At 55.9% G+C, this 53,905-nt stretch carries 65 protein-coding genes and 2 pseudogenes; 20 read left to right on the top strand and 47 right to left on the bottom strand.

What is annotated here, in order from left to right; genetic code table 11:
• From WMO44_RS09615 to WMO44_RS09600, 4 genes are all read left to right on the top strand, one after another.
• Positions 1-876 (top strand): recombinase family protein (locus WMO44_RS09615; RefSeq protein WP_349152451.1); only part of this gene is annotated, 876 nt, incomplete at its 5' end.
• Between the two features lie 86 nt (positions 877-962).
• Entirely contained in the window at positions 963-1,274 is a 312-nt protein-coding gene (locus WMO44_RS09610; protein WP_349152450.1) for a hypothetical protein, read from the top strand.
• 20 nt (positions 1,275-1,294) lie between these two features.
• On the top strand, positions 1,295-1,687 hold the full coding sequence (gloA2, locus tag WMO44_RS09605; RefSeq protein WP_349152449.1) for an SMU1112c/YaeR family gloxylase I-like metalloprotein: 393 nt from the start codon (positions 1,295-1,297) through the stop codon (positions 1,685-1,687).
• A gap of 48 nt (positions 1,688-1,735) precedes the next feature.
• Entirely contained in the window at positions 1,736-2,512 is a 777-nt protein-coding gene (locus tag WMO44_RS09600; RefSeq protein WP_349152448.1) for a hypothetical protein, read from the top strand.
• Between the two features lie 81 nt (positions 2,513-2,593).
• Here WMO44_RS09600 and WMO44_RS09595 read toward each other — a convergent pair whose 3' ends face one another.
• Positions 2,594-3,073: a flavodoxin gene (locus WMO44_RS09595; RefSeq protein WP_349152447.1), complete on the bottom strand. Its 480-nt coding sequence runs from the start codon at positions 3,071-3,073 to the stop codon at positions 2,594-2,596.
• Positions 3,074-3,316: 243 nt separating this feature from the next.
• Between WMO44_RS09595 and WMO44_RS09590 the strand changes: the two genes are divergently transcribed.
• The 3 genes from WMO44_RS09590 to WMO44_RS09580 all read left to right on the top strand — a co-directional run bounded on the left by WMO44_RS09590 (position 3,317) and on the right by WMO44_RS09580 (position 5,640).
• A complete protein-coding gene (locus WMO44_RS09590; protein ID WP_349152446.1) occupies positions 3,317-4,324 on the top strand; it encodes a hypothetical protein in 1,008 nt (335 codons plus the stop codon).
• Positions 4,325-4,447: 123 nt separating this feature from the next.
• On the top strand, positions 4,448-5,398 hold the full coding sequence (locus WMO44_RS09585) for a hypothetical protein (RefSeq protein WP_349152445.1): 951 nt from the start codon (positions 4,448-4,450) through the stop codon (positions 5,396-5,398).
• 26 nt (positions 5,399-5,424) lie between these two features.
• Positions 5,425-5,640, top strand: a complete 216-nt coding sequence (locus tag WMO44_RS09580) for a hypothetical protein (RefSeq protein WP_349152444.1) — start codon at positions 5,425-5,427, stop codon at positions 5,638-5,640.
• A 698-nt stretch (positions 5,641-6,338) separates the two neighbouring features.
• Here WMO44_RS09580 and WMO44_RS09575 read toward each other — a convergent pair.
• A complete protein-coding gene (locus tag WMO44_RS09575) occupies positions 6,339-6,560 on the bottom strand; it encodes a hypothetical protein (protein ID WP_117504327.1) in 222 nt (73 codons plus the stop codon).
• Between the two features lie 196 nt (positions 6,561-6,756).
• On the opposite strand from WMO44_RS09575, the gene WMO44_RS09570 reads away from it, so the two are divergent.
• The 11 genes from WMO44_RS09570 (at position 6,757) to WMO44_RS09520 (ending at position 13,769) form a co-directional block, all read left to right on the top strand.
• Entirely contained in the window at positions 6,757-6,966 is a 210-nt protein-coding gene (locus WMO44_RS09570) for a hypothetical protein (protein WP_349152443.1), read from the top strand.
• Between the two features lie 371 nt (positions 6,967-7,337).
• A complete protein-coding gene (locus tag WMO44_RS09565; protein WP_349152442.1) occupies positions 7,338-7,691 on the top strand; it encodes a hypothetical protein in 354 nt (117 codons plus the stop codon).
• A 19-nt stretch (positions 7,692-7,710) separates the two neighbouring features.
• Positions 7,711-7,863: a hypothetical protein gene (locus tag WMO44_RS09560; protein ID WP_349152441.1), complete on the top strand. Its 153-nt coding sequence runs from the start codon at positions 7,711-7,713 to the stop codon at positions 7,861-7,863.
• Positions 7,864-7,877: 14 nt separating this feature from the next.
• Positions 7,878-8,087 carry a hypothetical protein gene (locus WMO44_RS09555; RefSeq protein WP_349152440.1) on the top strand — a complete coding sequence of 70 codons (210 nt, stop codon included), beginning with the start codon at positions 7,878-7,880 and terminating at the stop codon, positions 8,085-8,087.
• Between the two features lie 113 nt (positions 8,088-8,200).
• Positions 8,201-9,121, top strand: a complete 921-nt coding sequence (locus WMO44_RS09550) for a hypothetical protein (RefSeq protein ID WP_349152439.1) — start codon at positions 8,201-8,203, stop codon at positions 9,119-9,121.
• A 124-nt stretch (positions 9,122-9,245) separates the two neighbouring features.
• Complete coding sequence (locus WMO44_RS09545) at positions 9,246-9,425, top strand: hypothetical protein (RefSeq protein WP_349152438.1); 180 nt, start codon at positions 9,246-9,248, stop codon at positions 9,423-9,425.
• A gap of 116 nt (positions 9,426-9,541) precedes the next feature.
• On the top strand, positions 9,542-10,132 hold the full coding sequence (locus WMO44_RS09540; protein ID WP_349152437.1) for a hypothetical protein: 591 nt from the start codon (positions 9,542-9,544) through the stop codon (positions 10,130-10,132).
• Positions 10,133-10,237: 105 nt separating this feature from the next.
• The gene (locus tag WMO44_RS09535; protein WP_349152436.1) at positions 10,238-11,863 is read left to right on the top strand and encodes a DUF4942 domain-containing protein; all 1,626 of its coding nucleotides are present in this window, start codon (positions 10,238-10,240) and stop codon (positions 11,861-11,863) included.
• 105 nt (positions 11,864-11,968) lie between these two features.
• A complete protein-coding gene (locus tag WMO44_RS09530; protein ID WP_349152435.1) occupies positions 11,969-12,187 on the top strand; it encodes a hypothetical protein in 219 nt (72 codons plus the stop codon).
• A 130-nt stretch (positions 12,188-12,317) separates the two neighbouring features.
• Positions 12,318-13,196, top strand: a complete 879-nt coding sequence (locus WMO44_RS09525) for an SWIM zinc finger family protein (protein WP_349152434.1) — start codon at positions 12,318-12,320, stop codon at positions 13,194-13,196.
• Positions 13,197-13,382: 186 nt separating this feature from the next.
• Positions 13,383-13,769: a hypothetical protein gene (locus tag WMO44_RS09520; RefSeq protein WP_349152433.1), complete on the top strand. Its 387-nt coding sequence runs from the start codon at positions 13,383-13,385 to the stop codon at positions 13,767-13,769.
• Positions 13,770-14,050: 281 nt separating this feature from the next.
• Here WMO44_RS09520 and WMO44_RS09515 read toward each other — a convergent pair whose 3' ends face one another.
• From WMO44_RS09515 to WMO44_RS09320, 40 genes and pseudogenes are all read right to left on the bottom strand, one after another.
• A complete protein-coding gene (locus WMO44_RS09515; RefSeq protein WP_349152432.1) occupies positions 14,051-14,365 on the bottom strand; it encodes a hypothetical protein in 315 nt (104 codons plus the stop codon).
• A gap of 158 nt (positions 14,366-14,523) precedes the next feature.
• Positions 14,524-15,024 carry a hypothetical protein gene (locus WMO44_RS09510; protein WP_147322197.1) on the bottom strand — a complete coding sequence of 167 codons (501 nt, stop codon included), beginning with the start codon at positions 15,022-15,024 and terminating at the stop codon, positions 14,524-14,526.
• Positions 15,025-15,070: 46 nt separating this feature from the next.
• Positions 15,071-15,688, bottom strand: coding sequence for a hypothetical protein (locus tag WMO44_RS09505; protein ID WP_349152431.1), 618 nt, complete (start codon positions 15,686-15,688; stop codon positions 15,071-15,073).
• A complete protein-coding gene (locus WMO44_RS09500; RefSeq protein WP_349152430.1) occupies positions 15,649-16,233 on the bottom strand; it encodes a DUF1064 domain-containing protein in 585 nt (194 codons plus the stop codon). Before WMO44_RS09500 ends, WMO44_RS09505 begins: the two co-directional genes overlap by 40 nt.
• The gene (locus tag WMO44_RS09495) at positions 16,230-17,057 is read right to left on the bottom strand and encodes a rolling circle replication-associated protein (protein WP_349152429.1); all 828 of its coding nucleotides are present in this window, start codon (positions 17,055-17,057) and stop codon (positions 16,230-16,232) included. Before WMO44_RS09495 ends, WMO44_RS09500 begins: the two co-directional genes overlap by 4 nt.
• Positions 17,058-17,472: 415 nt before the next feature.
• Positions 17,473-17,688, bottom strand: coding sequence for a hypothetical protein (locus WMO44_RS09490; protein WP_349152428.1), 216 nt, complete (start codon positions 17,686-17,688; stop codon positions 17,473-17,475).
• Positions 17,685-17,861 (bottom strand): hypothetical protein, encoded by a 177-nt coding sequence (locus WMO44_RS09485; protein ID WP_349152427.1) that lies wholly within the window; start codon positions 17,859-17,861, stop codon positions 17,685-17,687. Before WMO44_RS09485 ends, WMO44_RS09490 begins: the two co-directional genes overlap by 4 nt.
• Positions 17,858-18,277 carry a DUF551 domain-containing protein gene (locus WMO44_RS09480; protein WP_349152426.1) on the bottom strand — a complete coding sequence of 140 codons (420 nt, stop codon included), beginning with the start codon at positions 18,275-18,277 and terminating at the stop codon, positions 17,858-17,860. Before WMO44_RS09480 ends, WMO44_RS09485 begins: the two co-directional genes overlap by 4 nt.
• On the bottom strand, positions 18,274-19,113 hold the full coding sequence (locus tag WMO44_RS09475; RefSeq protein ID WP_349152425.1) for a hypothetical protein: 840 nt from the start codon (positions 19,111-19,113) through the stop codon (positions 18,274-18,276). Before WMO44_RS09475 ends, WMO44_RS09480 begins: the two co-directional genes overlap by 4 nt.
• The gene (locus WMO44_RS09470) at positions 19,101-19,664 is read right to left on the bottom strand and encodes a hypothetical protein (RefSeq protein ID WP_349152424.1); all 564 of its coding nucleotides are present in this window, start codon (positions 19,662-19,664) and stop codon (positions 19,101-19,103) included. Before WMO44_RS09470 ends, WMO44_RS09475 begins: the two co-directional genes overlap by 13 nt.
• A gap of 2 nt (positions 19,665-19,666) precedes the next feature.
• A complete protein-coding gene (locus WMO44_RS09465) occupies positions 19,667-20,326 on the bottom strand; it encodes a hypothetical protein (protein WP_349152423.1) in 660 nt (219 codons plus the stop codon).
• Positions 20,307-20,582 (bottom strand): hypothetical protein, encoded by a 276-nt coding sequence (locus WMO44_RS09460; RefSeq protein ID WP_349152422.1) that lies wholly within the window; start codon positions 20,580-20,582, stop codon positions 20,307-20,309. The genes WMO44_RS09465 and WMO44_RS09460 overlap by 20 nt, the downstream gene beginning before the upstream one ends.
• 73 nt (positions 20,583-20,655) lie before the next feature.
• Entirely contained in the window at positions 20,656-20,922 is a 267-nt protein-coding gene (locus WMO44_RS09455) for a hypothetical protein (RefSeq protein WP_349152421.1), read from the bottom strand.
• Positions 20,915-21,544 carry a hypothetical protein gene (locus WMO44_RS09450; protein ID WP_349152420.1) on the bottom strand — a complete coding sequence of 210 codons (630 nt, stop codon included), beginning with the start codon at positions 21,542-21,544 and terminating at the stop codon, positions 20,915-20,917. The genes WMO44_RS09455 and WMO44_RS09450 overlap by 8 nt, the downstream gene beginning before the upstream one ends.
• Positions 21,541-21,729 (bottom strand): hypothetical protein, encoded by a 189-nt coding sequence (locus tag WMO44_RS09445; protein WP_349152419.1) that lies wholly within the window; start codon positions 21,727-21,729, stop codon positions 21,541-21,543. The genes WMO44_RS09450 and WMO44_RS09445 overlap by 4 nt, the downstream gene beginning before the upstream one ends.
• Positions 21,730-22,011: 282 nt before the next feature.
• Entirely contained in the window at positions 22,012-22,137 is a 126-nt protein-coding gene (locus tag WMO44_RS09440) for a hypothetical protein (protein WP_349152418.1), read from the bottom strand.
• Positions 22,138-22,150: 13 nt separating this feature from the next.
• Positions 22,151-22,709, bottom strand: a pseudogene (locus WMO44_RS09435) (MT-A70 family methyltransferase).
• Positions 22,710-22,924: 215 nt separating this feature from the next.
• Positions 22,925-23,689, bottom strand: a complete 765-nt coding sequence (locus WMO44_RS09430) for a phosphoadenosine phosphosulfate reductase family protein (RefSeq protein ID WP_349152417.1) — start codon at positions 23,687-23,689, stop codon at positions 22,925-22,927.
• Positions 23,689-24,222, bottom strand: a complete 534-nt coding sequence (locus WMO44_RS09425; protein WP_349152416.1) for a 3D domain-containing protein — start codon at positions 24,220-24,222, stop codon at positions 23,689-23,691. Before WMO44_RS09425 ends, WMO44_RS09430 begins: the two co-directional genes overlap by 1 nt.
• The gene (locus WMO44_RS09420) at positions 24,212-25,858 is read right to left on the bottom strand and encodes a hypothetical protein (protein ID WP_349152415.1); all 1,647 of its coding nucleotides are present in this window, start codon (positions 25,856-25,858) and stop codon (positions 24,212-24,214) included. Before WMO44_RS09420 ends, WMO44_RS09425 begins: the two co-directional genes overlap by 11 nt.
• Positions 25,818-26,042: pseudogene (locus WMO44_RS09415) on the bottom strand (DNA cytosine methyltransferase); the annotation flags it as partial. The pseudogene WMO44_RS09415 and the gene WMO44_RS09420, both read right to left, overlap by 41 nt.
• 472 nt (positions 26,043-26,514) lie before the next feature.
• Complete coding sequence (locus WMO44_RS09410; protein WP_349152414.1) at positions 26,515-27,000, bottom strand: hypothetical protein; 486 nt, start codon at positions 26,998-27,000, stop codon at positions 26,515-26,517.
• Positions 26,997-27,542, bottom strand: a complete 546-nt coding sequence (locus tag WMO44_RS09405; RefSeq protein WP_349152413.1) for an HD domain-containing protein — start codon at positions 27,540-27,542, stop codon at positions 26,997-26,999. Before WMO44_RS09405 ends, WMO44_RS09410 begins: the two co-directional genes overlap by 4 nt.
• A 12-nt stretch (positions 27,543-27,554) precedes the next feature.
• Positions 27,555-27,851, bottom strand: coding sequence for a hypothetical protein (locus WMO44_RS09400; protein ID WP_349152412.1), 297 nt, complete (start codon positions 27,849-27,851; stop codon positions 27,555-27,557).
• A 283-nt stretch (positions 27,852-28,134) separates the two neighbouring features.
• The gene (locus tag WMO44_RS09395; protein WP_349152411.1) at positions 28,135-28,410 is read right to left on the bottom strand and encodes a hypothetical protein; all 276 of its coding nucleotides are present in this window, start codon (positions 28,408-28,410) and stop codon (positions 28,135-28,137) included.
• Between the two features lie 233 nt (positions 28,411-28,643).
• The gene (locus WMO44_RS09390; protein WP_349152410.1) at positions 28,644-28,820 is read right to left on the bottom strand and encodes a hypothetical protein; all 177 of its coding nucleotides are present in this window, start codon (positions 28,818-28,820) and stop codon (positions 28,644-28,646) included.
• On the bottom strand, positions 28,810-29,535 hold the full coding sequence (locus WMO44_RS09385; protein WP_349152409.1) for a DNA methyltransferase: 726 nt from the start codon (positions 29,533-29,535) through the stop codon (positions 28,810-28,812). The genes WMO44_RS09390 and WMO44_RS09385 overlap by 11 nt, the downstream gene beginning before the upstream one ends.
• Positions 29,536-29,540: 5 nt before the next feature.
• Complete coding sequence (locus tag WMO44_RS09380; RefSeq protein WP_349152408.1) at positions 29,541-29,789, bottom strand: helix-turn-helix domain-containing protein; 249 nt, start codon at positions 29,787-29,789, stop codon at positions 29,541-29,543.
• Between the two features lie 434 nt (positions 29,790-30,223).
• Positions 30,224-31,138, bottom strand: coding sequence for a CPBP family intramembrane glutamic endopeptidase (locus tag WMO44_RS09375; RefSeq protein ID WP_349152407.1), 915 nt, complete (start codon positions 31,136-31,138; stop codon positions 30,224-30,226).
• Positions 31,135-31,446, bottom strand: coding sequence for a heavy metal-binding domain-containing protein (locus tag WMO44_RS09370; RefSeq protein WP_005920073.1), 312 nt, complete (start codon positions 31,444-31,446; stop codon positions 31,135-31,137). Before WMO44_RS09370 ends, WMO44_RS09375 begins: the two co-directional genes overlap by 4 nt.
• Positions 31,427-32,080 carry a MerR family transcriptional regulator gene (locus WMO44_RS09365; protein ID WP_097779318.1) on the bottom strand — a complete coding sequence of 218 codons (654 nt, stop codon included), beginning with the start codon at positions 32,078-32,080 and terminating at the stop codon, positions 31,427-31,429. Before WMO44_RS09365 ends, WMO44_RS09370 begins: the two co-directional genes overlap by 20 nt.
• Before the next feature lie 109 nt (positions 32,081-32,189).
• Complete coding sequence (locus WMO44_RS09360) at positions 32,190-33,377, bottom strand: DEAD/DEAH box helicase (RefSeq protein ID WP_349152406.1); 1,188 nt, start codon at positions 33,375-33,377, stop codon at positions 32,190-32,192.
• A 288-nt stretch (positions 33,378-33,665) separates the two neighbouring features.
• Positions 33,666-33,968 carry an HU family DNA-binding protein gene (locus tag WMO44_RS09355; RefSeq protein WP_005920451.1) on the bottom strand — a complete coding sequence of 101 codons (303 nt, stop codon included), beginning with the start codon at positions 33,966-33,968 and terminating at the stop codon, positions 33,666-33,668.
• Between the two features lie 215 nt (positions 33,969-34,183).
• The gene (gene carB, locus WMO44_RS09350) at positions 34,184-37,435 is read right to left on the bottom strand and encodes a carbamoyl-phosphate synthase large subunit (RefSeq protein ID WP_349152405.1); all 3,252 of its coding nucleotides are present in this window, start codon (positions 37,433-37,435) and stop codon (positions 34,184-34,186) included.
• A 1-nt stretch (position 37,436) separates the two neighbouring features.
• The gene (locus WMO44_RS09345) at positions 37,437-38,543 is read right to left on the bottom strand and encodes a carbamoyl phosphate synthase small subunit (RefSeq protein WP_097779315.1); all 1,107 of its coding nucleotides are present in this window, start codon (positions 38,541-38,543) and stop codon (positions 37,437-37,439) included.
• Between the two features lie 31 nt (positions 38,544-38,574).
• A complete protein-coding gene (pyrE, locus tag WMO44_RS09340) occupies positions 38,575-39,168 on the bottom strand; it encodes an orotate phosphoribosyltransferase (RefSeq protein ID WP_005920457.1) in 594 nt (197 codons plus the stop codon).
• A 137-nt stretch (positions 39,169-39,305) separates the two neighbouring features.
• Complete coding sequence (locus WMO44_RS09335; RefSeq protein ID WP_055186834.1) at positions 39,306-40,232, bottom strand: dihydroorotate dehydrogenase; 927 nt, start codon at positions 40,230-40,232, stop codon at positions 39,306-39,308.
• Positions 40,232-41,005, bottom strand: a complete 774-nt coding sequence (locus tag WMO44_RS09330; RefSeq protein WP_249251165.1) for a dihydroorotate dehydrogenase electron transfer subunit — start codon at positions 41,003-41,005, stop codon at positions 40,232-40,234. The genes WMO44_RS09335 and WMO44_RS09330 overlap by 1 nt, the downstream gene beginning before the upstream one ends.
• Positions 40,986-41,852 carry an orotidine-5'-phosphate decarboxylase gene (gene pyrF / locus WMO44_RS09325; protein WP_055186832.1) on the bottom strand — a complete coding sequence of 289 codons (867 nt, stop codon included), beginning with the start codon at positions 41,850-41,852 and terminating at the stop codon, positions 40,986-40,988. The genes WMO44_RS09330 and pyrF overlap by 20 nt, the downstream gene beginning before the upstream one ends.
• A gap of 176 nt (positions 41,853-42,028) precedes the next feature.
• Entirely contained in the window at positions 42,029-43,219 is a 1,191-nt protein-coding gene (locus WMO44_RS09320; protein ID WP_055186831.1) for a dihydroorotase, read from the bottom strand.
• 468 nt (positions 43,220-43,687) lie between these two features.
• On the opposite strand from WMO44_RS09320, the gene epsC reads away from it, so the two are divergent.
• Positions 43,688-44,359: a serine O-acetyltransferase EpsC gene (gene epsC / locus WMO44_RS09315; RefSeq protein ID WP_055186830.1), complete on the top strand. Its 672-nt coding sequence runs from the start codon at positions 43,688-43,690 to the stop codon at positions 44,357-44,359.
• A gap of 75 nt (positions 44,360-44,434) precedes the next feature.
• On the opposite strand, the gene WMO44_RS09310 is transcribed toward epsC, so the two are convergent.
• The 5 genes from WMO44_RS09310 to WMO44_RS09290 all read right to left on the bottom strand — a co-directional run bounded on the left by WMO44_RS09310 (position 44,435) and on the right by WMO44_RS09290 (position 51,744).
• A complete protein-coding gene (locus WMO44_RS09310) occupies positions 44,435-46,810 on the bottom strand; it encodes a diguanylate cyclase domain-containing protein (protein ID WP_349152404.1) in 2,376 nt (791 codons plus the stop codon).
• 440 nt (positions 46,811-47,250) lie between these two features.
• Complete coding sequence (locus tag WMO44_RS09305) at positions 47,251-47,808, bottom strand: hypothetical protein (protein ID WP_055186828.1); 558 nt, start codon at positions 47,806-47,808, stop codon at positions 47,251-47,253.
• A 79-nt stretch (positions 47,809-47,887) separates the two neighbouring features.
• The gene (gene ftsZ, locus WMO44_RS09300; RefSeq protein ID WP_349152403.1) at positions 47,888-49,063 is read right to left on the bottom strand and encodes a cell division protein FtsZ; all 1,176 of its coding nucleotides are present in this window, start codon (positions 49,061-49,063) and stop codon (positions 47,888-47,890) included.
• Between the two features lie 86 nt (positions 49,064-49,149).
• Positions 49,150-50,481, bottom strand: coding sequence for a UDP-N-acetylglucosamine 1-carboxyvinyltransferase (locus WMO44_RS09295; RefSeq protein ID WP_349152402.1), 1,332 nt, complete (start codon positions 50,479-50,481; stop codon positions 49,150-49,152).
• Positions 50,482-50,661: 180 nt separating this feature from the next.
• Entirely contained in the window at positions 50,662-51,744 is a 1,083-nt protein-coding gene (locus WMO44_RS09290) for an FtsW/RodA/SpoVE family cell cycle protein (protein WP_349152452.1), read from the bottom strand.
• A gap of 149 nt (positions 51,745-51,893) precedes the next feature.
• Here WMO44_RS09290 and WMO44_RS09285 point away from each other — a divergent pair, with 149 nt between their 5' ends.
• Complete coding sequence (locus tag WMO44_RS09285; protein WP_349152401.1) at positions 51,894-53,777, top strand: peptidoglycan D,D-transpeptidase FtsI family protein; 1,884 nt, start codon at positions 51,894-51,896, stop codon at positions 53,775-53,777.
• The last annotated feature ends 128 nt before the right edge of the window (positions 53,778-53,905 follow it).

Below are 53,905 nucleotides of genomic sequence, written 5' to 3'. Positions count from 1 at the left end.
TGGGACAGTTCTCGCGTTTGGAAAATCCTCACGGCGTATGTGTACACCGGGGCGATGGTTTTGGGCAAAACCAAAACGCTGATTTCTGGCAAAAGCATTGTCCGAACAGTCCCCAAAGGACAGCAGTTTATTACAGAGGGAACCCATGAAGCAATCGTCAGCCGGGAAGAATTTGAAAAGGCGCAGCTTGTCATAAAAAGCAACAGCCATAAAGTGCTGATGGGCGGCGTGGACTTCCCGCTGAAAGGAAAAGTCCGCTGCGGAAATTGCAGGCGAGTGATGGCGCACAATTTCAAACAGGCTGTTCCAACATTCTGGTGCAGAGAAGGACTGGAACTTGTGGGACAAACTCAGTGTACATCCGAAGTCTTTCAGGTCAGTGATATTGAAAATGCGGTTCTTCAAGCACTGAAAAAGGAACTCTCCCTGCTGGATTCCCTCTATGGCGATATTCAAAAAGAAGAACAGGGATTGAAGGAAGCTCACAAAAAGGCAAGCCGCCGCAAAACTCTGATGGAGCAGAAACTAAAAAATCTAAAAGGAGAGAAAATGCGGATGTATGAGGAATATGCAGCAGGAACGCTCTCACTGGATACTTATAAGCAGAAAAAGCAGGAATGTGATAGACGAATTTCAGAGGTGCAAGAGCAAATTGAACAGTCCAAAGCGGAAGAATCCACTAAGAGCGTTGTGCCGGGAACTGTGCGCGCAGCGGCAGAGCAGGCAGAAAACTTTTTGAATGGCACTAGGCTTACGGCAAGTATGGTGTCGGCGTTCATTGAAAATGTCTTTGTATATGATGGCGGGCGCATTGTGGTACGGTTCAAATATGAGCAGAGCATCCAGAATGCTGTAAAAGCACTACACACAGACTGAATTTCAAAAAAGGCTGCGTTGCCCATGTTGTAACATCAAAGAGTATGTTATAATATGGGCAACAAAACAGCCGGAAAGAGGACATTATGAAAGCAATTCGATGGCTGTTAAAATTGGTGCTGGTGATTATGACCTTGCCACTGATCCTTGCTGTGTGGCTGATAAAGTGGTTTGTAGTATTCCTGCATCATTGTTCGGCATGGATTTTCTATTTGCTGGGTAGTGTGCTATTGGCAACGGCGATTCTTTCGTACCTCATGCAGCAGTCGCAGGGGATGGAAGCACTTCAAATGCTGATCGGTGGATTTGTGATTTTTATGATACCGCAGGTGGTCGGCGGCGTGGTGGTACTTCTGGAACTGGCGGCAGTAATGCTTCGGCAGATATGGTACATATAAAATAGGGAGGCGTACAGACAGTGAAATTGGTGGCGATTCATCATGTGGCAATTATCGTTTCTGACTACGAAAAAGCGAGAGACTTTTATGTGAACAAGCTGGGCTTTGCAGTTGTGAGAGAAAACTTCCGCAAGGAGCGGAACGACTGGAAACTGGATTTGCGTGTCGGTGATGGAGCCGATGCGATTGAACTGGAGATTTTTGCAGAACTGAACCCGCCCAAGCGTGTAAACAGGCCGGAAACCTGTGGTCTGCGGCATCTGGCGTTCCGGGTAGATGATGTGGAAACTACCGTGGCAGAACTTGCACAGATGGGAATTGAATGTGAACCGATTCGATTGGATAGTTACACCCAAAAGAAAATGACTTTTTTCTTTGACCCGGATGGATTGCCCTTGGAATTGCACGAATAAATCATACAAAATAGTAAGGATGCTATGTGATAGGGTAGGAGTTATAAAATGGTTGATGTTGAAAAATGCCCTTATATTGAATATAAAATTCAAGGAATAAGTGGAATCGTTGCAAAAGAAGAAAAATCATTTTGCGTAAAAGACGATTTAATAATACAAATCGAATTAAAGCAAGAAGGACTGGAAATTACTGGGCTGAAAGTACTATTAAAAGAAGATAGTGTAATCGACGAACAAGTAAAGCAGACAATCAGACGGAAAATTGAGCGTTTTTTGGTGAACTTATATGGAAATCCGAATGTCTATGTGTCTAAATTTTCTATGGGAATATTGCAGATTTTCAATCCCAATAGCAAGAAAGCTCAATATGAGTTCAGTAGTACACTGGTGATTTCTGCTGAATGTTCGTGTGCAATACAGTGCAATGCTGATTATTTTAAGGAAATGTATGAAAAACAAGTTCCAGAGGATAAAGCAGACGAAGTTTATCCTTTGCTTTTTAGCACGATGCGTATTGATGATATTTTTGTTCGATATTTGATGCAATATGAAATTCTTTTAGGGCAAGTAACGAATGAACACACACAGAAGGAAGTCACTGATTACATAAAAAAAGTGTATAATCCGGCCAATAAAGATAGACAGATAGGCTTTCAACTAACGAGAAGGCCAAGAAGAAAGTATAAAGAAGATGATCTTACCTACAATAGAAATCTACTGGGACATGGTGATATAGAAAAAGCCGTTTCAGAGGAGAAAATAAGACAATTAAGCAGAAGTATAATGGATGTGCTCTGGTTTTCACTATGGAATAAGGCCGAATGATAAAAGTAATGCCCGTCTGGGGGAGAGGATTCGCAAATCTTCTCGACCAGGCGGGCATTTCATTCCGCAGGAATGTGAAAGTTACAGGCTCAGCGTTTCTATCCATGCAGACAGGTCGGCTTTGCTGGAATAGGAGTTGAACACCTTACCATGCAGCAACTTTGCACCGGGGCAGCTCGGCGCAAGTTTTTCATTGGTCTTACCCATGCCGCTGCCGCCGGAGGTGGCAAAGGGAATAATCGTTTTACCTTTCAGATTGTAGCTTTCCAGAAATGTATTGATGATGGTGGGAGCAACATACCACCAGATAGGGAAACCGACAAAGATGGTGTCATACTCGTCCATGTTATCGCGTTTGGTGGCGATGGCAGGGCGAGAGTTCGGATTGCTCATTTCGATGGTGCTGCGGGATTTCTTGTCCATCCAGTTTAGATCGGCCTTGGTATAAGGAACTTCCGGCTGAATCTCAAAAATGTCTGCACCGATGGCATCTGCCAGATTTTCAGCAACTTTTGCGGTAACACCGCTGGCAGAAAAATAGGCGACAAGTCTTTTGTTCATGGCAATGCACTCCCTCTTGATGATTTTGTATAGGATAAGTATAGCACGGTAGGGGAGCAGCATCAAGCGGTTGCCCATGATATAACATCAACGACAATGTTATATTATGGACAACTGTTCGTAAAAATTTAAGGATTTTGAGGGAGTTGTACAGCTTGATATGAGGAGCGATTTATGGTAAGATGAAAGTACAATAAGAGCTTATACGCTCTTGTTGAATCTATTGCGAGGAAGTGAATGCCGATGGAAAAGCAAAACACGGTAGAAAATCAGCTTGCCCACACGATAACTCAGACAGAGTTTGATTCGGACTATGATAAGACCGCCAAAAAGCTGCTGGCGAACAAACAGATTTTGGCGCAGATTATGAAGGGCTGCGTAGATGAATACAGTGAATGTTCCATAGACGAAATTGCTGAAAAGTATATTGAGGGAACCCCAGAGGTTGGCACGGTTGGCGTTCACGTTGATGATACAAACAGACCTCCGAAAGTTCCTGAAGTAATAACTGGAAGCAACAATGAGGATTCTACGCTGACTGAGGGAACGGTGCGTTATGATGTTCGCTTTGATGCGATTGCTCCGACAGCAGCGAATGATGCAGCACAGCAGGATGTGATTCGTCTTATTATCAATGTGGAAGCGCAGACTGCTTTTAATCCGGGATACCCACTGACAAAACGTGCAATCTATTATTGCAGCAGAATGATTTCTGCACAGCACGGGCCGATATTCAAAAAGTCTGAGTATGGAAAAATCCGAAAAGTGTATTCTATATGGGTTTGTACAAAACCGTCCGATGAATTTCAGAATACGCTTACGCGGTATTCGATTCGACCAGAACAATTGATTGGAAACGCTGCCGAGAAATCAGAAAATTATGATCTGATGAGCGTGGTAACGATTTGTCTGGGAAAACCTGATACAGAAAACTATACAGGCATTTTGAAGTTTCTGGATGTGCTGCTTTCTTCGTCAAGAGCAGCTACGGAGAAAAAGAAAATTCTCGAAGAAGAGTTTGGCGTTGCAATGAGCGAAGAACTGGAAAGAGAGGTGCTTATTATGTGCAATCTTAGTCAAGGTGTCAAGGCCGAAGGCAGAGAAGAAGGCATTGGTATCGGTGAAATGCGAATGCTGATTAAGCAGGTGAGAAAAGGCCGCGTGACGGTTGAAGAAGCTGCTGAAGATGCTGAAATGACGGTTGAAGAATTTAAGAAAGTAATGGAAAATACCCCGCTGCAGGCTGTATAAAGCGGAAATTATATAGAGCATTAGAAATATTAGCCCTACAAGGCATTAATTGGTTTGCAACTGATTGAAGCCTTGTGGGGCTTATGTATAACCACGTATAAATAGTATTGTGAGGAAAATAGAATGAACAACGACCAAGAAATTATTTTAGCTAAAATAAGTGCAGTATATGATAAACCCCCATTTGTGAAAATGGAAACAGGTCAAATGGAGATGATTTTGAAATGCGTGGGGTTGGGAGCATACTACGATAAGTACAGAGAGTATCTTGAACCGTACTGGTATAATGGGAGATTTCAGAATCCTGTTGAATCATATAGAATTTTTGTTGGATTGAATTCAATATTTGAAGATCTATTGAATGAGAGGAAAGGAGATGAAATCATTTCGTTATTGACGGAATTGGGAAATTACATTCCGGGAACTATTTTGTCCGATGAAGCACGTTTTGCAGCTGATTTTAATAAGTTGCGCCAATTATACAACCTGATGGGTTTACAAATCGTTTCAATGGAAGTCGATGAATATTCTTCTAAGTTTCAAGTTGAACCATATTTGAATGAAGGAAATCAGATCATTCAATCTTTTGGAATGGAGCGGTGGCTAAAAAGCAAATATCAGGATGTATATGAAGCCTATGAGAGTGCATTGAATTCGTTTTCTTCTGGAGACCTAGGGGCTGCAATTGAATCATGCAGAACGGCGTTGACGGGAATATTTTCTAAATATAAAGGAGTCCCATTTCAAAAAGCAAAATGGATGCTCGGCATGGCAACATTAACTGGCGACTTCACGGGAACGCAGTCTGCAGATGCTTCCGAGATGACTTCAATAAAAAATGAGATTGAGGCGATGGGAAAAAGAGATATAGCAGATTTTTTTGAAGAAAATTTAGAGGGGTCTTATAAAAAAACAAAGGCTATATACAGCATATATTCCATGTTGTCGGACTACGGAACGCATCGATTAGAGGGAACAGTAGAAGTAGCTAAGAACGAGGATGCACTAATGATGATTAGAATGACTACGGACATTCTTGTTTGGATTTATCAAAAGCATGGTATGAATGAATAACTTTATTGCAGTGTGTTAAAGTGATTATGATACGGGATATTCCAGAGGACGCGGAGGCGATTGATGTGTGCAAAGCTGTTGAGGAAATGATAAACGAGAGCGAAGAACGAGGCGAACTCAGGATGCTTGTGAAGCAGGTGAGAAAAGGCCGCATTACAATCGAGCAGGCTGCCGAGAATGCTAATATGAGCGTAGAGCAGTTCAAGAGAGTAATAGACGACACGCCGTTGCAGGCAGTATAAGACAAATACTATATAGAAGCAGATAAGCCCTACAAGGCTCAATTGGTTCACAAAACCGATTGAAAGCCTTGTGGGACTTATTTTTTTGCGCCTTTTTCAAATTTATTTGTGAAAAAAGTTGTCCAAGACTTGACATCGGGCGGTGTGGGCTGTCATTGGTGGCGGTGGGCTGCGCTGTCTATCCTATATAGTAGCAAGGTAGGCCGGGGCGTCGGTCATCGGGCAGGCCGGTGCAGGTGCAGCAGGGCGGCGGGGCTGTCGTGCTGCAAGGTGGGCCGCGTGGTCATCGGGGCCGCGCCGATCTCCCAGGGCACGCCGTCACCGGGGCGGCTGTCTATCCTATATGGTAGCAAGGCAGCGCCGGGGCCGGGGTCATCTGGCAGGACAGGCCGGAGCAGGTGCGGCGGTGTTGCGGCGGGGCGCTGTGCTGCAAGGTGGGCCGCGTGGTCATCGGGGCGGCGCCGATCTCCCAGGGCGGCGGGCCGGGTGTGATCCGCGGTCATCGGGGCGGCGCTGCTGCCCAGTGTGCGCCGGATCCATGCCGGGCACCGGTGGCGGCTGCACAGTTCCAGCCGCAGACGTTCCAGCGCCACGGGTGCAGCCGGAGCCGTTCCAGATCATCCAGCAGGCGCAGAACGCACAAAAGGCAGGGCGGGCCGTGTGGCCTGTCCTGCCTTTTGCGTTTGTCCGATCTGGTTTTATTCGCTGTCGCCGGGGTCATCTGCTGCGGGCGGCTGGAAGCCGTCGCGGGCCATTCGCTCCCGTGTGGCGGTCAAAATATAGCCTTGTACGCTTTCCCCGGCCTGCGCTGCTGCCGCCTTTATTTTTTCCGCCTCTGCTTTTGGCGGTTTCAAGTTGATTTGTGCGCACTTTGCTAAATATCGGTTATTCGTTATTTTTTTCTTTTCATTGATGGGCATTCTCTTCACCTCTTTTCTGTTCAGAGCCATTATACCATATTTTGCGGCATTGTACCATGTGCAATTTTGACGGCATGGTACAATGTTTTTTGTGCAAATAGTAGATTGCATGGTACAATGCTTGACAGTTCTTTCATTGCATGGTACAATGCAATCACAGCAAAGGAAACCAAGCAAAGAGAAAAGAGGTTACATTATGGACGTTGAAAAAATGACGATCACCCTTGACACTGAGGATATGAGAACCGTTCTGGCAAGTGTCGGTTTCGTGGTCTGCGACTGGGCAGAGAAAGCCCGCGATGAAAAAGCGGGCAAGGCTGCACATGAATCCGCCGTGCGGAATGTCAAGATGTGGGAAGCAATCTACCAGAACATTCTCCGCCAGATGAAAGAACAGGGTTTCTAAACCGCCGCCGGACACTTTCGCAGGGCTGCACCGATGAAAAGCAACCCAGCCCCAGCCCGCAAGGGCAAATCTAAAGAAAGGAGATCGGAACCATGAGCATTGAATTTTTCAAACTGCCCGCCGCCCTGAAGCGTGCCATCTGGGCCGCCTATCTGGCAGAGTGGCAAAAGAAAAAGGCCGCCAACCGGGCAAACGGTTGACAGCCTAGCAAGATGGGATTTGATCCACCAATCTTGCAATGATTTTACCACCGTCAGGCGGTAAAGTCAAGCGGATGCCCCGGCAGGGCTGCACCGCTCAAACAAAGCGGCCCCGCCCCACTGCCCCGGCAGCCCGCCGGGTGAAACTGAAAAAGCAAAGGAGCAAAGAACATGAAACTTGCAAAGAAGATCACCACCGCCGCCGCGCTGGTGGCCGCCCTGCTGGCAGGCACCGCACCGAAAGCGGCAGCCGCCTGCCCCTACACCCCCGGCCCCCTGGGCCGCTACATCGCCCCGGCCATTGTGCAGGGCATGACCGCCACCGATGACGGCGCGGTTGAAGTCTGGTGCACTGATGCACTGGACGGGGACGACTGGTATTTTCTGGTGGACGCCGAAACCGATCTGCACATCTTCGACCGGGTGCAGCTGGTAGTTGATGCCAACGGCACCCCGGACAACTACGCCGATGATCGCGTTATTGATGCACTTTACTGCCACGACTGCGAGAGCGTGGAAGATTGAACCGAAAGGAGCGCAGAACATGACAACAGCCGCCAGCCGTGAAGATCAGGTTTTGAACCAGCAGGAGCGCGAAAGCGACGACTGCGCCGGGTGCCCGTTCGCAGGTGTCAGCACCTGCCGGAACCAGTGCCATGAAGTGACCGCCATCTATAACCCGAACTTGACCCACTGAAAGGAGCCTGCACCATGATGACACTTGTACAGATCCGCGAACGGAACCGCAAGGAGAACGCCGCAGCCCAGCGCCTGCAGGCCGCCGGGTATCGGCTGGAAGGATGGGACCCCCGCACCGGGCAGCGGATCGCCGCCCAGATCACCAACGAGAACACCAACGACGAACGCCGCACGTTCTACGCCTTCCCCACCTGGCAGGATGCCGCCGCTCTTTTGGGCTGAACGCCCCGGACACCTTAGCAGGGCCGCACCGCAAAGCGACCCCGCCCCACTACCCCGGCAGCCGCCGGGAGATCATCACGAACACCAACACAACAAGCAAAGGAGCGTTACACATGACTAACAACGAGATCATTTACAGCGAAGTCAACGCGAAGTATCACACCCCGGAACAGCGCCGCGCTATCCTGGCGCTGGCCTACACCCCGGAGCAGATCGCCGCCAAGGGCAAAGAGATTCACTTCCAGGACGTGCCCGAAGAGCAGCAGGGCGAAGAGCTGGAAAAGCTGCTGCTTGCTGGCCTGTTCCACACGTTCCACGAATGGAAGGAGCGCGGCAAGAGCGTCAAGACCGGCGAGAAGGCCGCGATTGATACCCGGCTTTGGAAGCTGGACACCCGCCCCCGCAAGACCCGCAGCAGCGGCAAGGAGCCGGACGCGCTGACCAAGGCAGCCGAAGAGCAGGACGACAACGGGAACTATTACAAGGCCCCTGCGCACCTGTTCCACATCGGCCAGGTGGAAGCAAGCCGCCCCGCACCTGCCGGACGCTTTAAGAGCCTGGACGAGATCCGCGCCTATAACAAGATGCTGGCGGATCAGCGCAAAGCCGCCAAGGCCGCCGCAGAGCAGGCCGCCAGCGCCGCCCCGATCATCACCGAAGAGCAGCACGAACTGCCGGAGCTGGTCCACGTTGACCCGCTGCCCGCCAAGAAGGCCGCAAAGAAGGCCAGCAAGCCCGCCGCACCGAAGAGTGCAAAGAAACCCGCCGCCACGAAGAGCGCCCCGCAGAAGAGCGCACAGCCCGCCCCGGATGCACTCCGCACCGCACAGCAGGCAGAGCGCAAGGCAAAGGCCGCGTTTATCGCCGTGCCCGAAACGGACCGCAAGGCGCAGGCCGCCGCGCTGGACGCCTGGCGCAAGACCCGGAAGGCCGTAGAGGACGCCAAGAGCGCCCCCGCCGCCGTGGCCGTGCTGGATGAAGCGCCGGTGAAACAGCTGGACTTTGAGAGCATCGCCGCCGGGCTGCTGGCATGATCCACCACCACGAAACCGGAAACTTTAGCAGGGCTGCACCGGGCAAAGCAACCCTGCCCCACTTCCCACCGGCACCCCGCCGGGAGGATCGCCACAAAACGAAACACGAAAGGAAGTTTGAACCATGAAGAAGTTTAGCAGCGTCATCGACCAGATCAACGAGGTTTTGCGCCAGCAGTGGACCCTTCAGGCGCTGCGCCGCAAGGCAGAGTGCACCGGCCACCCCGCAGAGGTGCAACAGCAGATCACCGCCGCCCGCCTCCGCCTCATCTGCGCCCGCCGCGGCTACCTGCTCACCGCCTGATCCGCCCCCGGATGCTCTGGCAGGGCTGCACCGGCACAAAGCAGCCCAGCCCCACCGCACCGGCAGAGCGCCGGGCACGAAAACCAGAACGAAACACGAAAAGGAGTTTTTGCAATATGAAAAGAGCATCCATCACCCCCGCCGGCCTGAACGTGAAGAAGATCACCGCCTATCTGAAAGGCCAAGCCAAGAACCGCAACGCCGTGCGGATCACCTGCCAGGGCGGCAGCGTGTACATCTTCACCGGCTATGCAGCGTTCAAGCTGCCCGCCGTCCTTTACCCGGAAGTGATCCAGCCCGTGACCATGCAGGCAGCCCCCGCCGATGGTGTGACCATCGTTTCCAGCGATGACGGGTTTGTGGTCAACGATCCGCACCAGCTGACTGCCGCGCAGATGTTCCAGAAGTTGAGCGACTGCAAAGAAGAGGTCAAGCGCACTTCACTTTTGCAGGAAGTCGAAATGAAGGGCAAGATCTGGGGCACGTTCCGAATGTTCCGCGATGGATCCCGGCCCATCATGATAGATTCGGAGTATGACGCTTTTGTGGATCATCACGAATTTGTTTACCACGGCAGCAACAACCCGCTTGCGCCCATCCTGGCAACTGACACCGCAGACCCAAAACGCGCCGCCGTGGCCGTGCTCATTGCCCCGATGAAGGCGAACGACGAAATACAGCAGGTATGCAACCGCCTGTTTGCATGACCTGCACCGGATGCCCTGGCAGGGTCCGCACCGGATAAAGCGGCCCCGCCCCACCGCCCAGCATTCCGCCGGGCATATCACGAAACACGAAAAGAGGTTTACACGATGACCACCCCAAACGATTCCCTGGACTTCTACCCCACGCCGGACAGCCTGGCCTTTGATATGGTTTTCTCCCTGCGGGAAGTAAAATCCGGGTTCACCACCTACCCGAAACCCATCCTTGAACCGTCCGCCGGTGATGGAGCGCTTGCGCGTCAGGTCCACGCTCTGGCGTTCAACGTCCACCACGACCACAAGACCGGCGAGGTTGACTACTACGACAAGGAAAAAGCACGAAGCGCAGAGCTTGACTGCATCGAGCTTTCCAGCGACTTCCGCGCCGTGCTGAAGAAAGACGGTTTTCGGGTGGTGCATGACAACTTTCTGACCTTCCGCCCCACCACGAAATACGCCGCAATCGTCATGAATCCGCCTTTCTCCGCCGGTGCCGCGCACCTGCTCAAAGCGCTGGATGTCATGCAGGACGGCGGCAAGGTGCGCTGTCTGCTCAACGCCGAAACCCTGCGCAACCCCTGCACCAACGAACGGAAAGAGCTGGCCGCACGGCTGGAAGCGCTGCACGCAACAGTGAAGTATTACCCGGACGCTTTCAAGAACGCCCGCCGCGCCGCCCGCGTGGAGGTTGCGCTTGTGTCGGTGGACATTCCCGACCGGGAGCCGGTGAGCCGGATCCGGCTGGATCTGAAAAACGAAACCGCAGAGCGCTTGAAAGAAAACCCGGAGTTTGCCGCCCTGGTATCTTCCGACCCCATCACGGCAGCCATTGAGCGGTACAACGCCGCCGCAGAGGGTGTGCGCCGGATCTATGAAGAGTACAACGGAATCAAGTCGTTGTTTTCCTCTGCCGGCGCTGGTAAGAAAGAAAACCCCGTGATGGCTTTCACGAAATCTTATAACGACGCTATCCGGGAACTGCGCGGGATGTACTGGAAACAGCTGTTTGAAATGCCGCAGCTGTTCGATGCGATGACCTACGAAATGCAGCAGGATTATCAGAAGCGAATCAAAGAGCTTGAAGGCTACGACTTCAGCGCGTACAACATTCTGACCGTCCGGGAAGAAATTTCACGAAATCTTCTTTCCAGCATCGACCACGAAATTATAAAGCTGTTCGATGACTGGACGAACCTGCATTATAACGACGAGTACAGCAAGAACGTGCATTATTACAACGGCTGGTGCACGAACTCCGCGTACAAGATCAACCGCAAGGTCATTTTCCGCTGCAACGCCTTTGATACATACGATGGGCGTTTCTGCCCCCGGTACAATGCAACAGGCCATGTTGCCCAGATCGAGCGGGTGCTGCACTTTCTGGACACGAACGGCAAGCCCTACAATGGGGACGAACTCCGCGCCGTGCTGGATGCCGCCGAAAAGAGCGGTCAGACCCAGAAGATCCAGCTGCACTATTTCACCGCCACGTTTTACAAGAAAGGCACCTGCCACATCGAGTTTACGAACACGGACGTTTTGAAGTCCTTCAACCTCTACGCCGGACAGCGCAAAGGCTGGTTGCCGCCCACCTACGGCAAAAAGAGCTATCACGATATGGCCGCCGCAGACCGCCGGGTGGTTGACAGCTACGAGGGGGAGGCCAGCTACACCGACACCCTCACCCGGCACCTGATCCCCACGCAGAGCACGTTTTTACAGCTGAACGCTTAACACGAAGCCGGATATTTTGGCAGGGCTGCACCGGGCAAAGCAACCCCGCCCCATCTTCCCGACATTTACGTCGGGAACATCACGAAACAGAAAGGAGGTATTTTCATGGTTCGATGTTGGATATACTCCGCCGGGCCGGATCAATGCCAATGCTACAACGTGGATGACGAAAACTTGGCCGATCTGGCAGCACAGGCGCAGTTTTTGGAGGACTTCCGCGCCCAGCGTGCGGCAAACCCGGCTTTATATCGGCAGCTGCTCAATATGCTGGTGCCCGCCGCCGATGCCATTTCCATGCGCAACTATACCGGTCTGCCGTTCTGACAGCCAGCCCCGGCAGCCCGCCGGGGTTATTCTCGTATTCCGTCACGAAATCTTCTTGTATTTTTATTGCTTTTATTTGCGTTTTAATCTATCATTGATGTAACGAAATTTGACGAGGAGGTTCCCACTTATGACTATGATCCCTGCATTTGGCCCATGGACAGAGCACGCAGCAGACGCGGACGAAGAGAAGCGCCTTGCCAGCGCCCAGCAGAGCAAGACCAGTCCCATCAGCATTGACAAGGAACACGAAACCGGTGTTTTCTACGGGTCCGGCAAAGATCCGTACCAGACCAGCCTTGCAAGCTGCACCTGCAACGACTTTGTGCGCCGGAAAAAGCCCTGCAAGCACGTTTTCCGTCTGGCTATGGAACTGGGTATCATTGACGCAGCCTATAAGACCGGCCGCAGCACCGGCGAACGGAACGAAGCGCAGCTTAGTTTTGCAGACTGCCTCGACCTGGTGGAGCAGCTTTCCGATGCAGCGCAGAACGAGATCAAGGAAATGCTGCGCTACACCAGCGAGCGCGTAGATGACCGGCAGAAGCCCATCACCTGCCACGAACTCGATCTTGTGCCGGAACTGCGCACCTCGCCGCTCCTGCACGAAAACCCTTACCCGCTGGAAGAAGTGCTGAACGATCTGCCCAAACCCCTTGTTGTGCAGCTGCTGGATCTGGTGCACCGGGAAGGCAAGCCGAAACGAAATGCAGCTAAAACTGTAATGGCTGCATGGCTGGCGCAGAACGCGCCCATGCTGGCAAAAGAGCTGCCGCCTTGTGCGTCCTTCTCTTTCGTTGAGGTGTTCGACAAAGCCCAGCGCGACGTTTACAAGTACCTGCACCGCAAGTACGACACGGAAACAGACTGGTATACCGGCGCAGAGTATCCCGCCGGGGCTGTGCCCGCGGCAGACGGGTCCACTTACTACTTCCCAGAGGACAGAGTTACCGATGCCCTCACGAAACGCGGTTTCAATCGCTGCCTGAATGGTTACATCCCGGAGTAAAGAATCTTACTTCACGAAATCTTACTTTTTGACCACGAAATTTGCAATTTATCTGCAAAAATCCGGTCTTAGCCACGAAAAGCAGCTTTTTAACCACGAAATTCATCTTTCCGGCTTCAAGAAGTTTAATTCAATCACGAAAACCCGCTTTTTTGATACATTTTCTCTCACGAAATGAGGTTTTGCATGGAACACGAAGAATTTTTTGCACCGTGGCGAATGGTTGCTGCTTTCAGTGACGGTGCCCGCCTTACTTTCGATGGTTTCACCGAAGAGCAAGCAAAATCCGCCGCAGAAGCCGCCCAGGATGAACACGGTGACATTACCTGGTGGGATCACGTCACGGATGTAAACTATGAGGACGGCAGGTATTACAAGACCGTCCCGCCACCGCCCTGCATCAACATCGTGGACTACGACGGCTACACTGGGCCGCTGGACGAAAACGGTCTGCCGGTAGGTCTGGCTGAACATATTGCCCAGGCCAACGTAGAGGAAGGCCGTGATCCCAACGAGGCGCAGATCATCATCAAGCGCAACGCTCCGCCGGATGACCAGCCGCACGAAAAGTAAATCACAAAAAATGAAAAGCCCGCCGGGTCGATGACCTGACGGGCTTAAAGTGTTGAAAGGATTCTGTTATGTAGGAAAAACGTCGTGGAACTGCCCGTTTTGTCTTGAACAAAGAGGGGCGGCTTGAACATCTTATTCGAATTGTCGGTTACGCATTGCACGTTATTGTCCAGCATCAGCTTTCGTTTGAACAGCTGGACTATGTTGTTCGTCAGTATATCGCCTATAAGCATCACGGGAAGATACCTCTAAAAGGCGCAGAAACCGTTGAAGTTCCTTTGTCATACTCCACCATCGAATGATTGCATGATGGCATCAAAGACCAGCCGCGCTGCTTCCTTATCCTTGAATCGAATTACATTTCCGCCGGGGACAAACATAGAAACGTATCCCTCTTTTTCCTTGGTGACTATCGGGCAAAAACTCCACTTGTAGCGCAGTTCATCCGTCAGTTCATCGTCAGTGCGATCATCCAAAGCAATCATGTGTGGCAAACCATCTGGAACTTTCACGGCCTTTCTTCTTGTCCACTTTCTGGCCGCTCTTTCCTTGATGATTTTCTCAATGTAGTTTTTCAATTCAATCCTGATTCCCATTTCAGTCTCCTTTGTACGAAACCCGGTAGGTCAACTGCCCGCCGGGTTATTTCTATGCCTGTTTTCGGATTTTTGGGGTAGTCGTGTTTGTTTTTCTGCGGATGGTGGACACGATTTTGCGGAAGCGCCTGTGCATGAGGTTCCACAGGCCGCCTTGCCTATAAGATAATATCGCCCTCCGCCCAGGCATCCGCCCGGCAGCGTTCCTCGCGCACGTTTAACGCACGCGATAATAAAGCGCCGCACTCCGGGAGCCGTTCCAGACCGCTGCCCAGCTGTGCAAGAGCCACGTTCCGCAGGTACTTCAAGTGCTGCACACTGTACGGAACTTTCTGCTTCACTTCATGCCATTTTTTGTGGCTGATGTAGAACTCGGTCAAAATCATATTGTGGCCACTGTCCAGCCTGTTCATTTGTCCCTGGATGATACGCTGATCTCCCAGCAAAACCGCCCGCTGCTGTTCCAGCTGGCGCAGCCGTTCACCAATGCCCAGTTCTTCCATTTTGCACGCCATCATTGCGGTACTATCTCCGTGAGATCCGCCGTGCGGCATCCCATCTGCACCCATGCCCCGCATAGGGTCTATTTCATCGTTCAGCGCGGCACACTGGCGGCGGATGATCTCAATCCGCTGCGGGATGTCTGCGTAATATTTCAAAATTGCCTCCGCCTCGTGTACCCTCACTGTTCAATCCTCCCGAAATTCAAAAATCTTTCTTGAAAAGGGGTTTGCCGAAAATGGGATCTTCTCCCTCCACGCGCTCCACCATGGCACCTACGCCGTAGATGTCCTCAATGACGCGGCGCAGACGGTCATAGGCCACCTCTTCTCCGTCCTTGCTCCATTCAAGGAATTGGGCATAGTTCGCCTTGGCTTCTTTCTTCACAGCCTCGATCTGTTCAGGGGTGTATCCCATTTCTTCCAGCGATTCCGCCATAAAGCGGATAATCATTTTTGCGGCATCGCGGCGCTCCGCCAGAATGCGTAACTTTTTTTCAGAGCCTACCAGATCACCCGCCGAGAGCCAGAACTCTTCCGGCATCAGGTGAGCGGTGCGCTCTCTCAGCCGCTTCCGGGCTTCCGGGGTGCCATACTTGTCGAGATCCAGAATGTACCTGGATGCAGCATTGTTCATTTTCAGGGTCAGGATAGTGGATTCTTTCTCGCCCCAGTCCCAGAGATCATGCGCCGCTGCAATGGTGCAGTACGAAACAACCTGTCCGATTGCTTCACGGTTCAGCATGGTTCGGCGCTTCGACTTGCTGATGTTGATCTGCTGGTTCACCGCGTTCTGGATGCTCTGCCGGTAGAATGCTGGCATCCTTGCTCTGCTTTTTCCCATGATTGTTCCTTTCCCGCCTGTTCAGCCAGGCGCTTCCACTCTTTCGTTTCTGCTTTTGTGTCTGGTGTGATGATCTCGACAAAGCCCCAGCCTTTCGGTTTGGCTATGAGGTCGATAAAAAGCCTGCGGCGATAGATATAATCCCGCTGTGCTTTTCGGGTAAACTTCGACTTGATCTCGACCACATCCACCCGTCCGTCTGCATAGGTGAGCTTATAGTCCGCCGTATAATGCGCCGCCGGGAGTTTCACCGCGCAGTATTCTTCCTCCGGCAGCAGTGTCCACTTCGGGTGCGGTTCTGCTGACACGATTTTCCCGGACTGAATGCCGGGCAAGACGGTGCCGATGTAATACACATACTCTCCGTAGGAATCAAAAGTTTTGCTCAACCGCCCGGCAGCGCTTGCAGCCTCCGCCATTGGCTGCGCATGGGTGCACTTTCCCCGTTGTCTTGCCGCTATCTGAGCCTCTGCCTGCGCACGGTAGCGCGGCGGCAGGTCGTCCAGTTCCAGTCTGGCGCTCATGGCTGGTTCCTCCTGTTCTTCCGCCGGGTGTCCGGCTTCTTTTTCAATTTCACGATCAGGTGCTTGGTGTTGTTCCCCGTGATGTGCTGTTCGCACTCGCGCAGGGTATAACCGGGGTATTTTTTCTCCCAGTATTCACGGTCATCCGGCAGGGCAAATGCTTCGTCAAAGCGCTTGCGGCTCCATCTGGTATCATTCGGGCGCGGGGTTTTCGGCTTTTGCAGCCCTTGGCTCTGCCGCCAGCGCCGGATACGGGCGCGAGCTTTCGTCATGTAGGTCGTCAGGCGCTCAAAGCTGGAACAGGTCAGGTCGATAGGCTCAACTTTCACAAGCCCCATCGGCCGCCCGGTGCTGTCCCGCCACAAGTCCTTGATCTCCTGCCATGTCAGATTGCCTTGCAGGATCACATGATGGTGGTGTCTGCCGGTAACTTTCCCGTCCTCGTCCACCACGCTGTACTCTGCAACCTGCATCCACTTGGATGCTTCCCGCCCCGTCTTTTTGCAGAAGCGCTTCAAGCGGCGGGTAAAATTCGTCCAGTCCCGGTCTACCTGGTCAAAATCTCCGGGCGCCGGCTGGTGGTCGTGGTCGTATGTAAACGTGACTGCCCAGTCGCTTTCCCCGAAATTCGTATAGGCCAGCTGGCAGAAATACCGCCTTGCTATCATGTCGTTATACTTCTGCTGCGCAATGGAGGTCGCCAGCTCTCTTTTGCGGCGGGTGCTCGCGGTGTGTTCCTTGTCTGTTGTTTCAAAGAGATCCACTTCTGCATAATCGGATGTTCCGAGAATGTGTTTCTGCTCCCGAATGTACCATGCCCGCACCGTTCACTTCCTCCTTCCGCAAAGTTCTACTGGGATTTTCTTTTCTGTGGACCAAACACACCACGGCTTCGCAGGACAAGGGGGATACAACGCCGGGCAGGTCTTTCTAAGTTTCCCATTCCGTCAAGCCCTACAGACCCGCCCTCGTTTTCTCCCCCTTGACCCCCGCTTTCCCCGGCGTGTTCTTCCGTGGTCGCTAGATTAAGTTACACATACAAGCCCCTTGCCGCCTCGTCAGGGCGGCAATTTTACGACGGGCTTGCTATTTTCAGGCTGTTAGCTTTCGCACTCGCTTCTCTTTTCGTAAGACTCGCAGGTATCCTCTGGGTCTGTGTTCTCCGTTCCTTTCGGTGACAGGCCGTTATAGCAGAACCAGCTTTTAGCGTCATGGTAATAGCAGGTGCAGCAGGTGTTTTCAGGCTCCACGTTTGCCTCCCGTATAAAAACGTTCCATCGTTTCGCGGTACACCTTGAAGCACTTCGGGCACAAGTCACCAACTCCAAAGAAGTCCCTTGTTTCAAGCGCCCACCCATCCAGTGCCTTCTGGTCAAACCGACCATCATCGAACCGTTCTGCAAATACCTGCTCCCGGCAACGGTTGCAGATAAACATTGCTCCGTTCTGTCTCATTGCACTTTCTCCAACTTCATAACCTCGAAATCTTCAAGGTTTTGGTGTAGCTTCTTGGCTGCGCGGCGTGCTACCGTGTCAGCCTCTTCCTCGTTGTCCGCCTCGACTTCAAACTCTCCCAGGCAAACCTCCCCGTAAGATTCGTAGGCTACAACTTCCGCTTTGTATTTCATTTCTCGTCAGTCCCTTTCGGTGGTTCCGGCAGCGGCATCCAGTGTGAAACTCTGCATCCCGCCGGATTCTCCGAAACGCAGCGCCCCAGATCGTCAAACCACGAATTGCCTTCCAGCGTGCCCTCCGTCTGGTTCCCATCCTCGTAGTAAAGCCAGACCGTATCACTCACTTCTGCATACTCCGGGTTGTTTCCGCGCGGACAAGGCGTGTGATGCCTTGGTGGAAGTTCCACCTTCACATCCCGCCACCACAGATTGCTTTCCGGTTCGACTGTCGGAGCGACAGAGAGCATTTTCTCTACCATCTCGACTATCTTCGCCCGGTCTTTCCCGCATCCAGGCGCCCCTAGCAAGCAGCTTTTCATGGTGCGCAGCTGTAACGCAAAGTCAATCGAATTTATCATCCGCTGCTTCATTCGTCGTTCTCCTTTCCAATGTCTTTGAACAAAACTTCCTCGTTTTTCTTCCAGTCATAGATTTTGCACGGAATATCTGTCCCCGGCACGGTCTTTTTAAGCCCGTCCATCTGCCAGACGTTCCACGAAACAATCTCTGCGATGATTTCAACGTGTGCTTTGATTGGTTCTCTTTTGAAATACTGCCGCCAGTGTTCGCAATAGGTCAGCAGCAAATTCGCCCTTGCCAAAAGCAGATTGTCGCCTTGCCACTCATACCCGTATGTACTTGAAAATGCTTTCAGTGCCTCGCCGAAATATAGCGCACCGTATCCGCATTTGTACCGGTTATACGTCCGTTCCATCCGTTTGGCGCCGCTTCTCCCATCTGGGTACTTTCGGATATTTTGGGAAATCGCTCTTAGTTTCCGGTCAAGCAGGCCAATACGATCCGGCACCGGAATTGGTTCTCCCGTTACAGTGTTATACCTGCTCACAAGAAAGGGTGCTTCTCCACAGGTCACTTCCAGGCAGGTCTTGCTGATGAAGTTTTCCCAGTTGTCTACATCGAGGTCTTTTTCCGCAAGGTCTACCATCTTTTTGCAGGCCCACGTTGGAGTAAAAACCTCTGCTTTCTTTCTGGTTCGTTCTTTCTGGCTTTCGATTCTTTTCAGAACTCTTGGGACTATCCCGGCGCTTTCCACCTGCTTCAGCGTGATCTCGTCCGAAAAGCAGCACCAGTTTTCCGGTGTCGGATCTGTCGCCCAGATGATGTTTCGCCCCGTTGTGCGGTCTTTTAGCAAGGTCGGCAAAACGTGACAAAGGTATTTGTCTGCGAAATCAATCAAGGTCTGCATTCTCTGTACCTCAACGGCTTGTTGAAATAATGGAGCGAAACCCATTCTTTTTTTCGGAGTATCGTTTCCTCACTGATACAGGTTCTTGCGTAGTCAAGCTGCTTGTAGAGAATGTCATAGCACTTTCTGCAGACCATAAAGCCCGGTTTTCTTTCTCCGCCGCACCTAACGCAAAGTCCAGCTTCCCGCCATTTGAGTTCTCTTGGTTCCCTCCACCTTCTTGTGGCGTTTCTCTGGACAATCATGCAGTCGTAGCACATAGAAGTGCTGTTCCCCCAAAGCGGTTTTGCCCCGCACTTGGCGCACATTCCCTTGTTCTTGTTTCTAACTCTCCGGTTTTTCGCATAGATGTTCCGAACGTCCCGGACGTTATTCCAGTTCTCGCGATGGAGGTTTCTATCTTTTTCAAGACAGACGTCGCATTTTGTTCTGTTCGGGACTGCTTCCGCCTGTCCGCATTTCACGCAAATGTGGTGGTCTTTGTACCAGTGATAGCGTTTTCTGCTTTCTTCGTTCTGCTGAAGCCGGACTTCATCCGTTTTGTACTTCATGGCTAACTACTTTTTCTTTCAATGAGAACAACATCACTCGGTTCACACGCATATCTTTTGAGTGATCCGTTTCTCATGTCAAAATCAGCAACAACATTTTCATCCCGGTTGCCACGAATTACCGTTCCCGTTGTCTTTAATATTTTTGAATAAACCAGATCTCCAACTTCAATCAGTTCATTGTAGCCTTTAGGTCGAACCGGATTCAATTCAATTTTGGGCTGCGGCTGGTCGCTGCGGTTCAGCGGCTTATCAAAGCACACATTCCATTGGTCGCCCTCCGGCTTGTCATGCCATGCCAGGGCGTGGCGAATAACAAGCCATACCTGTTCTGCCCGGTACGGCGCCTTCATTACGTCTGAGGTCGGGGCCGGGAGAACGTATCTGCTATACAGCCGTTCCATTTCTAGCAGCATGGTATTTCTGCGGTCTATTGCAACATTAAAAGCGTTTTTACGCTGTTCCTCGCTCTGAAACGCATTGTTTTCCGCGTCCGAGTAGAATTTTGCAAAGCACAAATCGTCTGCCAGATCCCAGAACTGCCCCATGTGCAGCCGCAAGTACCACTCGCAGGCAGTCTGCACAGCCTCCGCCACTGGGCGGCTCATGGTCAGCGTAATGGTTTCGACCTCTGCCGGTGCATCACTTTTCTTCTTCGTCATAGTGCGGCTCCTTCGCTCCCGGCCAGTTCCGGCGCTGGCTACGCTCAAACTTTCGCGCCATTGCCGCTACCTGAATAGCCTCCACGGCCAGGGCAACCGCCCGGTCATACACGCCCTTCGTGGAGATCTGCGGATCGTTGGAGTAAACGCCCATCCACATTGCGTTCAGTTCCCGATGCAGCCCATCCATTTCCCGTGCAGCTTCCACGGCTTCTTCCTGGATCACAGCCACGCCCTCGTGGTTACTTGCAAACATCCGAAACTTCCTGTTCGCTGCAGCCAGTTCAATTTTGACCAGCCGCTTCACATCATTCTTCACAGCGTCCATGTTATTCCTCCACGAAAACCACATTGGCCCAGCCCGTTTCATACTTTTTCCCGTTGACATTTACCGAAACAACCGGCCATCTCCAATCCCAGAAACTTTCTTCGCATACACCTTTGTCCAGCAACGTGCCATCCGGCGAATAGACATACACCGTCTTGACCGGATCTTCGTCTGTTTCCATAGCTTTGTCAGCTTCGCATCCCGCCAGTGCTCCGCACAGTGAGGTGGCGCAGATTGTCAGCGCCAGTGCTTTCAGGGTCTTACGCATTTTCTTCGCCCTCCCGCTTGCTCAAATCCTCAACGTCCGCAACGTCCGCCGTTTTTGCCACCATATCGGCAAGTCCACGCAGTTCGGATTTTGCCAGCGGTTCCATCTTCACCGGGAGCACAGCGCCGCGCACCACCATGCCGTCTTTGATAACATAGTAGCGGCCGCCGCTCGCCATCTGTCGCAGACAGTATTTGAAATACCCGCTCTTGCGGATTTCATCCGCCACCGGCAGGATCTGCTTTGCATCCACAAAGCCTACCGTCCTGTGGTTCGGATCAATCATCGGGATCAGATCGTTCCCACAGTACCGGATGCTGATTCTGCCAGTCACGCAGTCCACCTCACCGTCTGCCGTGTCATCCAGATTCATGCCATCAAAGCGCAGAGCGTCATCCGTACATTCAGCGCCGAACTGGATATCCGCCCACTCGCTCTTGCTGATACCCAGAAGTGTTGCCAACTCGCTTTCGTTCTGTGCCTTCGGGAATCCGGTCAACGGAAAGATTGCCGTTTTCGTGCCGATGTACAGCTCGCATCCGGTGTCGCCGCGAAAGAGTGCCTTGTAGAGTTTGCAATACTCGTCAGCCTTGATAAGTTTTGCGATTGCCGCCAGTTTCATTTGTAACTCCCTTCATTTTCGATTACCTGAACCTCAAACGTCTTGTACTCTCGGTAGTGATCTCCTGCCATCTTTTTTGCCTTTTCAACGGCCAGCTCTGCGCTGGTTGCTGTGAGCCTATAAGGCAGCCACGCTGGCATACCGCTTTCACCGGTTGCTTTCAGCAGGATATAATACCTTTGCATTGGTGCGTCCTCCTTCCGATTTTGGGCAATCCCGGAGTTGAACCGGGTGCGGGCCTGTTCCCATGCTCATAAAAAAGACCGCCGCGGCGGGCGGCCTTTATAGTGGAGTTCGCTATTCTGTTTTTAGAATCTCTTCTGCCTCCGCCTTGTGCTTCAGCACGCTATCCCTGCAAGCCGCGCCCTCGTCCCGGATCTTTCCCAGCGGGCACTTTGCGCACGGCAGGAAGTTCTGCCGCATCTTTTTGCAGAGAACGTTCCTTGCCGCCAGAAGTTCCTTCCTCATCATACGAACAGATACAGCCAGCAGTATTTAATCAGCGCAGCGGGCACAAAAAATATCACCGCTGCCCACAGCGCCACGCCCAGTGCAAACAGCAAGGTTCCCAGTGTCTTTACAAGTCCTTCCATACTTTTCCTCCAATTACTCAAGTTCATCTCCCCACGCATCCCATCCGGTTGCGTGTTGGCGGGCAAACAGTTCGATTCTCGGTACATCGCCCAGCAATTCAACAATCCTACGGCGGACTTCATCCGGCTTTACGCTGTGCGCCTGTATTGGCGATTCAATAACCTGATGTACCGCATGACTTTTTACCAGTTCTTTTGCCTTGAATCCCGGTGTCACTCCCAGGAGACACACCTCCGCATTTGCGCGGGTATATGCGCCCATGCCGTAAAAGTTCCCTCCTGATTTATATTTCTTGATCCAGACGAAAGCGGCGGTTTTATAAGTAAATCCCCACGCTTCCATCACCCGGAGTGCGTCCGGGATGGTTGGGAATGTCGCCCACATGAACAGAGCGCAGCCCTGCCCCCCCCCCCGCAAGCCGGCCGACCGGCAATGCGCAGATGCTATCAACATCCATTGTGTGATAGTGCTGTTCTGCGTTGCCCCGGCTTTTGGGTCCAGTTCCATGCTGGCGGTAACTCCACGGCGGATCTGCGTATATCACCGCGTACTTCTTTTCCGGCAGTTTCATTTCTGATTCTCCTTGAAACATTTATCACTTCGCAAAATGCAAGTCTGATCTGCAATCACTGCCCGATCATCCCAGTCCATTTCCGCTTCTCCTTTTCTGTTCTCACCGTTCTTCCCCCATCAGATTGTCCATGCTCAACTGCCCGCTTATGTTATCATCTTCCATCCACCAGCGAAAAGCATCCATGCCACTCTGCCAGTCACACTGCAAACCTTTTACTTTTCTGATATTAAGCATTCGTTCAAACGCTGAGATGTACATTTTTTCGTAGGCGGGCCAGCGCATAAACTCACGCTGTCTGCCCCCCTACCGGCCATAGGACAGCCGATGCAGCCAACGCGCTTCTGCCCTTCGCAATACAACGGATTGATAGGCAAGTGTTCGCCGTGCGTGTAGTCCCACACATCATCGTCAGACCAGTCCACGATCGGATTGACGGTCATCTTGCCCTTGATGCTGCACGTTTCAAAAAGCTGCCTTTTTTCATCATTGTCTCCCATAAGGATGATGCGCTTTTCCTTGTCACGATGGCTAAACTCCATCGTTCCACGGTTTTTCTTTCTGTTTGTTGATTCAGCCCAGCGAACGCCGGTAGCGATAAATCTATCGCGGCCAGTATTTTCTTTGAGAACGGCACAGCAATAGCGTACAAGTCTTGTCGGCGGCATCAGCTTTTGCGGAATCAGTGTCCACATGGACACGGGTTTGTCCTTGTAGCGTGGCATGACGATGGAGCATTTGATTCCCCGTTCTTCCATCGCCTTGAACTGCTCACGGATGAAATATACCGTCTCCGGCGCATCTGCTGTGGTATGGCTGTTGACCACCTCAAAGTTGATTCCTGCACGTTCAGCCAGAGCCACAAGCACTTGTGAGTCCTTGCCGCCAGAGTATGTGACCATTAACGGTTTCTTGTACCGATGCTCCGAAAGCCTTGCAGCGTCCTGTAGGCGGGCAATTGCCATTTGTTCTTTGTCCATTACTCCGCCTCCCGGATGATCCAAACCCTGTGCCGGCCGTAGCCGTCCCAGTTCAGTGCATCCGTATGGCTACCGGAAACGGCAACGTCCAGATGCTTTCCCTTGACGCTGGCGCCGGTATCCTGAACGATTCTCACGCCCACATCTTCAATGTAGAGGACAGTTCCGAACGGGAAAACGTCCGGGTCTGCTGCTACCGTCACTCCGCCTTCGACCGGCGCACCGCTGGCGGTAATTCCCGTTCCAGTACCACAGATGTGCTCCCGCTTTTCGGTGCAATATGCTGTGCAGAGGAAATCTCCTGCATCCTCTACCAGCAGCTTTCCGTCCAGCCGATCCCGCGCTTTCAGCGAATCCCGCAGGGTATCTGCATACCCCGCAATTTCTTTCGACACGCCCTCCCAGTCCTCATACCGGGACTTGTAGATGTCTCGCTGGCATTCCAGATCGTTGATTCTGTGGTAAAGCGTGTTCGTCTGTACGCCAGCGATCAGGACTACCACCAGAGCGATTTTTCCTACATCAATTTTCATGTTCGTTCCTTTCCGGGAAGCGCTTCTTCGTAACGGCGATTGGGAACTCTTCAATTTCCGATGCCCACCGGGCAGTTCCAGTTCCGTATGTAGTCTCCCATACCAGTGGGAATCCGCCGATGCCGTCAAACAGACTGCCTAGCTTTGCGCCGTCTCCCATGTATGATTTCATCTTCTGTGCGATCCAGAACCATTGCGGAAGAGCAATGCTATTTCCCAGCGCCTTATACCGCGGGCTGTCTGCTGCCTTGTGCTTTTTTCCTTTGGTGTCCGTCCATTCTCCAATGTCCGTCCACCCGTCCGGGTAGCCTTGCAGTCGTTCGCATTCCATAGGGGTTAGACGGCGAACAATCCATCGGAGTGTAAACACATATCCGTGTCCGCCGCCTTCTCCGCTATACAACGCAGGCCATTTCCCGTATTCAGAAAAAATCCTGCGGCTCTGGACATCCCACGGTGTCAAACAGCCAGCGTGTTCTATTGCAACTGCCTGCGCGTCGTGCATCGTGTCCAATGTTCCAGACTTTTCTTTTGTAACTGACGAATGAGCCTGTCCGTTTCCAATTCCGTAGCTTTCTATTACTTTTGGCCCCGAATTTGGTGCTGTGCTTCGGCAGGTAATGGCTGCGGCTGTATTTCCCGTCACTGCCCCGTTGTACAGATCAACCGCAATAGCAGTATAATCCGTGATCCTGCTCTCGTGGTCGCCCGTGATTGTCGGCACTATCTGGCCGTCGCCACTTTCTCGTGCATCAAACACTTTCACAACGGCGGATGGCGTATGCGCGCTTGCAGCCAAAGGATGGCACGGGTCGCCCCAGTGCGGGTTACTTCCGTTCTGCGGGCTGGTTAGTTGTGTAGTGTCAAACGGCAGTGCATCAAGAACAATCGGGTCATGGCCTTTTGCATTTGCCCTCAATGTTCCCACCACGTCATACGATACATCCATCTTGCCGCCGCCCTGGTCGTTTAAGACTTGAACTTTGTACGCCACGGCATGGCGATCAACCGTATTCACGGTGAAGCCGCCATTCTCTCTTACTCCTGTTCCGTTTTGGTTTGTCGCTCTATCTACTGTATTGCCGCTAATACAATACGTCGGTTCTTGAATCAATTTGAAAAGCGTCTGGTCTTGTAGCGTCCCGGTTTTCTCCGTCTGCACCAGCGCACCCTTGCCGCCGCCTGCGCATCCCGAACGTATTTTCAAGGTGTAGGCTGCGTTCCGCCCCCCCCTCTGCCACCACTCGATCATTTCCAGCAGAGCAGTTTGTAGTAAGTCCGGCAATTTCTTTCCACGTCGGGATGCCCTCGTCAGGATGCCCTGACACGCCCGTTCGCTCAAATAGTATTTCAGAGGCGCGTTGGCCTCCAAAATCTGCGACAAGAGCGATTCGCTTTCGACGTTGGGGAACTCCCCAATATTGAGCATCGATCTGTCGCCAAACAATGCTCCATCCAGTTCCTGCGATTGCTCCGGCTTTGCTCCATCTGCCCCCCCTCGGAGGTCTAGGAACAATAGCGTCTGGCTGTTCCACGCGGGCAAGCTCTTCCAGCACGGCTCTGAAATCTTCTCCGTTGTTGCTGGAAAAGGCTCCTGGTACGTTTTCCCAAATAGCGAAAGTTGGATACAATCCATTTGTGCTTGACCTCATTTCCTTTATGATCCGAACCGCCTCCATGAACAGCCCAGACCGTTCTCCCGCAAGCCCTGTCCTGTGCCCAGCAATGGACAGATCCTGGCATGGGCTTCCAAATGTGATGCAGTCCACCGGTTCTACTTCATTGCCGTGTATCTTTGTTATGTCGCCCAGATGAATCATATTGGCCTCTTTTCTTTTTGCACGGACGGCCAGCATCGAACTGGCTCGCCTGTTCATGGGGGATTATCAGAAGCAGGTGCATCCTCTATGCGTCCGCATATCAAGCCCGCCCGGTAAAGAGAGCACCGGGCGGGGCGGCTGCGGCAACAGCCTACCGCTTTTGTCCTGAGCGGATTGAACAGAGCATTTCTGCGCTCATGCTGCGGCGCGCCCATTCCCGTCAACTCCATGCGGGTGCGTCTTTCGCGGAAATGGCAGCCCGGTCTTTCACCGGGCTTGAACGGAAAGGAGGACGCTGCTGTACAGCACCATTCCGCTATGCCGGGCAACCGGTTTCAAAGTTTCCCGGCTTTCATGGAAAACAACCAAGGCGCAGATGGGGTCTGACCCCATTCGCAGCGCTTCCGCCTATAAGAAGTGCTCTGCGCCATATAAAAAGCAGCCCCGCTTCTGCGGTGCAGGGCTGCTTATCTTACGCCAGAGAAGAACTATGCTTTGTATCAGCAGCATCGTTTTTCTCGTAGTGCTTGCACTCCACATTGTAACCGCTACAAGGCGCACATCGGGTATCGGTTATTTTGAACGTGTGCTTGCACTGTTCCACGTCATTCTTCTTTGCGCCCCTGTGCGGGGCAATTCTAATATGTACGCTCCTTGCCAAACTCTTGACCTTCCTTGCTTTATGTAGGTAGCTGCACCGCCCAAGCGGGGAAGGGTTGCGGCGTTTGTCCTGCACTACTTCCCAGCGCTCTGGGATGTTGAGGTTTCTTCTTTTCCACAATGGCCTACCTGTGTAAAACTCTGCAACGAATGTTTCAAACTCATTTTCCAGCATTTCGATAAGTGCTTTTTCTTCGTCCGACAAAGGTCCCGGCACTTCCTCGATATCCGGTATACTTGCTGATAGTTCCATTCTCTTACCGCTCGGAAGATCTATGTAAGCAGCGCGCCCGTTCACTCTCCTACCTCCATGATGTGCGTTGCGATCATGTCAGCCATGTGCAGGCACAGGACTTCCGGGTATCTGTCGTATGCCTTGCTAAGAGTGTTCCAGTCCCGTTCTCCGGTATAGGCACCCATGTGCCACCGGATTGCCAGAACTTCCTTTTCCGTCAGGTGGATCCAGTGCTGAATGTTGATTACGGACGCTTCACCGTGCCCCAGCAAATCCGTATCTCTATACTGATAGCTTCCATCCGGTTTCTGGATGTAATTTCCGGCTTTGCAAACGTCGTGGAGCAGGGCTGCGGTCAGGACTGCGTTCTTATCGCACCTCGCAAACTGCGGCATATTCTCGCACAGTTCCAGCGCAGCCCTCGCTACGTTGAGCGAGTGCAGCAGCAGGCCGCCGGGGACGTTCAGGTGATGCTTTGCGCTGGCGGGCGAGTTGTAAAAGTCCGTTTCTTCCAGGACAATCATCAATGCCATGCCGCCCGGTCTGCCTTCAATGGCCTTCGTCAGCAGCCGCTTGTACTCTTCTTTCAGGAGTTTCTTGTCCATGATCGTTCCCCCTTACGCCTTCTGCGCGGCATCCTGGGCAGTATCGGCAGCCGCGCTCTTGTCGGTGGCTGCGGCATTGTCTGCTTCCTTTTCTTTCCACGCCTTTTCCAGCGCCAGCGGGAGGGCGAAAACAGCTTCTACCAACCGCAGCTTTGCATCATCCCAGCTGTCCGCGCCCAGTGCGATGGTCTGCGTCATCGCGCTGATTGCCATATTCTGCAGGGTAGTGGTTTTGCCGTTCAGGTACATCTCCACATGATCCTCGTTATTCAGCACTACTTCGATCTTTGCCTTGTAATCTTCTCCCATGTTGTTTGTCCTTTCTGTGCTGCGTGAATATTCGGTCAATGGTGGTACATTCCGGGGTTAGCACCGGACGGAAGGGAATGCACCCCCTCCTGCACTGGCTGTACCATATCAAAAGAGCGGCGTCGGACAAATGATGCCGCTCCTCCTGCCCATGCGGACCGCCCTGCCGTATTCTTTCTGCCCCCAGCAGGTAAGGCCCCGGCCTTGCGGTAGCCGGGCGGCTTTCCCTCGCAGTTCAGCCGCATGGTGGGCGGGTAGGTCTGCCCATGCCTTTCCGGTTCTGTCAGTCCCAGTCCCGGACTTCGTTGTTCCAGTCGTAAGCCTTGTTTACCAGCGTGTCCAGCAGCACCGGCACCGCCCATGCAATGGCAACAAGATCCGGGTCGTAATTGATTTTGAAGATCCAGCAAACGCCCCAGATCAGGGTTGAGAAAATGCCGTACAGCACGCCGAACACCAGCAGGCTTTCGCCCAGGTGCAACGCATCGCGGCGGAATCGCCGCCAGTTGAACGCCTTATTGAAGCTGCTGATTCCTCGGTGGAGTTTTTCAAGCATCATTTTGTCCTCTCTTTGCATTTAGCCTTTCCTGTAGTACAATGAGCACGGAAAGGAGGTGATTTCTTTGAAGCGTTCTGAATATAACCAGATTGTCCTTGCCATTGTCGAAAAGACAGAATCCGAATTGAACAAAGGAGTAAAGGAAGCATACCGATCCGGCGGTCAAAGTTCTGCCCTTGCCTATCTCGCAACTTCGATTCCTGACACCGTTGCTCACATGGTTTCCGACATCCTCAAGCAAAGTGGGGTTCTTCATTTTGAGGATGATGGTTCTCCAGATAGTGAGTAAATTCTCGCATCTGCTCTTCTGACAGCGCTTCCTTATTGGGGACGTTGAACGGTTGCGGCCTTTGCAGTTCCAGCGCAAAGACCGCAATTTCTTTTGCCTCGCCAGTGATTTCAATTTTCATTTTTCGTTTCGCCTCCCTCCATGTGAAACAGGCTGGTTTGACTTGTATACTCTGCAAATCGTTCTTCTTCCAGTTGAAAATAGAACGGGTCAATTTCAAAGCCGATAAAATCAAGTCCCGCTTCATAGGCTGCTATGCGGCTGCTTCCGCTTCCAAGGTGAGTATCAAGAATCTTTTGCCCCGGCTCTGCATAGTTTTTGAATATCCAGTCGTACAAGACAACCGGCTTCTGGGTCGGGTGGATTCTCTTTTCGTTCAGGGATTTGTTTCCCTGCATGGTGCCGCCTTCCGCAATACTCTTTCCTTGCATCATGCCGGACCACATATAGCGGAACAATCGCACCGATGTAAATAAATCGGTCGCCGCTATCTCGCAGTCTGAAAAGCTGGAACTTCCATTGCACTTGTCCCACACGATCCGCCCGGTTGCAAACTTATAATCAAAGTAGTTGCAGCCCCACACGATGTAGTGTCTGGAAACGCGGAGCAGTTCTTTGAAATACTCCGGTCCCGGCCTGATCCATGCCGGTGAAATCGGATAGTCCCGGTGTACGCCTATCTTGCTTACCTTGGAGCCGTAAAAGCCCCGACGCTCTGGACCAGAGAAGTACGGAGGATCTACAACGGCCAGATCAAAATAATTGTCCGGGAACAGTTCCATTGCCGGAACGCAGTCCACGTTGTAGCAATGGTTCAGCTTGAATACTTCTCCCATCCTTTTTACTCCGCCGGGCGGTCAGCCCAATACCTGAGCTGCTGCTTCTTGTTGTACAAGCGCTGCTGTCCCAGCACTGCGCTGTACCCGGCGCGGCCATTGGCATCCATCTTACCGGTGTCGCCGCGCTTCAGTTCCTTGTAGATGGTCGAGTAGTTGAACTGCATTGCCCTTGCAATCCCCGCCACGCTCTGCCCGGCATTGTACCGGGCTTCCAGCGTCTTGCGGTCATCTTGGGTCATGTGCTTTGCCATGTCCTGCTTTTTCCTCGCTTTCCCTAAAAATGCGCAAAAAAATAACGCAAGAGAAGTCGCTAAGATTTCTCTTGCGTTTTCTCTTGCGTTTATTTTACAAATTCAGCGAGAAGCTTTTGAAGTTTTCTGAACTTAAATCGCTCAGTAGTTTCTCGGTGCTAACCGGAACATTTGAACGTTCATTGGTTCTTTTCAAGGGCTTCCTGCTGAGCTTTCAGAAGTCATTCTTTTGTCTCAGCGCTTGGCGCTCACATATAGTACCATACCGCAACCACTTTTGCAAGCCTTTTTTACATTTTTTTCGCCTTTTTTTGCGCTTTGTATACATCATCCAGTTTTTCGCTCAGTTTCAGGGGATGTTTTGACCTTTCTTCCACCATTTCTGCGCAAAAACAGCCGCCGCACAAAAAGTGCAGCGGCTGTTGCCTTGTAATTCAGTTCTTTTCTTCCTGCTTCATCTCCCGCAGGGTCAGCCAGACTGCTGTTGCCAACATCGGCAGCGCAGCGATCAGACCAATGGGCATGGGACCCAGTACATTATAATAAGCATCCGCCGGGGTGACCAGCACCTGCGGCAGCGCCGCAACGGCATTGAACGCGCCGTGTGCAATGGCAGGCACCCAGATGCTCTCCGTTTTCTCATAGAGGATATCCAGCAGGGTGTTCAGGGCAAAGCAGACCACGCACCACACTACCAGACCCAGCAGGGGTGCGCCCAGATAGTTGGTGCCGTACTCGTAGCCCACCAGCAGCATCAGCGGCCAGTGCCAGACGCCCCATACAGCACCGCCCAGCAGACGGCCGTTCAGCAGACCAAACCGCTCTTTCAGGCGAGGCATCATGTAGCCGCGCCAGCCGACCTCCTCGCCCAGCGCGGGGAACATATTGATAGCCGGAGCAAGGAGCACCGCAAACAGACCGTTTTGCAGCAGATAGCTGCGGGTGGAGACGCCCAGCTGGCTGCGCAGGGTCTGCGCGTCCATCTCGCCGCCGTAGGCGGCTACCAGCCAGCTGCCGGAGAAGTCCAGCCGGGAGGGGAACACCGCAAAATACAGCACCGCACCCAGCAGGGTGAGCACCGCCGGGCCGAACCATGCCGCCAGCAGATACCTGCCGTTGCCTTTCAGGCGGGGCCGCCAGCTGATGCCGGTGGGCTGATGCAGCCAGAACTTTTGCACCAGCAGTACAGCCAGCAGCGGGCAGAACATAGTAACGATGAGCGCCAGCTGATACAGCACCGCATTATTCTGCTGCAATAGTGCCATGCAGCCGCCCACCTGACACAGCCATGCCATGCCGAAGGCGAACAGGAAATACAGGCCGAAGCCCTGTTTTTCTTTTACCGTCATACGAACTTCACCGCCGTTCCATAAGCTATGACCTCTGCCGCGCCCTGCATGACGCTGGCAGAGGCGTACCGCATCCCTACAATGGCATCCGCGCCAAGGCTTTCGGCGTCCTTGACCATGCGCCCGGTGGCGATCTGCCGCGCTTCGGTAAGCATATCTGCGTAGTCGGTCACTTCGCCGCCCACAAGGGTGCGGAAGCCAGCCATCATGTCGTGGCCAAGGTTGCGGCTCTGCACCGTGCTGCCCCGCACCACGCCCAGCGCCTCCAGCTTTTTGCCCGGGATCTCGTTAATAGTTACGATAAGCATCTTCTTCTCCCTTTCCGATCTCTTCGATCCGATCCAGCAGCACCTTCAGGGTGCCTACGATGCAGCCCGCCGGGATGCCGAACATCACCACCAGCAGCGGCAGCGGCGGGGCATCCTGCGGGTCGGTGTAGACCGCCCAGCCCATGATAGCCATTACAAAAGCCATCATGGTCACAAAAAGGGCGGCACCGATACAGGCACCCCGGATGCGGCGGGTTTTTTGGTCGGTACGTTCAATGTTCACAAAAGTCACTCCCTGTTCTTCCCGTGCGGTCAGGCGCGCCAGCGTCTGCTCCACATCCAGTTGTTCCAGAGGGCCGTTTTCCTGTTGAAGCAGCGTGCAGAAACCGATTGCTTCCTCCAAGTCGGCGCGGCGGCTGCGCAGACGTTCCAGCTGCTGGCTCATGCCCTCGGCCAGCGTGCGCTGCCCTTCCAGCATCTCCCGGATCTCTGCCAGCGGCACGTCCAGCTTACGCAGCAGCTTGATGCGGCGCAGGCGCTCCACATCCGCCTGCGAGTAGCTGCGGTAGCCGTTGCCCGGCTCCCGGCTGGGGCTGATGAGCCCCTCCTCCTCGTAAAAGCGGATGTTCTTTTTGGTCACGCCAACGGCGGCTTCCACTTCGTTGATCTTCATGGGTCACGACCCCCTCCTTACGGGAGTATTCTACACCTTCCACAAAGGGGAAGGTCAAGCCTTTTTGCAAAAAAAGCCGCCGCACAAGGTCGTACAGCAGCTCCTTCCTTTAAAAATAGCACTTGATCTGGAAACGGTCGGCGTTGTCCTGCTTTTTCTCTACCACAATATGCTCGTGGTTGAAGTCGAAGTGCACCGGGGTGCACAGGTCGGTGTTGCGGGTCAGGCGCAGCAGTTCCTGCACACGCTTTTTCTCCTCCGGCACATAGAACAGGTAGCTCACGCCCTCTTTTTTGGCGCGGCCGGTGCGGCCAATGCGGTGAGTGTAGTGCTCGTTCTCGCTAGGCACATCGTAGTTGATGACGGCATCCACGTCCGAGACGTCAATACCGCGAGCGGCAACGTCCGTAGCCACCAGAATGGCCAGCTTGCCGTCCCGGAAGGCCTGCATGATCTGGTTGCGCTCCTTCTGGGAGAGGTCGCCGTGCAGGCAGTCCACCGAGAAGCCCAGCCGTGCCAGCTGGTTTGCCAGTGTGGCGGTGTTGAACTTGGTATCGCAGAACACCATCACCCGCTTGTAGCCCTCGCCGATGATGATCTGTGCCAGATCCGACAGCTTGTTGCGGCCGGAGGTCTCCAGCATATACTGGGTGATCTTGGGCTGGCTCTCCTCCCGGGGCTGCACGGTGATCTCCTCGGCGTTATGCTGGTACAGCCAGCCGATATCCATCACCTCGCGGCTGATGGTGGCGGAGAACATAGACAGCGCCTTGCGCGCCTTCATCATCTCGATGATATGGCGCACATCCTTATAAAAGCCCATGTTCAGCATCTCGTCGGCTTCGTCCAGCACGATCTGGGTCACATGGGAGATATCAATGCTGTGGTGTTTATAGTGGTCCATCAGCCGTCCCGGGGTGGCTACCACGATCTGGCAGCCCTCGGCCAGACGCTTTGCCTGCTTTTCCATATTAGCGCCGCCGTACACACAGGCCACCTGCACCTCGGACATAAAGTAGGTGAGGTTGGTCAGCTCCTCGGCGATCTGCTGCGCAAGCTCCCGGGTGGGGGCCATGATAACAGCCTGCGGATATTTGTTTTCCGGCTGGATATGCTCCACCACCGGGATGCCGAAGGCACAGGTCTTACCGGTGCCGGTGGGTGCCTTGGCAATAACATCATGCCCGGCCAGCATGAGGGGGATGGTCTTTTCCTGAATCTCGGTCATTTCGGCAAAGCCCATGCGTTCCACAGCCTTGTGGATGGCTTCGCTGCACTGCAACTCGCTGTAAAGCATTTGGACAACTCCGTTCTTTGTGGCGTTTTTTTCTCGTTGCAACAAGTATAGCATGAAATGCCGCGCTTGTCAGCAGAGAAACCAAAAGATGCCGTTCATCGCACACAGGGCGGGACGATTTAGAATGCCCTCCGCTTGCGCTCTGGGCATTTTCAGCGGAAAATGATTTTGAATTTCGAGATATCGGAACGCCTGCGGGCGTTCCGATATCCCATTTTCACAGCAGAGTTTTGGGCAAACAAAAAGAACCGCACCCGGGGTCACGGGTACGGTTCTCAGTGTGCAGGATCAGGCGGTCTCTTCCACGCTCTTCTTGCCGGCCTCCAGCTTCTGCTTGAAGCGGCCGCTGGCCTTGAAGCCGGGGATGGAGGTGGACTCCAGCTGGCTGGAGACCTTGGTCTTGGGGTTGGTGTAAGCCTTCGGCTTGCGGGGACGCATCTCAAAGCGGCCAAAGCCGGCGATGGTCACCTTTTCGTCAGCGCGCAGGCAGTCCGCGATCTGGTCAAACATTGCATCCATCGTGGTCTCGACCTGAGCTTCAGTAAAGCCGGTCTTACGTGCCACGGTTTCGATCATCTGGGAACGGGTCATGTATCGATATCCTCCTGGAATGTCCAAAAGTAACGTCTTTTGGCAAATTTTGCGTTGTTGAGTATAACATATTTCTCGTACTGTTTTCGATGGATTGCGCACGAAATGTATCTTATTGCACACGAACTATATTCAGTTCCGTGCACCCCGCACAAATACAGCGCCCACCGTTTCGGCAGGCGCTGTACAGAACTATTTTATGCGGGTCTCAGGGCTTATTTGCCGCGGTACAGAGTGGCGATATCCACCAGCGGGATGTTTGCCAGACTGTGCTCGCTGCGCAGACAGTCCACCAGAGAGGCGGCGGTGTCCACTGCGGTGATGCAGGGGATGCTCAGCTCCACGGCCTTACGGCGCAGACGGACGGAATCGCGCCGGGGGTCACGACCCTTGGCGCTGGTGGAGAACACATAGTCCACCAGACCGCTCTGCAGCAGATCCACGATGTTGGGTGCCTCGCCGGAGATGTTGCGCACCTCGTTGCAGGGAACCATGTGCTTGTTGAGCCATGCACAGGTGCCGGAGGTACCGTAGAGCTTATAGCCCATATCCTTCAGCTTCCATGCAATATCCACGAACTCGGGCTTGTCGCTGTCCTTCACGGTAAAGATGCAGCAGCTGCCCGGGCCGGGAGTCTTGAAGGTGTAGCCTGCACCGATCAGACCCTTGAGCAGGGCATCGTGGTAGTTGGGCGCAATACCCAGCACCTCGCCGGTGGACTTCATCTCGGGGCCGAACTGGGTATCCACGGCGTGCAGCTTTTCAAAGCTGAACACGGGCACCTTTACCGCCACATAGGGGGCGTTGGGGTGCAGACCGGTGCCGTAGCCCATATCCGTCAGCTTCTCGCCCAAGCAGCAGCGCACGGCCATATCCACCATGGGCACGCCGGTGACCTTGGAGATATAAGGCACGGTACGGGAGGAGCGGGGGTTCACCTCGATGACATACACACGGCCATGGGAAACGGCGTACTGCACGTTGACCAGACCGGTGACGTGCAGCTCGCGGGCAAAGCGACCGGTATAGTCTACCATGGTGTCGATCTCGTCCTGCGTCAGGTGCTGTGCCGGGTAGACACAGATGGAGTCGCCGGAGTGCACGCCAGTGCGCTCCACCTGCTCCATGATGCCGGGGATCAGGAAGTTTTCGCCGTCGCAGATGGCGTCCACCTCGCACTCGGTACCCATGATGTACTTATCCAGCAGCACCGGGTGATCCATGTCAACGTGCTCGGTGATAACGCCCATGTACTCGATGATATCCGCCTTGTTGTAGGCCACGATCATGTTCTGACCGCCCAGCACATAGGAGGGACGCATCAGCACCGGCAGACCGATCTCCTCGGCAGCGGCCAGAGCCTCGTCCAGATTGAACACGGTGCGGCCCGGAGCGCGGGGGATGTTGCAGCGCTCCAGCAGCTCATCAAAGCGCTCGCGGTCCTCGGCCTCGTCAATGGCGTCCGCCGGGGTGCCCAGAATGGGCAGACCGATCTCGTCCATGTGCTTGGCCAGCTTGATGGCGGTCTGTCCGCCGAACTGCACCACGCAGGCATCCGGCTTTTCGGTGGCAATGATGTTGTCCACGCTCTCCGGGTTCAGCGGGTCAAAGTACAGGCGGTCGCCGGTATCAAAGTCGGTGGAAACAGTCTCGGGGTTGTTGTTGACCAGAATGGCCTCGCAGCCGTTCTTTTTCAGCGTCCATACGCAGTGCACAGAGCAGTAGTCGAACTCGATGCCCTGACCGATGCGGATGGGGCCGGAGCCAAAGACCAGAACCTTCTTCTTTTTGGGCTCGCCCTTGGCAGCGGTCTCGGCTTCCTTCTCGGCGATGAAGCTTGCAGCCTCGTTGTCGCCGTCGTAGGTGGAGTAGAAGTAGGGGGTGTTGGCCGAGAACTCGGCAGCGCAGGTATCCACCATCTTGAAGCCGGCGCGGTAGTTCTCCACGGGCAGGGTGTCCACCTGTGCCAGACGGCGGATGGTCTTATCCTGGAAGCCGTACTTCTTGGCAGTCTTGTACTGCTCCAGAGACAGCACACCGTTGCACTGTGCCAGACCCTTTTCCAGATCTGCCAGATGCTGCATCTTGTCCAGGAACCACCAGTCAATCTTGGTGATATCGTAGATGACCTTGTGGTCGATGCCGCGCTTCAGCGCTTCGTACACGCAGAACACGCGCTCGGCGTCCTGAACGTGCATGTGCTCCACCACTTCCTCGTCGGTCAGCTCCTCAAAGGGCTTGTGGGTCAGGGTATCCATGCCCAGCTCAATGGAGGAAACAGCCTTCATCATGGCGGCCTCGAAGCTGTTGCCGATGCTCATCACCTCGCCGGTAGCCATCATCTGGGTGCCCAGAGATTTGTCGGCGTAGACGAACTTATCAAAGGGCCACTTCGGGTACTTGACCACGATGTAGTCCAGCGCAGGCTCGAAGCAGGCGCAGGTCTTGCCGGTGACGTCGTTGGTGATCTCGTCCAGCGTGTAGCCGATGGCGATCTTGGTAGCCACCTTGGCAATGGGGTAGCCGGTAGCCTTGGAAGCCAGCGCGGAGGAGCGGGACACACGGGGGTTGACCTCGATGACCGCGTAGTCGAAGCTGTCCGGCTTCAGGGCAAACTGGCAGTTGCAGCCGCCCTCGATGCCCAGCTCGGTGATAATATCCAGTGCGGCGGTACGCAGCATCTGGTACTCGTGGTCGGTCAGGGTCTGGGAGGGAGCCACGACCACCGAGTCGCCGGTGTGGATGCCCACGGGGTCGAGGTTTTCCATGTTACATACGGTGATCACGTTGCCCTTGTGGTCGCGCATCACCTCGTACTCGATCTCTTTCCAGCCGGCGATGCACTTTTCCACCAGGATCTGATGGATGGGAGAAAGGCGCAGGCCGTTGGTGCCGATCTCGATCAGCTTTTCGCGGGTCTCGCAGATGCCGCCGCCGGTGCCGCCCATGGTAAAGGCCGGGCGCACGATGACCGGGTAGCCGATGCGGTCGGCGCAGTCCAGTGCGTCCTGCAGCGTCTCCACCACCTCAGAGGGGATGATGGGCTGGTGCAGCTTTTCCATGGTCTCCTTGAACAGCTCGCGGTCCTCGGCACGGTCGATGGTCTCGGGATTGCAGGCCAGCAGACGGATGCCGGTGCGGTCCAGATAACCGGAGCGTGCCAGCTCCATGGACAGGTTCAGACCCATCTGGCCGCCGAGGTTGGGCAGCACGGAGTCCGGCTTTTCGATGTCCAGAATGCGCTCCACGACTTCCAGCGTCATGGGCTCGATATACACATGGTCGGCCACGTCCGGGTCGGTCATGATGGTAGCGGGGTTGGAGTTCAGCAGAACGGCCTCGATGCCCTCTGCTTTCAGGGCGCGGCAGGCCTGCGTGCCGGAGTAGTCAAACTCCGCAGCCTGACCAATGATGATAGGGCCGGAGCCAATGACCAGCACTTTTTTGATTCTGGGGTCCTTCGGCATTTCAGCGTGCCTCCTTTGCTGCTTTGACGTTGTTCAGGAAGCGGTCGAACAGGAATTCGGTATCCTTGGGGCCGCCGTTTGCTTCCGGGTGGAACTGCACGGTAAAGCAGTTCCACTTTTTGTACTTGATGCCCTCGCAGGTGCCGTCGTTGGCGTTCACCTGTGCCACCTCGCCCATCTCGGCGGGCAGTTCCTCGCCCACGACCGCGTAGCCGTGGTTCTGGCTGGTGATAAAGGTGCGACCGGACTCAAAGTCGGTCACAGGCTGGTTGGCACCGCGGTGGCCGTACTTCAGCTTCATGGTCTTGGCACCGGCTGCCAGTGCGGACAGCTGGTGACCCAGACAGATGCCGAAGGTGGGGATGTTCAACTCAAAGATGTGCTTGAGGTTCTCGATGATCTCCACCGGCTCGGCGGGGTCGCCGGGGCCGTTGGACAGCATAATGCCGTCCGGGGCAAGGGCTTTGATCTGCTCTGCCGTTGCAAAGGCGGGCATCACGGTCACCTTGCAGCCGCGCTTGACAAGGCAGCGCACGATGTTGCGCTTGCAGCCGTAGTGCATCAGCACGATATGGGTCTCGCCTTCCGGGTTGAACACCTCGGGTGCGGCGCAGGTCACGTTCTTCACGGCATCGGTCACGGCGTAGGCACGGATCTCAGCCAGCAGTGCCTCGGTCTCGGCCTTGTTGGCCGGGTCGGCGGGGTCAAAGGTGGTCAGAATGGCGCCGTTCATCACGCCGCTCTCCCGGATGATGCGGGTCAGGTGGCGGGTGTCGATGCCCTCGATGCCGATGGTGTTGTTCTTTTTCAAAAAGCTGTCCAGCGTCTCCTCACAGCGCCAGTTGGAGGGGGTGGTGCAGGCTTCGCGCACGATGTAGCCCTTTGCCCAAATGCGGTCGGACTCCATATCATCGTGGTTCATGCCGTAGTTACCGATGAGGGGATAGGTCTGGGTGATGATCTGGCCATAGTAGCTGGGGTCGGTCAGGGTCTCCTGAAAGCCCACCATGCCGGTGGCGAACACCACCTCGCCCACGGTCACGCCCTGCGCGCCCACGGACTGTCCGGCAAAGACCATGCCGTTTGCCAAAAGAAGATATGCGTTCATAGTTTTCCTCGTTTCAACAAAAGCTTTCAGTTTACAGGGTCTGCTTTGCTTCCTGCTTCATCTTGCGGCTGCCCAGATGCACCAGCGGCAGCTTGCCCTCCTTGCAGATGGGGCACTCCTCCGGGGTATAGTTGGGCAGGTCCAGCTTCAGGGCGCTGGCCAGAATGGGGATGGGAGACGGAGCCTCGGGCTTGGTGCGGTCCACCACGCAGGTGATGCCAAGGCAGATGCCGCCGGCCTCTTCGATGACGCGCTTGGTCTCCAGAGAGGAGATGCCGGTGGTCACCACGTCCTCGGCGATGATGCACTTTTCACCCGGGTGGATGGCAAAGCGCTTCAGGCACATCACGTTGTCCACGCGCTCGGTAAAGATAGCGCGCTTGCCGGTCTGGCGGGCCAGCTCGTAGGCGTACACGATGCCACCCATAGCAGGGCCGACGATGACGTCCACATCCATCTCCTTGACCTTATCAGCCACAGCCTTCATCACCTCGGCGCAGCGGTCCGGGTACTGCTGCAGATAAGCCATCTGGCAGTATGCGCCGGAGTGCCGGCCGGAGGACAGCAGGAAGTGACCCTCCAGAAATGCGTCACAGCTCTTCAGAATTTCAAGTGCTTCACTCATTGTACTTCTCCCTCTCTTTTCAGTGGTGTATATTCCTTTGGGTGGTATTGTACCACGCTTTTACGGCATTTGCAAATTTATGCGTTAAGTTTTATTTTATGCGCATAATTGTAGATATTTTATGGATATATCAGTTTTTATTCTGCATGACGGGCGCAGCCGCGGATCTCGTCCAGCGTTTTCACGCCGTTCTTATCCATCCATGCTGCCATCTCGTCAGCAATGGTTTCCATCGCGCGGGGGTTTGCAAAGTTTGCAGCACCCACCTGCACTGCGGTAGCACCTGCCATGATGAACTCCAGTGCGTCGCGGCCGGTGGCAATGCCGCCCAGACCCACCACCGGGATGTTCACCGCACCCACGGCCTGCCAAACCATGCGCAGGGCGATGGGGCGTACCGCCGGGCCGGACAGACCGGCAAAGATGTTGTTGAACACCGGGCGGCGCTTTTCCAGATCAATGGCACAGGCCTGGAAGGTGTTGGTCAGGCTGATGGCGTCCGCACCGGCGGCCTCCACAGCCTTGCACATCTCGGGGATATTCTCGGCCTGCGGGCTCAGCTTGACCATCAGGGGCTTTTTGCAGGCAGCGCGCACCATGCGCACCACCTCGCCGGCAGCTTCGGCCTTTACGCCGTAGGCCATGCCGCCCACCTTGACGTTGGGGCAGGAGATGTTCAGCTCCACGATGTCCACTGCGCTCTCGCTCAGCATCGCAGCGCCCTCCACATACTCCTCCTCGCTGTGGCCGCCAAGGTTTGCAATGGCCACCGTGCCGTACTTCTGCTTCAGTTCCAGCATCTCGGGCAGCTCCACATCAATAAAGTGCTGCACGCCGGGGTTCTGCAGGCCGATGCTGTTGATGAGGCCGGAGGGGGTCTCCCACAGGCGCTCGCCCTTGTTGCCGTACTGACCGTGCAGGGTAAGCCCCTTGCCGGAGATGCCGCCGATCTTTGCAAAATCGGCCAGTTCCTCGTACTCCACACCGTAGCCCACGGTGCCGGATGCGCCGATGACCGGGCTGTTCATCACAAAGCCCAGCAGGTTGGTTTTCAGGTCTGCCATCAGAAGAACACCTCCGTTGCGTCAAATACAGGGCCGTTCTTGCACACGCTCTTGCCCTCGCCGCTCTTGGTCTCGCAGGTGCAGCCAAGGCAGGCACCAATGCCGCAGGCCATCTTCTTTTCCATGCTCACAAAGCAGGGGGTGCCTTTTTCGGCACACAGGCGGGCGGCGTTCTTCATCATCACGGTGGGGCCGCACACCAGCACCACGTCGTAATCGGCGGGGTCGTACAGCTGGGTGACAAAGCCATGGAAGCCCACCGCGCCGGTGTCGGTGGACACCTTGACGAGGTTTGCGATGCTGCGGTACTCCTCCATGCAGTAGGGGGTATCGCGGAAGCCGAAGAACACATCCGGCTTTACTCCGGCAGCGGCCAGCTCGCGGGTAAGCTGGAACATGGGTGCAGTGCCGATGCCGCCGCCCACCACGGCGATCTTTTTGTACTTGCTCAGGATGTCCGGCACATCAAAGCCGTTGCCCATGGGGCCGGTGAGCTGGAAGGTATCCTGCTGCTTGAGCTGTGCCAGCTTCTCGGTGCCCTCGCCCACCACCTGATACAAAAACTCGATGGTGCTGCTGTCCGGGTTCCAGCGGTGCACGCTGATGGGCCGGGACAGGAAGGGGGCTTCGTCTGCGCCCCAGGAGCGCAGGGTGAAGAACTGGCCTGCGTGGGGGGCATGGTCGCGGTCCGGCCACACCACGGTCAGCAGGCGGATGTCCGGGGCAATGACCTCATTGCGCAGGACGGTGGCTTCACAGCAGGCTGCACGCATGAGCAATGGCCTCCTTCATGTTCACACACTCGTTGTAAGCGGCCTCGTCAAAGGCAACGCCCGGCTGCTTTTTGTAAGCCAGCAGGATGCCGCGGCTGGAGTTGACCACGCCGCCGTTGCCCTTGGTGAGGTACTGAGCGATATCCTCGGCCTTGCCGCCCTGTGCGCCGTAGCCGGGGATCAGGAAGAAGCTGTCCTGATACTTTGCGCGGATCTCGGTGGCCTCCTCGATGTGGGTACCGCCGATGACCAGACCGATGGAGGAGTAGCCGTGCTCGCCCATATAGTCCTTGCCCAGCGCGTTCAGCTTGTCGCCCACCAGATCGTAAACGTGGCGGCCGTCGGCCAGCTTCTCGTACTCAAAGTCCTTGGCGCCGCCGTTGGAGGTGCGGCAGAGCACGAACATACCCTTGCCCTGTTTTTCAGCATAGGGCAGATAGGGGCTGATGGAGTCCAGACCCATGTAGGGTGCCAGCGTGACGAAATCGCTCTCAAAATCGCCGGTGAAGTGACCCATGGCGTACATCTCGGCGGTCTTGGCAATGTCACCGCGCTTGATGTCCGCGATCACCGGCACACCGGCCTCGCGCACAGCCTTCAGGGTGTCGGCGTAGGCCTTCATGCCCTCCATGCCCAGCGACTCATAGTAAGCGATCTGCACCTTGTAGCAGCCGGCCACAGCCTTGGTGGCATCAATGAGCTTTTTGTTGAAGCGCACGATGTTCTCACCCTTGGTCAGGGTGCTGTCCACAAAATCGGCGGGCAGGTAGCTGAAATCGGTGTCCAGACCTACGCACACCGGGCCGCGAGCCTCCACAGCTTCGTACAGTTTGTCCATGTTCGTCATTTGGGTGTCCTCCTGTAAGTCGTATTGTAGAACCCTCTCAGGCGCTTGCGCGCCAGCTCCCCCGAAGGGGGAGCTTTTTTCTCTTGAGGGCAACTGTTTCTTTTCGTAATATGCGAACTGCTTTCCGTACTCTCAGACAAAGCCTGACGGCTTTGCCTGAGAGGGTTTCGTTCTTCTTACTCCTCGGCCTGATAGGTGATCTTACCGGCCTTGATGGTTGCAAACACCTTGCCGTAGAGCTGTGCACCGTCAAAGGGGGTGTTGTGGCTCTTGGAGTGCAGCTTTTCCTTTTCCACCGTGTAGGGGGTGTCCAGATCCACCAGCACAAAATCGGCATCGAAGCCCGGCTCCAGCTGACCCTTGGCAAGACCCAGAATCTCGGCGGGGCGGGTGCTCATTAGATGCACCAGCAGCTCCAGCGGCAGTCCCTCCTGCTTGCAGAGCTTGGTGTAGCACACGCCAAAGGCGGTCTCGCTGCCCACCATACCGGCCATGCCCTTCAGCTTATCCTCTTCGGAGTGGGGTGCATGGTCAGTGGCAATGGCGTCCACGATGCCGGTGCGGATGCCCTCCACCAGCGCCTCCACGTCATCGGCGGTGCGGATGGGCGGGTTGACACGGTAGTCGCAGGTATCGTTGGTGAACCACAGGTGGTGGGGGGTCACCTCACAGGTGACGGGTGCGCCCCGCAGCTTTGCCATGCGGATGGCGTCCAGCGCGCCCCGGGTGGACACATGGCACATGTGCAGCCGGGTCTGGTAGTACTCGCTCAGCCAGCAGTTGCGCACCGTCTCGATGTCCTCAGCCAGACGGTAGTCCCACGGGCTGATCTCCATATCCTCGGCGTGGCTCATGACCGTGATGTCCTTCTGGGTGCAGATGGCAAAGGCCCGCGCCATGGTGGCGTTATCCTGCACGCCGTGGCCGTCCTCGGTGATGAACTTCACGCTGGCGGGCAGGGTCTTGAGGTGGTCGATGCTCACGCCGTCAAAGTTCTCGGTGATGGAGACAGTCTGGTTTGCATCGCACAGCCCTACCTCGGCAGCTTTCTGCTCCACCATCATGGCCTGTGCGGCAGAGGAGCAGACGGGCTTTGTGTTGGGCATCAGGTTTACAAAGGTGTAGCCGCCGGCGGCAGCGGCGCGGCTGCCGGTCTCGATGTCCTCCTTGTACTCAAAGCCCGGAGTGCGCCAGTGGCAGTGCAGATCCACAAATGCGGGCAGCACAGTCAGCCCACCGGCATCCACCACCGTCTCGTTCTCGGCGGCAAGGGCGGAAAGATCCTGCCCTACGGCAGAGATTTTGCCATCCTTTACATAGATCTCGAGCGGCCGTCCCTCGGTGTTCACAGCGTTTGTCAGCAGCATCGCGGTTCCCTCCTGTAATGGTATTTTTGTGTATCAAACGCCCGAAAACGGGCAAAAAAAAACTTTTCCCCGCAAAGGGAAAAGCTCATTGCGCAAAAAAAGGAAACAACGAAGCCACGGCAAAACCGGACGCGAACTGCTTGTTCAGTTTCGGGTTCTGGGCGCTGCACAGCATGGTGTTTCTCCTTTTTATGATGGTTGCGTTTTCATTCGTATTATTTTATCATAGAACCGCAAAATATGTCAATGGCTGCGCGCAAAAACAGGTGCTAAAAGGTTTCTGGTATCTCTCGCCGAATTTTGGATACTCTACCCAAAACCCGGGCCACGCGGCAAAATAAATGCCATTTTGTTCCACAATCCCTAGCGCGGCACTGTACTTTCGTCTCCTGCTGTGCTATTATAATACGGTAAAAGGGAGAGCCCCGCCGCGTGGGCGGGTGTTTATGGGAAAGAGAGGTTTTCCGCATGGGTTTACTTGAGGACGCGCGGAACATCCAGCGCAAGGACCCCGCCGCACGCAGCGTGCTGGAGGTAATGCTGCTGTACCCGGGATTCCATATTCTGGTGTACCACCGCATTGCGCACTGGCTGTACGGGCACAAGCACTTTTTTCTGGCACGATGGGTCAGCCAACATGGCCGCCACCGCACCGGCATCGAGATCCACCCGGGTGCCACCATTGGCAAGTGTCTGTTCATCGACCATGGCATGGGCATCGTGTTCGGCGAGACCTGTGAGATCGGGGATAACTGCACCATCTACCACGGGGTAACGCTGGGCGGTACCGGCAAGGATACCGGCAAACGCCACCCCACCTTGGGCAACAACGTGCTTATCGGCGCGGGCACCAAGGTGCTGGGTCCGGTGTTCATCGGAGATAACGCCCGCATCGGTGCAGGCAGCGTGGTGCTGCGCAACCTGCCCGCCAACTGCACCGCCGTGGGCGTGCCCGCCGAGGTGGTGCGCATCAACAACAAGGCGGTGAACCCCGCCGACGATCTGGACCAGCAGGATCTGCCGGACATCGTCTCGCAGCGGCTCACCGATCTGGATCGCCGCCTGAGCCAGTTGGAAAAAGCGGCGCAGGGCGATATCCCGCCCACTGCCGCGCAGATCGCCGCCCGGCAGCGGAAATAAAAGATTTCTTTGAAAAAAAGAGGAGACAGGCTTCCCGGAAAGGGTCGCCTGTCTCTTTTTTGTTGTCAGCTGCGGTTATAACACCTGCTCACCGTTTTCTTTATTGCAGTACATCCGGGCATCGGCCTGCCGGATAGCCTCGGTCAAGGGCTGCACATTGCACACGCCGCCAATGCTTACCGAAAGCCGGAGCTCCGGGTGGCTGGGCACCCGCGCCGCCTGCACAGCGTTCTGCACCCGCCGGATAACGCTTTCTACGCCGTCAGGGCAGTTCTGGGGCATCAGCAGCAAAAATTCATCGCCGCCGTAGCGGATCAGGATATCGGTCTGGCGCAGGCAGCTTTGCATGGCTGCGGCCACGGTCTGCAGCGCCTCGTCCCCCACCAGATGCCCAAAGCTGTCGTTGACCGACTTGAACTGGTTCACATCGATCATCGCCACGCCGCCGTGCATCTCGCCCCCGGCAAGGAATTTATCAAAATAGCGGCGGGTGTAGGCCCCGGTCAGGGGGTCTACGAAGGCGCTGCGTTCCATGCCGTCGCAGCGGTCCAGCAGCAGCCGGTGGCCGCCCATATCCAGCCAGCGGCCATCCGTCAGCCGGGTGACCATTTCCAGCATACAGCCCCTGCCGCCTACCTTGATGTACTTGGAAATGACAAAATAGGCTTCCTCGTCCTTGAACTCGATCTTATTCAGAATGGTCTTGCGAGCGTAGGCTTTGGCCGAGATGCAGTTTTCGCACCGGGTATCCCGGTTCCATACCATGTGGCAGTTGCCGGGCTTTTCGGTCAGGATGCCGTCACTGTCCAGCGCAAGCACCTTGCGGTGCTCCGGGTCTACCAGACGCACCACATCAAAGATGCCCTGCAACCGCCGTAGGAACCGGGCGGGATCTTCCTCCGGGTCGGTCGCAGTCAGCAGCTCTGCCTGATGCTCCACGCGGTGCTGTTCATCGGTGAGCTGCCCCAGCACGTTCACGCAGCGGCGCACCCCGGCACCGCTCCAGATGGTGTGCAGCGCCATCCGGTGCAGGTGCGGTTTCCCGTCCCGCTCCACCATGACCGGCAGCACCACGTCCGGTGCTTCCGGCGTGGCGCGGCTGATGGCCTTGGAAAGCTTGCGCTGATCCTGCTCGTTCAAAAAGCCAAGTCCCCTGCCCTGTGCAAAATCGGTCACCGTTTTTTGCTGCAAGGGCTCGGCATGGTAGTCATACACGGTCACGCTGCCTGCCAGCAGGTCGTAGTCGAACCGGATGCCGCCGCACTGGGCGGCGTAGAAATCCGTGCGTTCCTTTTCCTGTTCCAGCAGCAGCTGGGAGTGGTTCTCCCGGGGCAGCGCCTCCCGGTGCAAAATCTCCTCCGAAAGGCGGTGGGTCTCCTGCCGGAAGCCCCTGTCCCACTCCGAGCGGGTCAGCTCGGTGCGCAGCTGCTCCGAGGACTTTTGCAGGCAGTCCAGCAGCAGCGGGTTGAAGGCACCGCACTCGCCGTTCAAGATCATGCGCAGCGCGGTGTCGTGGTCGTAGGCGTGCTTATAGCAGCGCTCGCTGGTCAGGGCGTCGTACACGTCTGCCAGCGCCACCACCTGCGCCGCAATGGGGATCTCGTCCCCTTTCAGCCGGTCAGGGTAGCCATTGCCGTCCCAGCGCTCATGATGCCAGCGACAGATGGCGTGCGCCACCTGCAGCAGCGGCTCATCCCGGGCAATGGACTGTCCCAGATCCTGCAGCATCTGCGCACCCGCCACGGTATGGTTCTTGATAATGGCAAACTCTTCGGCGGTCAGGCGTCCGGGCTTGTTCAGGATCTCCTCCGGGATGACGATCTTGCCGATATCGTGCAGCGCCGAGGCGGTGCTGATGCGGGCGATATCGCTTTCATCCAGCTGATAACGATCGGTCTTTTGCACCAGCCGGTGCAAAAGCAGGTCGGTCAGGGTGCGGATGTGCAGAACATGCAGCCCGCTCTCGCTGTTGCGGAACTCCACCACATGGCTCAGGATGCTGATCATCAGCACGCTGTTGTGTTCTTTTTCGTACACCTGATCGGTGACAAGGCGGGTGAGCCGCTTTTGCTTGGCGTACAGCATGAGGACATTCTTCACCCGGCGCAGCACCATGATCCGCTCGAAGGGACGGCGGATATAATCCGTTACCCCCAGATCGTAGGCGCGCTCGATGTTGGCGGTGTCCTCTGTCGCCGAAATGACGATGACCGGGATCTCGTCCAGCCATGCGTGGTACTTCATCACCCGCAGCACATCAAAGCCGTCCATGCCGGGCATCATCAGGTCCAGCAGCAACAGAGAGATATCCGTGCGCTGCCGCATCAGCTCCACTGCCGCTGCGCCGTCCTCTGCTTCCAGATAGTCATAGCCATCGCCCAGTATCTCCTTGAGCAGGGCACGGTTGATCTCGGAATCATCCGCGATCAGGATCTTCGGTTTCTCGTTCATGGCCATGTTTCTCCTTTTGCGGCGCATCCATCTGCTCCGGCTTTGTTCCGGGTGTACCGTCCGCACTAATCGAATGCAGCGGGCTTTCCCCGGCATCCGATTTATTGCATTCATTTATACTTTACTGGATTTTACAGCAAAATGCAAGGCTGCGTGCAACATTTCTGCCATTTTCCGGTATTTTCTGCAAGCGTTCTCATTCCCGGTTGTATAAATGCAATCCAATTTTTACAGTACCCTTTGCAAACGTTGTTCGAAAGCAAGCCGTTTGTCGTTACAGCCCTTCCTGTGAAAATGCGGTTGCCGCGCTCCGCAGAGCGCGGCAACCGCGAAATATAAACCTTTGATGATGCGCAAAGCAAAGCGGAGCGCATTTTAAATCGTCCCACTCTGAAAGAAAAAGGACCGCTGCGCATAACACGCAACAGTCCTTTCTAGGTTCATTCTTGGGGCATCATGGCATCGAACCAGCCCATCAGCTCCGCAGCCATCTGCTCCAGCCGGGTCTCCGGCTGCCATGCAGGCTGTGCGGGCTCCGGGGGCAGCGCCTGTTCCGGGGCACAGAGAGTCTCTTCCGTCTCCGGTACAGGCTGTTCCGGGACAGTGTCGCACTGCGGCTCAACCTCGGGGGCTGTATCCGGCTGCACGGGTGCTTCCGAGGCAGTCTGCTGCATGGCAGCAAGAGCAGCTTCCGCTCTGCGGCAGGCGGCCTCAGCCTGTTCTGCCCGGGCATTGGCCTGTTCCAGCTGCTCCCGTGCCTGCTCACAGGCGGCTTCCAGCTCTGCATTCTCGTGCTTGAGGGCAAGCAGGGTGCGCTCAAAGGCGAACATCCGGGTCTGGTACCGGCGCACCTCGGCGCGTGCCGCAGCCAGCTTGCGGCTCAGCTGCTCTGCCTGCGCCCGGGCGCTTTCCGCCTGTGCTGCGGCAGATGCCTGTACAGCGGCCTGCCGGGCAAATTGTCCGCGCAGGGCACCGGTCTCCCGCTCTGTCTGCACCATGATGCCCTCCCATGCACACCTTGCACGGGGCTTGCGCTGACCGCATGGGCGCAGCTGCCAGCCCCATTGTAGCCTGTAATTACTTCCGCTTGTTCAGGATGGCCAGCAGCTCGTCGTAGTAACGATTGTCGCTGCTTTCCTCTTCCACAGCCTTCTTTTCAGCCGGGGCAGCAGCCGGTGCGGCATTGCTTACCGGGGCTGCGGCTGCGCCGGTGTCGCTGCTGAACACCGCAGACGGCACAGACTGTGCACCGCCCATGGCGTTGTTGATGCTGTTGCGCAGGTCGCTGGCGCTCTTGTTGTCGAAGCCGGTGGCCACAACGGTCACACGCATCTCATCGGACAGATTCTCATCAAAGGCAGTACCCCAGATAATGTTTGCATCGGGATGTGCGCTCTGGGTAATGAGGCCTGCGGCGGTCTCCACGTCCTCCAGACCGATGTCCGGGCTGGAAGTGATGTTGATGATAACGCCGTGTGCGCCTGCGATGCTGGTCTCCAGCAGCGGGCTGGAGATAGCAGCCTTGGCGGCGTTCTCAGCCTTGCCGGCACCCTTGGCGCTGCCCACGCCCATGTGGGCGTAGCCGGCATCCTTCATGATGGAGCGCACGTCGGCGAAGTCCAGGTTGATGAAGGCGGGCACGTTGATCAGGGCAGAGATGGACTCAACGCCCTGACGCAGCACGTTATCGGCGGCCTGGAAGGCGTTCATCAGGGTGATCTTTTCCTGGCTGATCATCTTCAGGCGCTCGTTGGGGATGACGATCAGGCTGTCAACGTGCATCAGCAGGTTGGCAATGCCCTGCTCGGCCAGACCCATCTTGCGCTTGCCCTCAAAGGAGAAGGGCTTGGTAACGATGCCAACGGTCAGAATGCCCAAGTCGTGTGCCACCTCGGCCACAACGGGTGCCGCACCGGTGCCGGTGCCGCCGCCCATACCGGCGGTGATAAAGACCATCTGGGAGCCCTTGAGGGCGTTGGCGATCTCGTCCTTGCTTTCTTCAGCGGCGCGCTGACCGATCTCCGGGTCTGCACCCGCACCACGACCCTTGGTCAGCTTGGAACCCAGCTGTACCTTGACCGAGGCATGGTTCTTAGCCAGTGCCTGCTGGTCAGTATTCATGGCGATGAACTCCACGCCCTGCAGGCCATCGCTCACCATGCGGTTCACGGCGTTGCCGCCGCCGCCGCCCACACCGATCACCTTGATCGTCGTAACGTTCTCGTCCAGTTCTTCATCGAGCATCAATGCCATAACTTTGTCCTCCATCGGATTTTTATGTGGAACTGCGCAAAAGCCGCACAGATATTATCATACGATACTTATATAACAGTATCGTATCATTTTTTCATTCCGATTGCAAGACAAAATTGCTTTTTCGTGGGTGTTTTTTTCATAACCCCACTCCGGGCGGGTATTTCCTGCCAAATCTGTGCGCCCAGCCCCGCCAAAAGCCGGTCAAGGTCTGCATACCCGCGCCGGATAAATTCTGTTCCGCCAAGGCGGCTGCTGCCCCGGGCAGCCAGTGCCGCAAGCACCAGCGCCGCCCCGCCTCGCAGGTCCGGTGCGGTCAGCTTTGCCCCGTGCAGCACCCCGGCGGGCTGCACATACAAGGTGCGCTCTGCCACCCGGACGTTTGCCCCCAGCGCCGCAAAGCCCTCGGCGCAGGCAAAACGGTGTTCAAACACCCTGTCCTGCAAGCTGCTTTCGCCCTGTGCGCAGAGCATCACCGCCGCCAGCAGCGGGGCGGCGTCCGTGGCAAGGCCGGGATAAGGTGCGGTGTGCACATTTCCCGCGCCGCGCAACGCCCCGAACCGTGAAATGGCGGCAGCATCGCGTGCACACTCTACGGTGCAGCCCATTTGTTCCAGAATTTCCAGCAGCGGCGCATACAGCCCGGGCGCACAGCCTGCCAGCTCCACCCGCCCTCCGGCTGCCGCCGCCGCACAGGCCAGCGTAGAGGCGATGATACGGTCTGCCACCGGCGCAAAGGTGCAGCCTGCAAGGCAGCGCTTTCCCTGCACCCGGATGGTGTCGGTGCCCGCGCCCTCCACGCAGCCGCCGCAGACGTTGAGGAAGGCGGCAAGATCCACGATCTCCGGTTCCTTTGCGGCACCATGCAGCACGGTCTGCCCCTGCGCCGTAGCAGCGGCCAGCAGCAGCGTTTCGGTAGCGCCCACGCTGGGGAAAGTAAGACAAATTTCTGCGCCCCGCAGCCCCGCCGGGGCGTACAGTGTAAGCTGTCCGGGCGCAGCGGGCAGCTGCCGCACGCCCATCTGCGCCAGCCCCTGCAAATGCAGGTCGATGGGTCTTGCCCCGATGCGGCAGCCCCCGGGCAGCACGGTGCTCACCCGCCCAAGCCGCGCCAGCAGCGGCGCGCAGAACAGGATGGATGCCCGCATTCTGCCTGCGGCCTCCGGTGCAAGGTCGGTGCGCATGGGCTGCCCCTGCACCGCCAGCGCTGCGCCCTGCCAGCCCGCCGTGCAGCCCACGCCCCGCAGCAGGGCAAGACAGTCCTCCACGTCGGTCAGGCGCGGCACATTTTGCAGCCGCACCGGCCCGCTGCACAGCAGCGCAGCTGCCAGCAGCGGCAGCACACTGTTTTTGGCCGCAGGCAGTTCCACCCTGCCCTGCAAAGGCCGTCCACCCGTAATGATCCAATCCCCAGCCATGCCAAGACCCCCGTTCTGCAAAAGATACCCCATGGTATGCAAAACGAGGGTCTTTGGTCAAAAAATCGCGTCGGAAACGGCCTTCCCGCTGTCTGCTGGGTTTGTCCGGTCATTTGTCCGTGTTTTTCCGGTATTTCCGCGCCGCTGCTGCCCCATTGCGGCAGGAAATGCAGCCTTTTATCAGCTTTCGCCCCGAGAGACGGAAAGCACGATGCCCATCTCGCCCAGAAGCATCATCAGGCTGGTGCCGCCGGAGGAGAAAAAGGGCAGACTGATGCCGGTGTTGGGGATGGTGTTGGTGACCACCGCGATGTTCAGCACCGCCTGCAGCGCCACCTGCACCACAAAACCCACCACCAGCAGTGCGCCAAAGCGGTCCGGCGCGTGCGCCGCCAGCGTGATGCCCCGCCACAGCAGCGCGCTGAACAGCAATATCACCGCGCACGCCCCTAGAAAGCCCAGTTCCTCGCAGAGGATGGAAAAGATGAAGTCATTCTGCGGCTCGGGCACGAACAGATGCTTCTGGCGGCTGTTGCCCAGCCCCAGCCCCGCCGCCCCGCCGCTGCCGATGGCGTACAGGCTTTGGATGGTCTGGTGGCCGTCACCCAGCGGGTCGGCAAAGGGGTCCAGCCACGAATTAAGCCGGTCGGCGGCGTAGGGCACCAGCTCCGGCATCAGCACGATGGCCGTGCCGATGGCGGCAGCGCCGCCCGCCCCTGCCAGCATAAACCACCGCAGCCCGGTGCCGCCCACGAACATGAGCACCGCGCCGATGCTTAAAATCAACACTGTACCGGAAAGGTGGGGCTCCAGCAGCATGAGTATCGCCACCACCACCAGCACCAGCGCAAAGGGCACTACCCCTACTGCAAAGCTGCCCATGCGGTCGTGGTTCAAAGCGATGATGTGAGCAAATACCAGCACCACCGCAAATTTGGCGATTTCGCTAGGCTGTAATGTGCCCAGCCCCGGCAGCACCAGCCAGCGCTTGCAGCCGTTATACTCCGGCATGAACAGCACCGCCGTCAGCAGCACCAGCGAGAGCGCCAGCAGCGGCCACGCCAGCTTGTGATAGATGTGGTAGTCCACCCGGCTGGCCATCCACATGGCTACCAGCCCCATGGCGGCGTACAGCAGCTGTGGCCGCACATAGGCAAAGGCGTCCTGCCGCCGGTACAGCGCCACCGCGCTGCTGGCGCTGCACAGCATCACCAGCCCAAAGGCTACCAGTGTGAGCACCAGCACCAGAAAGGGCAGGTCCATGGGCGGCAACGGCCGCAGCAGCCCTTTGCGGGCAGCAGTTCTGTGCAATCCCGGTCACCTCCGTTTCTGTTATTGTACGCGGGTGCGGGGGCGGTTAGTCATACAAGCTGCTGCCGGGCGCATACACTGTCCGCAAAGGGGGTGCTGCCATGTGCGGCTCAAAACCCACGGACGCTCTGCATACTTTGCCAGAGCGGGCGTTCCGTCTGCGGGCACGGCTCATTGCGGTGGGCCTGTGCGCCGTCTGCTTTGCAGGGCTGATCGGGCGGCTGTTCTGGCTGCAATTATGCACCGGCGTCTGGTACACCCAGCGGGCGCTGGGACAGCAGCTGCGGGACACTGTCGTGCCCGCCGACCGGGGCAAGATATACAGCGCTGACGGCGCGCTGCTTGCCGCCAACAGCAGCTGCTGGACCCTGCGTGCCAGCCCCCGGGAGATGCCGGAGGATAAGCTTGCCCTTGCCGCCAAGGGGCTTGCGGAGATTCTGGAACTGGACGAGGCAAAGCTGCTGGAAAAGTTCAGCGACCGACGCTCCAACGACTGCCTTTTGCGTTATCGGGTGGAGCGGGAAACCGCCGATGCCGTGCGGGATTTCTGCGCGGCGAACGGCATTACCGGCGTGCGCATCAATCAGGATTCCAAGCGCTGGTACCCGCAGGGGGAGTTTCTGGCCTCGGTGCTGGGGTTCACCAACGTAGACAACGCCGGGGTCAGCGGGCTGGAGCTCGAATACAACGACACCCTTACCGGGCAGAACGGGGTAGTGCTGACCGCCGTGAACGCTTGGGGCTACACACTGGCGCAGAGCTACGAGACCGAACTTGCTCCGGTGGAGGGCAGCGGGCTGCGGCTGACCATCGATGCAAATATTCAACATTATCTTGAAAATGCGTTGAATTATGCGGTGCAGGAGCATCATGTAGCTGCCCGCAGCGTGGGCATCGTGATGGAGGTGAACACCGGGGCAGTGCTGGCCATGGCTACCACCCCGGCCTACGACCCCAACCAGCCCCGGGTCATCGCCGACAAAGCCGCACGCGCTGCCGTAGATGCCCTTTCCGGTAAAGAGCGCGCCGCCGCCCTGCAGCTGGCGCAGCAGACCCAGTGGCGCAACAAGGCGGTAAGCGACTTATATGAGCCGGGCAGCGTGTTCAAGCTCATCACCTGCGCGGCGGCGCTGGACGCCGGTGCCATCACCCGGCACTCCACCTTTTACTGCGGAGACTCTATCTCGGTGGCGGGCACGCGGTTCCACTGCGCCAACCACAAGCGCCACGGCAGCCAGACCGTGACCCAAGCGCTGGAAAACTCCTGCAACCAGAGCTTTATCCAGATCGGGGCGCGGCTGGGTAAGCAGGCCTTTTGCGATTATTTTGCTGCCTTCGGCCTGCGGGAGCCCACCGGCATCGACCTGCCCGCCGAGCCGAAAAAAAGCCTGTACTACACCGCCGACCGCATGGGGCCGGTGGAGCTGGCCTCCTGTGCCTTCGGGCAGAGCAGCAAGATCTCGTATCTGGAAATGGCTGCCGCCGTCTGCGCGGTGGTGAACGGCGGCAAGCTGATGCAGCCGTATCTGGTCTCGGATATTCTTGCGCCGGACGGCAGCATTTTGCAGCACAATGCCCCGGTGTGCAAACGGCAGGTGATCCAGCCCGCCACCTCTGCCACCATGCGGGAGATGATGGAGGCAGTTGTGCTGTACGGCGGCGGGCGCAACGCGCAGATCGCGGGCTACCGGGTGGGCGGCAAAAGCGGCACCAGCCAAAAGCTGGACAGCGCCGACGAGAAGGCCCGCATTGCCAGCTTTGTGGCGGTAGCCCCCATCGATGACCCGCAGTTTTTGTGTCTGGTCTGTCTGGATGAGCCCCACAGCTGGACCACCGCCGGCGGCAGTCTCTCGGCACCGGTCTGTGCCGAGGTGCTGGAGCAGACGCTGGTGTACAAAGGCGTCCCCCGGGCAGCAGACAGCGGCAATGCAGACGCGCAAGCCGCTGCCCTGCCCGCCGATGGGGACAGCTTTGATGGGGCATGACGGCAAACGGCAGTTGCAGCTTTGCTGCCAGAGAAACTTTCTACTTGCTCAAGCGTGCAGGGACGCTCCGCTGGGCCAGAGGCAGGGAGGGGTGTTCCGACTCCCCCCTCCCTACCTCTGGACTCCAC

Origin of the sequence: Faecalibacterium tardum, from assembly GCF_040096515.1 — a bacterium.
Classification (GTDB): domain Bacteria; phylum Bacillota; class Clostridia; order Oscillospirales; family Ruminococcaceae; genus Faecalibacterium; species Faecalibacterium tardum.
This window is presented reverse-complemented; position numbering and strand designations above follow the sequence as displayed.

Coding starts and splice junctions, on each gene's coding strand:
- WMO44_RS09610 (WP_349152450.1), top strand. CDS start 963: ATGAAAGCAATTCGATGGCTGTTAAAATTGGTGCTGGTGATTATGACC.
- WMO44_RS09600 (WP_349152448.1), top strand. CDS start 1,736: ATGGTTGATGTTGAAAAATGCCCTTATATTGAATATAAAATTCAAGGA.
- WMO44_RS09595 (WP_349152447.1), bottom strand. CDS start 3,073: ATGAACAAAAGACTTGTCGCCTATTTTTCTGCCAGCGGTGTTACCGCA.
- WMO44_RS09590 (WP_349152446.1), top strand. CDS start 3,317: ATGGAAAAGCAAAACACGGTAGAAAATCAGCTTGCCCACACGATAACT.
- WMO44_RS09585 (WP_349152445.1), top strand. CDS start 4,448: ATGAACAACGACCAAGAAATTATTTTAGCTAAAATAAGTGCAGTATAT.
- WMO44_RS09580 (WP_349152444.1), top strand. CDS start 5,425: ATGATACGGGATATTCCAGAGGACGCGGAGGCGATTGATGTGTGCAAA.
- WMO44_RS09575 (WP_117504327.1), bottom strand. CDS start 6,560: ATGCCCATCAATGAAAAGAAAAAAATAACGAATAACCGATATTTAGCA.
- WMO44_RS09570 (WP_349152443.1), top strand. CDS start 6,757: ATGGACGTTGAAAAAATGACGATCACCCTTGACACTGAGGATATGAGA.
- WMO44_RS09565 (WP_349152442.1), top strand. CDS start 7,338: ATGAAACTTGCAAAGAAGATCACCACCGCCGCCGCGCTGGTGGCCGCC.
- WMO44_RS09560 (WP_349152441.1), top strand. CDS start 7,711: ATGACAACAGCCGCCAGCCGTGAAGATCAGGTTTTGAACCAGCAGGAG.
- WMO44_RS09555 (WP_349152440.1), top strand. CDS start 7,878: ATGATGACACTTGTACAGATCCGCGAACGGAACCGCAAGGAGAACGCC.
- WMO44_RS09550 (WP_349152439.1), top strand. CDS start 8,201: ATGACTAACAACGAGATCATTTACAGCGAAGTCAACGCGAAGTATCAC.
- WMO44_RS09545 (WP_349152438.1), top strand. CDS start 9,246: ATGAAGAAGTTTAGCAGCGTCATCGACCAGATCAACGAGGTTTTGCGC.
- WMO44_RS09540 (WP_349152437.1), top strand. CDS start 9,542: ATGAAAAGAGCATCCATCACCCCCGCCGGCCTGAACGTGAAGAAGATC.
- WMO44_RS09535 (WP_349152436.1), top strand. CDS start 10,238: ATGACCACCCCAAACGATTCCCTGGACTTCTACCCCACGCCGGACAGC.
- WMO44_RS09530 (WP_349152435.1), top strand. CDS start 11,969: ATGGTTCGATGTTGGATATACTCCGCCGGGCCGGATCAATGCCAATGC.
- WMO44_RS09525 (WP_349152434.1), top strand. CDS start 12,318: ATGACTATGATCCCTGCATTTGGCCCATGGACAGAGCACGCAGCAGAC.
- WMO44_RS09520 (WP_349152433.1), top strand. CDS start 13,383: ATGGAACACGAAGAATTTTTTGCACCGTGGCGAATGGTTGCTGCTTTC.
- WMO44_RS09515 (WP_349152432.1), bottom strand. CDS start 14,365: ATGGGAATCAGGATTGAATTGAAAAACTACATTGAGAAAATCATCAAG.
- WMO44_RS09505 (WP_349152431.1), bottom strand. CDS start 15,688: ATGCCAGCATTCTACCGGCAGAGCATCCAGAACGCGGTGAACCAGCAG.
- WMO44_RS09500 (WP_349152430.1), bottom strand. CDS start 16,233: ATGAGCGCCAGACTGGAACTGGACGACCTGCCGCCGCGCTACCGTGCG.
- WMO44_RS09490 (WP_349152428.1), bottom strand. CDS start 17,688: ATGAGACAGAACGGAGCAATGTTTATCTGCAACCGTTGCCGGGAGCAG.
- WMO44_RS09485 (WP_349152427.1), bottom strand. CDS start 17,861: ATGAAATACAAAGCGGAAGTTGTAGCCTACGAATCTTACGGGGAGGTT.
- WMO44_RS09480 (WP_349152426.1), bottom strand. CDS start 18,277: ATGAAGCAGCGGATGATAAATTCGATTGACTTTGCGTTACAGCTGCGC.
- WMO44_RS09475 (WP_349152425.1), bottom strand. CDS start 19,113: ATGCAGACCTTGATTGATTTCGCAGACAAATACCTTTGTCACGTTTTG.
- WMO44_RS09470 (WP_349152424.1), bottom strand. CDS start 19,664: ATGAAGTACAAAACGGATGAAGTCCGGCTTCAGCAGAACGAAGAAAGC.
- WMO44_RS09465 (WP_349152423.1), bottom strand. CDS start 20,326: ATGACGAAGAAGAAAAGTGATGCACCGGCAGAGGTCGAAACCATTACG.
- WMO44_RS09460 (WP_349152422.1), bottom strand. CDS start 20,582: ATGTTTGCAAGTAACCACGAGGGCGTGGCTGTGATCCAGGAAGAAGCC.
- WMO44_RS09455 (WP_349152421.1), bottom strand. CDS start 20,922: ATGCGTAAGACCCTGAAAGCACTGGCGCTGACAATCTGCGCCACCTCA.
- WMO44_RS09450 (WP_349152420.1), bottom strand. CDS start 21,544: ATGAAACTGGCGGCAATCGCAAAACTTATCAAGGCTGACGAGTATTGC.
- WMO44_RS09445 (WP_349152419.1), bottom strand. CDS start 21,729: ATGCAAAGGTATTATATCCTGCTGAAAGCAACCGGTGAAAGCGGTATG.
- WMO44_RS09440 (WP_349152418.1), bottom strand. CDS start 22,137: ATGGAAGGACTTGTAAAGACACTGGGAACCTTGCTGTTTGCACTGGGC.
- WMO44_RS09430 (WP_349152417.1), bottom strand. CDS start 23,689: ATGGACAAAGAACAAATGGCAATTGCCCGCCTACAGGACGCTGCAAGG.
- WMO44_RS09425 (WP_349152416.1), bottom strand. CDS start 24,222: ATGAAAATTGATGTAGGAAAAATCGCTCTGGTGGTAGTCCTGATCGCT.
- WMO44_RS09420 (WP_349152415.1), bottom strand. CDS start 25,858: ATGGATTGTATCCAACTTTCGCTATTTGGGAAAACGTACCAGGAGCCT.
- WMO44_RS09405 (WP_349152413.1), bottom strand. CDS start 27,542: ATGGACAAGAAACTCCTGAAAGAAGAGTACAAGCGGCTGCTGACGAAG.
- WMO44_RS09400 (WP_349152412.1), bottom strand. CDS start 27,851: ATGGGAGAAGATTACAAGGCAAAGATCGAAGTAGTGCTGAATAACGAG.
- WMO44_RS09395 (WP_349152411.1), bottom strand. CDS start 28,410: ATGATGCTTGAAAAACTCCACCGAGGAATCAGCAGCTTCAATAAGGCG.
- WMO44_RS09390 (WP_349152410.1), bottom strand. CDS start 28,820: ATGAAAATTGAAATCACTGGCGAGGCAAAAGAAATTGCGGTCTTTGCG.
- WMO44_RS09385 (WP_349152409.1), bottom strand. CDS start 29,535: ATGGGAGAAGTATTCAAGCTGAACCATTGCTACAACGTGGACTGCGTT.
- WMO44_RS09380 (WP_349152408.1), bottom strand. CDS start 29,789: ATGGCAAAGCACATGACCCAAGATGACCGCAAGACGCTGGAAGCCCGG.
- WMO44_RS09375 (WP_349152407.1), bottom strand. CDS start 31,138: ATGACGGTAAAAGAAAAACAGGGCTTCGGCCTGTATTTCCTGTTCGCC.
- WMO44_RS09370 (WP_005920073.1), bottom strand. CDS start 31,446: ATGCTTATCGTAACTATTAACGAGATCCCGGGCAAAAAGCTGGAGGCG.
- WMO44_RS09365 (WP_097779318.1), bottom strand. CDS start 32,080: ATGAAGATCAACGAAGTGGAAGCCGCCGTTGGCGTGACCAAAAAGAAC.
- WMO44_RS09360 (WP_349152406.1), bottom strand. CDS start 33,377: ATGCTTTACAGCGAGTTGCAGTGCAGCGAAGCCATCCACAAGGCTGTG.
- WMO44_RS09355 (WP_005920451.1), bottom strand. CDS start 33,968: ATGACCCGTTCCCAGATGATCGAAACCGTGGCACGTAAGACCGGCTTT.
- carB (WP_349152405.1), bottom strand. CDS start 37,435: ATGCCGAAGGACCCCAGAATCAAAAAAGTGCTGGTCATTGGCTCCGGC.
- WMO44_RS09345 (WP_097779315.1), bottom strand. CDS start 38,543: ATGAACGCATATCTTCTTTTGGCAAACGGCATGGTCTTTGCCGGACAG.
- pyrE (WP_005920457.1), bottom strand. CDS start 39,168: ATGAGTGAAGCACTTGAAATTCTGAAGAGCTGTGACGCATTTCTGGAG.
- WMO44_RS09335 (WP_055186834.1), bottom strand. CDS start 40,232: ATGGCAGACCTGAAAACCAACCTGCTGGGCTTTGTGATGAACAGCCCG.
- WMO44_RS09330 (WP_249251165.1), bottom strand. CDS start 41,005: ATGCGTGCAGCCTGCTGTGAAGCCACCGTCCTGCGCAATGAGGTCATT.
- pyrF (WP_055186832.1), bottom strand. CDS start 41,852: ATGACGAACATGGACAAACTGTACGAAGCTGTGGAGGCTCGCGGCCCG.
- WMO44_RS09320 (WP_055186831.1), bottom strand. CDS start 43,219: ATGCTGCTGACAAACGCTGTGAACACCGAGGGACGGCCGCTCGAGATC.
- epsC (WP_055186830.1), top strand. CDS start 43,688: ATGGGTTTACTTGAGGACGCGCGGAACATCCAGCGCAAGGACCCCGCC.
- WMO44_RS09310 (WP_349152404.1), bottom strand. CDS start 46,810: ATGAACGAGAAACCGAAGATCCTGATCGCGGATGATTCCGAGATCAAC.
- WMO44_RS09305 (WP_055186828.1), bottom strand. CDS start 47,808: ATGGTGCAGACAGAGCGGGAGACCGGTGCCCTGCGCGGACAATTTGCC.
- ftsZ (WP_349152403.1), bottom strand. CDS start 49,063: ATGGCATTGATGCTCGATGAAGAACTGGACGAGAACGTTACGACGATC.
- WMO44_RS09295 (WP_349152402.1), bottom strand. CDS start 50,481: ATGGCTGGGGATTGGATCATTACGGGTGGACGGCCTTTGCAGGGCAGG.
- WMO44_RS09290 (WP_349152452.1), bottom strand. CDS start 51,744: ATGGACCTGCCCTTTCTGGTGCTGGTGCTCACACTGGTAGCCTTTGGG.
- WMO44_RS09285 (WP_349152401.1), top strand. CDS start 51,894: ATGTGCGGCTCAAAACCCACGGACGCTCTGCATACTTTGCCAGAGCGG.